The sequence below is a fragment of the Pseudescherichia vulneris NBRC 102420 genome (assembly GCF_000759795.1).
Classification (GTDB): Bacteria; Pseudomonadota; Gammaproteobacteria; order Enterobacterales; family Enterobacteriaceae; genus Pseudescherichia; species Pseudescherichia vulneris.
On the sequence record NZ_BBMZ01000025.1, the window covers coordinates 1 to 57,235 of the forward strand.

55 protein-coding genes and 1 rRNA gene (1 of these 56 cut by a window edge) are annotated in these 57,235 nt (G+C 56.0%); 30 read left to right on the forward strand and 26 right to left on the reverse strand.

What is annotated here, in order from left to right; translation table 11 throughout:
• Window positions 1-154: 154 nt before the first annotated feature.
• Window positions 155-270: ribosomal RNA gene (gene rrf, locus EV102420_RS17490) — 5S ribosomal RNA — on the forward strand.
• Between the two features lie 278 nt (window positions 271-548).
• Here rrf and mobB read toward each other — a convergent pair.
• Together mobB and mobA are read right to left on the reverse strand one after the other, a co-directional pair.
• Window positions 549-1,061, reverse strand: a complete 513-nt coding sequence (mobB, locus tag EV102420_RS17495; RefSeq protein WP_042394440.1) for a molybdopterin-guanine dinucleotide biosynthesis protein MobB — start codon at window positions 1,059-1,061, stop codon at window positions 549-551.
• Window positions 1,058-1,642 (reverse strand): molybdenum cofactor guanylyltransferase MobA, encoded by a 585-nt coding sequence (gene mobA / locus EV102420_RS17500; protein ID WP_072015303.1) that lies wholly within the window; start codon window positions 1,640-1,642, stop codon window positions 1,058-1,060. Before mobA ends, mobB begins: the two co-directional genes overlap by 4 nt.
• Window positions 1,643-1,712: 70 nt before the next feature.
• Between mobA and EV102420_RS17505 the strand changes: the two genes are divergently transcribed.
• The 5 genes from EV102420_RS17505 (at window position 1,713) to spfP (ending at window position 7,113) form a co-directional block, all read left to right on the forward strand.
• On the forward strand, window positions 1,713-1,982 hold the full coding sequence (locus EV102420_RS17505) for a YihD family protein (protein WP_042394445.1): 270 nt from the start codon (window positions 1,713-1,715) through the stop codon (window positions 1,980-1,982).
• Between the two features lie 76 nt (window positions 1,983-2,058).
• Complete coding sequence (locus tag EV102420_RS17510) at window positions 2,059-3,045, forward strand: serine/threonine protein kinase (RefSeq protein WP_042394448.1); 987 nt, start codon at window positions 2,059-2,061, stop codon at window positions 3,043-3,045.
• 27 nt (window positions 3,046-3,072) lie between these two features.
• Window positions 3,073-3,696, forward strand: a complete 624-nt coding sequence (dsbA, locus tag EV102420_RS17515) for a thiol:disulfide interchange protein DsbA (protein ID WP_042394450.1) — start codon at window positions 3,073-3,075, stop codon at window positions 3,694-3,696.
• 412 nt (window positions 3,697-4,108) lie between these two features.
• Window positions 4,109-6,901 carry a DNA polymerase I gene (gene polA, locus EV102420_RS17520; RefSeq protein WP_042394453.1) on the forward strand — a complete coding sequence of 931 codons (2,793 nt, stop codon included), beginning with the start codon at window positions 4,109-4,111 and terminating at the stop codon, window positions 6,899-6,901.
• Window positions 6,902-7,065: 164 nt separating this feature from the next.
• Window positions 7,066-7,113: a small protein SpfP gene (spfP, locus tag EV102420_RS22985; RefSeq protein WP_071892919.1), complete on the forward strand. Its 48-nt coding sequence runs from the start codon at window positions 7,066-7,068 to the stop codon at window positions 7,111-7,113.
• A gap of 48 nt (window positions 7,114-7,161) precedes the next feature.
• Here spfP and yihA read toward each other — a convergent pair whose 3' ends face one another.
• Complete coding sequence (gene yihA / locus EV102420_RS17525) at window positions 7,162-7,794, reverse strand: ribosome biogenesis GTP-binding protein YihA/YsxC (RefSeq protein WP_042394682.1); 633 nt, start codon at window positions 7,792-7,794, stop codon at window positions 7,162-7,164.
• A 586-nt stretch (window positions 7,795-8,380) separates the two neighbouring features.
• Between yihA and yihI the strand changes: the two genes are divergently transcribed.
• Together yihI and hemN are read left to right on the forward strand one after the other, a co-directional pair.
• Window positions 8,381-8,896: a Der GTPase-activating protein YihI gene (gene yihI / locus EV102420_RS17530; RefSeq protein WP_042394684.1), complete on the forward strand. Its 516-nt coding sequence runs from the start codon at window positions 8,381-8,383 to the stop codon at window positions 8,894-8,896.
• A 197-nt stretch (window positions 8,897-9,093) separates the two neighbouring features.
• Window positions 9,094-10,467: an oxygen-independent coproporphyrinogen III oxidase gene (gene hemN / locus EV102420_RS17535; RefSeq protein WP_042394456.1), complete on the forward strand. Its 1,374-nt coding sequence runs from the start codon at window positions 9,094-9,096 to the stop codon at window positions 10,465-10,467.
• Between the two features lie 53 nt (window positions 10,468-10,520).
• Here hemN and glnG read toward each other — a convergent pair whose 3' ends face one another.
• The 3 genes from glnG to glnA form a co-directional block, all read right to left on the reverse strand.
• Window positions 10,521-11,930 carry a nitrogen regulation protein NR(I) gene (glnG, locus tag EV102420_RS17540; protein ID WP_042394458.1) on the reverse strand — a complete coding sequence of 470 codons (1,410 nt, stop codon included), beginning with the start codon at window positions 11,928-11,930 and terminating at the stop codon, window positions 10,521-10,523.
• Between the two features lie 11 nt (window positions 11,931-11,941).
• Window positions 11,942-12,991 (reverse strand): nitrogen regulation protein NR(II), encoded by a 1,050-nt coding sequence (gene glnL, locus EV102420_RS17545; RefSeq protein WP_042394460.1) that lies wholly within the window; start codon window positions 12,989-12,991, stop codon window positions 11,942-11,944.
• Between the two features lie 160 nt (window positions 12,992-13,151).
• Window positions 13,152-14,561: a glutamate--ammonia ligase gene (glnA, locus tag EV102420_RS17550; protein WP_042394462.1), complete on the reverse strand. Its 1,410-nt coding sequence runs from the start codon at window positions 14,559-14,561 to the stop codon at window positions 13,152-13,154.
• Between the two features lie 372 nt (window positions 14,562-14,933).
• On the opposite strand from glnA, the gene typA reads away from it, so the two are divergent.
• From typA to fabY, 5 genes are all read left to right on the forward strand, one after another.
• Window positions 14,934-16,757 (forward strand): ribosome-dependent GTPase TypA, encoded by a 1,824-nt coding sequence (typA, locus tag EV102420_RS17555; protein WP_042394464.1) that lies wholly within the window; start codon window positions 14,934-14,936, stop codon window positions 16,755-16,757.
• 155 nt (window positions 16,758-16,912) lie between these two features.
• On the forward strand, window positions 16,913-17,512 hold the full coding sequence (yihX, locus tag EV102420_RS17560) for a glucose-1-phosphatase (RefSeq protein ID WP_042394466.1): 600 nt from the start codon (window positions 16,913-16,915) through the stop codon (window positions 17,510-17,512).
• Window positions 17,506-18,378, forward strand: a complete 873-nt coding sequence (locus EV102420_RS17565) for a virulence factor BrkB family protein (RefSeq protein WP_042394467.1) — start codon at window positions 17,506-17,508, stop codon at window positions 18,376-18,378. The genes yihX and EV102420_RS17565 overlap by 7 nt, the downstream gene beginning before the upstream one ends.
• The gene (gene dtd / locus EV102420_RS17570; RefSeq protein ID WP_042394470.1) at window positions 18,375-18,812 is read left to right on the forward strand and encodes a D-aminoacyl-tRNA deacylase; all 438 of its coding nucleotides are present in this window, start codon (window positions 18,375-18,377) and stop codon (window positions 18,810-18,812) included. The genes EV102420_RS17565 and dtd overlap by 4 nt, the downstream gene beginning before the upstream one ends.
• A 44-nt stretch (window positions 18,813-18,856) precedes the next feature.
• A complete protein-coding gene (gene fabY, locus EV102420_RS17575; protein ID WP_042394473.1) occupies window positions 18,857-19,798 on the forward strand; it encodes a fatty acid biosynthesis protein FabY in 942 nt (313 codons plus the stop codon).
• A gap of 61 nt (window positions 19,799-19,859) precedes the next feature.
• Here the strand turns inward: fabY and fdhE are convergent, their stop codons facing one another.
• From fdhE to fdnG, 4 genes are read right to left on the reverse strand one after another with little or no spacing between them, the layout of a single operon-like run.
• On the reverse strand, window positions 19,860-20,789 hold the full coding sequence (gene fdhE / locus EV102420_RS17580) for a formate dehydrogenase accessory protein FdhE (RefSeq protein WP_042394476.1): 930 nt from the start codon (window positions 20,787-20,789) through the stop codon (window positions 19,860-19,862).
• Window positions 20,786-21,421: a formate dehydrogenase cytochrome b556 subunit gene (gene fdoI / locus EV102420_RS17585; protein ID WP_042394479.1), complete on the reverse strand. Its 636-nt coding sequence runs from the start codon at window positions 21,419-21,421 to the stop codon at window positions 20,786-20,788. The genes fdhE and fdoI overlap by 4 nt, the downstream gene beginning before the upstream one ends.
• Window positions 21,418-22,323 carry a formate dehydrogenase subunit beta gene (fdxH, locus tag EV102420_RS17590; protein ID WP_042394482.1) on the reverse strand — a complete coding sequence of 302 codons (906 nt, stop codon included), beginning with the start codon at window positions 22,321-22,323 and terminating at the stop codon, window positions 21,418-21,420. Before fdxH ends, fdoI begins: the two co-directional genes overlap by 4 nt.
• A 12-nt stretch (window positions 22,324-22,335) precedes the next feature.
• Window positions 22,336-25,386: a formate dehydrogenase-N subunit alpha gene (fdnG, locus tag EV102420_RS17595; RefSeq protein WP_106403955.1), complete on the reverse strand. Its 3,051-nt coding sequence runs from the start codon at window positions 25,384-25,386 to the stop codon at window positions 22,336-22,338.
• Window positions 25,387-25,576: 190 nt separating this feature from the next.
• On the opposite strand from fdnG, the gene fdhD reads away from it, so the two are divergent.
• Together fdhD and EV102420_RS17610 are read left to right on the forward strand one after the other, a co-directional pair.
• Window positions 25,577-26,401, forward strand: coding sequence for a formate dehydrogenase accessory sulfurtransferase FdhD (gene fdhD, locus EV102420_RS17605; protein ID WP_042394490.1), 825 nt, complete (start codon window positions 25,577-25,579; stop codon window positions 26,399-26,401).
• Between the two features lie 128 nt (window positions 26,402-26,529).
• Entirely contained in the window at window positions 26,530-26,742 is a 213-nt protein-coding gene (locus EV102420_RS17610; protein ID WP_042394493.1) for a YdgH/BhsA/McbA family protein, read from the forward strand.
• 38 nt (window positions 26,743-26,780) lie between these two features.
• On the opposite strand, the gene EV102420_RS17615 is transcribed toward EV102420_RS17610, so the two are convergent.
• Both EV102420_RS17615 and EV102420_RS17620 read right to left on the reverse strand, forming a co-directional pair.
• Window positions 26,781-27,104, reverse strand: coding sequence for an AzlD domain-containing protein (locus EV102420_RS17615; RefSeq protein ID WP_042394496.1), 324 nt, complete (start codon window positions 27,102-27,104; stop codon window positions 26,781-26,783).
• Window positions 27,104-27,763, reverse strand: a complete 660-nt coding sequence (locus tag EV102420_RS17620; RefSeq protein WP_042394498.1) for an AzlC family ABC transporter permease — start codon at window positions 27,761-27,763, stop codon at window positions 27,104-27,106. Before EV102420_RS17620 ends, EV102420_RS17615 begins: the two co-directional genes overlap by 1 nt.
• A 115-nt stretch (window positions 27,764-27,878) precedes the next feature.
• Between EV102420_RS17620 and EV102420_RS17625 the strand changes: the two genes are divergently transcribed.
• The 5 genes from EV102420_RS17625 to EV102420_RS17645 all read left to right on the forward strand — a co-directional run bounded on the left by EV102420_RS17625 (window position 27,879) and on the right by EV102420_RS17645 (window position 34,139).
• Window positions 27,879-28,427: a helix-turn-helix domain-containing protein gene (locus EV102420_RS17625; protein WP_042394501.1), complete on the forward strand. Its 549-nt coding sequence runs from the start codon at window positions 27,879-27,881 to the stop codon at window positions 28,425-28,427.
• Between the two features lie 20 nt (window positions 28,428-28,447).
• Entirely contained in the window at window positions 28,448-29,443 is a 996-nt protein-coding gene (locus EV102420_RS17630; protein WP_042394504.1) for a LacI family DNA-binding transcriptional regulator, read from the forward strand.
• A 104-nt stretch (window positions 29,444-29,547) separates the two neighbouring features.
• Complete coding sequence (locus EV102420_RS17635) at window positions 29,548-31,671, forward strand: alpha-galactosidase (RefSeq protein ID WP_042394506.1); 2,124 nt, start codon at window positions 29,548-29,550, stop codon at window positions 31,669-31,671.
• 44 nt (window positions 31,672-31,715) lie between these two features.
• Window positions 31,716-32,993, forward strand: a complete 1,278-nt coding sequence (locus EV102420_RS17640) for an MFS transporter (RefSeq protein ID WP_042394508.1) — start codon at window positions 31,716-31,718, stop codon at window positions 32,991-32,993.
• 207 nt (window positions 32,994-33,200) lie between these two features.
• Complete coding sequence (locus tag EV102420_RS17645; RefSeq protein ID WP_042394510.1) at window positions 33,201-34,139, forward strand: Abi family protein; 939 nt, start codon at window positions 33,201-33,203, stop codon at window positions 34,137-34,139.
• A 37-nt stretch (window positions 34,140-34,176) separates the two neighbouring features.
• On the opposite strand, the gene rhaM is transcribed toward EV102420_RS17645, so the two are convergent.
• From rhaM to rhaB, 9 genes are all read right to left on the reverse strand, one after another.
• On the reverse strand, window positions 34,177-34,491 hold the full coding sequence (gene rhaM / locus EV102420_RS17650; RefSeq protein WP_042394514.1) for an L-rhamnose mutarotase: 315 nt from the start codon (window positions 34,489-34,491) through the stop codon (window positions 34,177-34,179).
• Entirely contained in the window at window positions 34,488-35,636 is a 1,149-nt protein-coding gene (gene fucO, locus EV102420_RS17655) for a lactaldehyde reductase (protein ID WP_042394516.1), read from the reverse strand. Before fucO ends, rhaM begins: the two co-directional genes overlap by 4 nt.
• Window positions 35,637-35,665: 29 nt before the next feature.
• Window positions 35,666-36,670 (reverse strand): ABC transporter permease, encoded by a 1,005-nt coding sequence (locus EV102420_RS17660; RefSeq protein ID WP_042394519.1) that lies wholly within the window; start codon window positions 36,668-36,670, stop codon window positions 35,666-35,668.
• On the reverse strand, window positions 36,667-37,671 hold the full coding sequence (locus EV102420_RS17665; protein ID WP_042394522.1) for an ABC transporter permease: 1,005 nt from the start codon (window positions 37,669-37,671) through the stop codon (window positions 36,667-36,669). The genes EV102420_RS17660 and EV102420_RS17665 overlap by 4 nt, the downstream gene beginning before the upstream one ends.
• Window positions 37,671-39,173 carry a sugar ABC transporter ATP-binding protein gene (locus tag EV102420_RS17670; RefSeq protein WP_042394524.1) on the reverse strand — a complete coding sequence of 501 codons (1,503 nt, stop codon included), beginning with the start codon at window positions 39,171-39,173 and terminating at the stop codon, window positions 37,671-37,673. Before EV102420_RS17670 ends, EV102420_RS17665 begins: the two co-directional genes overlap by 1 nt.
• Window positions 39,174-39,239: 66 nt before the next feature.
• Window positions 39,240-40,226: a rhamnose ABC transporter substrate-binding protein gene (rhaS, locus tag EV102420_RS17675; protein WP_042394527.1), complete on the reverse strand. Its 987-nt coding sequence runs from the start codon at window positions 40,224-40,226 to the stop codon at window positions 39,240-39,242.
• Window positions 40,227-40,312: 86 nt separating this feature from the next.
• Window positions 40,313-41,143, reverse strand: a complete 831-nt coding sequence (gene rhaD / locus EV102420_RS17680) for a rhamnulose-1-phosphate aldolase (protein WP_042394530.1) — start codon at window positions 41,141-41,143, stop codon at window positions 40,313-40,315.
• A 97-nt stretch (window positions 41,144-41,240) separates the two neighbouring features.
• Window positions 41,241-42,500 carry an L-rhamnose isomerase gene (gene rhaA, locus EV102420_RS17685; RefSeq protein WP_042394533.1) on the reverse strand — a complete coding sequence of 420 codons (1,260 nt, stop codon included), beginning with the start codon at window positions 42,498-42,500 and terminating at the stop codon, window positions 41,241-41,243.
• On the reverse strand, window positions 42,497-43,966 hold the full coding sequence (gene rhaB / locus EV102420_RS17690) for a rhamnulokinase (protein ID WP_042394536.1): 1,470 nt from the start codon (window positions 43,964-43,966) through the stop codon (window positions 42,497-42,499). The genes rhaA and rhaB overlap by 4 nt, the downstream gene beginning before the upstream one ends.
• A gap of 300 nt (window positions 43,967-44,266) precedes the next feature.
• Between rhaB and rhaS (EV102420_RS17695) the strand changes: the two genes are divergently transcribed.
• From rhaS (EV102420_RS17695) to yiiM, 4 genes are all read left to right on the forward strand, one after another.
• Window positions 44,267-45,103: an HTH-type transcriptional activator RhaS gene (rhaS, locus tag EV102420_RS17695; RefSeq protein WP_042394538.1), complete on the forward strand. Its 837-nt coding sequence runs from the start codon at window positions 44,267-44,269 to the stop codon at window positions 45,101-45,103.
• A gap of 80 nt (window positions 45,104-45,183) precedes the next feature.
• Window positions 45,184-46,038 carry an HTH-type transcriptional activator RhaR gene (gene rhaR, locus EV102420_RS17700; protein WP_042394541.1) on the forward strand — a complete coding sequence of 285 codons (855 nt, stop codon included), beginning with the start codon at window positions 45,184-45,186 and terminating at the stop codon, window positions 46,036-46,038.
• Window positions 46,039-46,167: 129 nt separating this feature from the next.
• Window positions 46,168-46,788: a superoxide dismutase [Mn] gene (sodA, locus tag EV102420_RS17705; protein ID WP_042394546.1), complete on the forward strand. Its 621-nt coding sequence runs from the start codon at window positions 46,168-46,170 to the stop codon at window positions 46,786-46,788.
• 69 nt (window positions 46,789-46,857) lie between these two features.
• Entirely contained in the window at window positions 46,858-47,535 is a 678-nt protein-coding gene (gene yiiM / locus EV102420_RS17710) for a 6-hydroxyaminopurine reductase (RefSeq protein WP_042394549.1), read from the forward strand.
• Window positions 47,536-47,592: 57 nt separating this feature from the next.
• Here yiiM and cpxA read toward each other — a convergent pair whose 3' ends face one another.
• Window positions 47,593-48,966, reverse strand: coding sequence for an envelope stress sensor histidine kinase CpxA (gene cpxA / locus EV102420_RS17715; RefSeq protein WP_042394552.1), 1,374 nt, complete (start codon window positions 48,964-48,966; stop codon window positions 47,593-47,595).
• Window positions 48,963-49,661, reverse strand: a complete 699-nt coding sequence (cpxR, locus tag EV102420_RS17720) for an envelope stress response regulator transcription factor CpxR (RefSeq protein ID WP_042394556.1) — start codon at window positions 49,659-49,661, stop codon at window positions 48,963-48,965. The genes cpxA and cpxR overlap by 4 nt, the downstream gene beginning before the upstream one ends.
• A gap of 150 nt (window positions 49,662-49,811) precedes the next feature.
• Between cpxR and cpxP the strand changes: the two genes are divergently transcribed.
• Window positions 49,812-50,309: a cell-envelope stress modulator CpxP gene (gene cpxP, locus EV102420_RS17725; protein WP_042394559.1), complete on the forward strand. Its 498-nt coding sequence runs from the start codon at window positions 49,812-49,814 to the stop codon at window positions 50,307-50,309.
• A gap of 205 nt (window positions 50,310-50,514) precedes the next feature.
• On the opposite strand, the gene EV102420_RS17730 is transcribed toward cpxP, so the two are convergent.
• Both EV102420_RS17730 and EV102420_RS22775 read right to left on the reverse strand, forming a co-directional pair.
• A complete protein-coding gene (locus EV102420_RS17730; RefSeq protein ID WP_042394562.1) occupies window positions 50,515-50,934 on the reverse strand; it encodes a hypothetical protein in 420 nt (139 codons plus the stop codon).
• 220 nt (window positions 50,935-51,154) lie between these two features.
• On the reverse strand, window positions 51,155-51,634 hold the full coding sequence (locus tag EV102420_RS22775; RefSeq protein ID WP_255211696.1) for a hypothetical protein: 480 nt from the start codon (window positions 51,632-51,634) through the stop codon (window positions 51,155-51,157).
• Between the two features lie 368 nt (window positions 51,635-52,002).
• Here EV102420_RS22775 and EV102420_RS17740 point away from each other — a divergent pair, with 368 nt between their 5' ends.
• Complete coding sequence (locus EV102420_RS17740) at window positions 52,003-52,353, forward strand: DUF1493 family protein (protein WP_042394685.1); 351 nt, start codon at window positions 52,003-52,005, stop codon at window positions 52,351-52,353.
• On the opposite strand, the gene EV102420_RS17745 is transcribed toward EV102420_RS17740, so the two are convergent.
• Window positions 52,347-52,823, reverse strand: a complete 477-nt coding sequence (locus EV102420_RS17745) for a DUF3757 domain-containing protein (RefSeq protein WP_077776560.1) — start codon at window positions 52,821-52,823, stop codon at window positions 52,347-52,349. The two genes, EV102420_RS17740 and EV102420_RS17745, sit on opposite strands and share 7 nt — an antisense overlap.
• A 200-nt stretch (window positions 52,824-53,023) precedes the next feature.
• Here EV102420_RS17745 and fieF point away from each other — a divergent pair, with 200 nt between their 5' ends.
• The 4 genes from fieF to EV102420_RS17765 form a co-directional block, all read left to right on the forward strand.
• Window positions 53,024-53,905 carry a CDF family cation-efflux transporter FieF gene (fieF, locus tag EV102420_RS17750; protein ID WP_042394567.1) on the forward strand — a complete coding sequence of 294 codons (882 nt, stop codon included), beginning with the start codon at window positions 53,024-53,026 and terminating at the stop codon, window positions 53,903-53,905.
• 201 nt (window positions 53,906-54,106) lie between these two features.
• On the forward strand, window positions 54,107-55,069 hold the full coding sequence (gene pfkA, locus EV102420_RS17755) for a 6-phosphofructokinase (protein WP_042394569.1): 963 nt from the start codon (window positions 54,107-54,109) through the stop codon (window positions 55,067-55,069).
• A gap of 213 nt (window positions 55,070-55,282) precedes the next feature.
• A complete protein-coding gene (locus tag EV102420_RS17760; RefSeq protein WP_042394572.1) occupies window positions 55,283-56,272 on the forward strand; it encodes a sulfate ABC transporter substrate-binding protein in 990 nt (329 codons plus the stop codon).
• 103 nt (window positions 56,273-56,375) lie between these two features.
• A protein-coding gene (locus EV102420_RS17765; protein WP_042394574.1) for an SLC13 family permease crosses the window boundary here: on the forward strand, window positions 56,376-57,235 show its 5' portion. Its footprint extends 445 nt past the window's final position; 860 of the gene's 1,305 nt are visible here — the first part of the coding sequence; the start codon lies at window positions 56,376-56,378; the stop codon falls past the right edge of the window.

A 57,235-nucleotide genomic window follows, 5' to 3' on the forward strand; every position in this document is an offset into this window, starting at 1 on the left:
CCTGATACCAGAATTAAGTGCGCAATAATTTGCGCAGCAGCAAGGCGGCCAGCGAAGGAAAGGAAGGAGCATACTGACGTATGTGACTGACTTTGCGAGCGCAGGCAACGCGGCTGATGCGATAAAGTATTGCGTACCGAGCACAAAGAATTTGCCTGGCGGCACTAGCGCGGTGGTCCCACCTGACCCCATGCCGAACTCAGAAGTGAAACGCCGTAGCGCCGATGGTAGTGTGGGGTCTCCCCATGCGAGAGTAGGGAACTGCCAGGCATCAAACAGAAGAACAAGCCCTGTACGAAAGTGCAGGGCTTTTTCTTTTGCCTGTTGTCTGTCGGTGAGGGCTCTCCTGAGGAGGGACAAATCCGCCGGGAGCGGATTTGCACGTTGCGCAGCAACGGCCCGGAGGGCGGCGGGCAGGACGCCCGCCGTAGCTGCCAGGCATCAAACAAAGCAGAAGGCCATCCGTAAGGATGGCCTTTTTGCGTTGCGGCGGATAAACGCCGGGCGGCATTACATTTGCCCGGCCTACAAACGCTACTTAACCTGCCTTAATGACTCTGTTGCTTCAACCACCCCATTATAAAATCAGCTATCCCAGCCACGTCATTCAAATCCAGCACCGGAACGGCAGCGTCGATCGCAACATCACTGGCGATCGCAATCACCTTGTCGTCTATCTCTATTTCCTCTAGCTGATGCCCGGCATCAACGCGGAAAAGCAGGATCTTTGCCACCGACTCATGCTTGAAGCCCTCTACGAGGACCAGATCTAACGTCGCATGATCCATTCTGCTGGCCAGAAACGTTAAGTCGAGCGCCGCTTCGTCCGGGGTTTCGGTCATCAGGGCCCACCGCTGCTGACTGGCGACGAGGGTTTGTGCCGCACCCGCCTTGCGTAACTCATAGCTATCCTTGCCGGGCTTATCGACATCCATATTGTGATGCGTATGCTTAATCAGGCCTGGCCGAATACCCCGTTCACAGAGAGCAGGGATCAGACGCTTGAGCAGCGTGGTTTTACCTGTGCCGCTCCATGCGGCTATGGCGAGGATCGGCTTCATTTTTTCTCCTGCCTGGCGGTGAGATCGTCCGGCGTATTGATATTGGTAAATGCCGAGCGGCAATTGCTAAAGTCCACGGCATGCCCTCCGGCCTGGCGCATAAACATCATCACCCGCCGTTCACCGGCTGCCAGATAAGCTGCAAGCTGCGTGATCGCCTGGCGATGGACCAATGCAATGGTGGGATGATCGCGCTCACCGTCTGTCACCCATACCACCGACGCGTCCTTACGCCCAGCGGCCAGCCGTGCTGCCAGATTGGACGGTATGCCCGGCGTATCGCACGGACAGAACAGAAACCAGTCGTCCGCCGTCTGTTGCATCACAGCCAGCATACCAGCCAACGGACCGGGGAAGTTATCCAGCGTATCTTCAATAACGGCCAGGCCGCTTGCTCGGTAGCGATCGAGGTTGCGGTTAGCGCTCAGTACGACATGCTCTACCTGTTTAGCCAGACTGTTAGCGACGTGCTGCCAGAGCGGAGTGCCGTTGAGCAACAATAATCCTTTGTCCTCCCCGCCCATACGCGACGCTCTGCCGCCCGCCAGCACGACACCCGTAATGTCTAGTCCACTATTCACCAATATCGCCTCTTTTATTGTGGGTTTGACCCTGCTAACGTGTCTCTCTCAAGAGTAAGGAGCACTGGCCATGAAATGTAAACGTCTGAACGAAGTAATTGAACTCCTCCAGCCCGCCTGGCAAAAAGAGCCCGAGCTTAACCTGATGCAATTCTTGCAAAAATTGGCGCAGGAGTCAGGCTATGACGGCGAGCTAACCGATCTTTCTGACGATATCCTGATCTATCATCTCAAAATGCGCGACTCGGCAAAGGATGCCGTTATCCCCGGGATCCAGAAAGATTATGAAGAAGATTTCAAAACCGCTCTGCTGCGTGCCCGGGGCGTAATTAAAGAGTAAAAGGTTGTAAGCGGTGCAACGGAAAACGCTACGAAATGATATCCTGAACTATTCGTAGTAATTTCCGGATGATGGGATGAACGACAACGCTTTTACTTTCCAGACGCTACACCCGGATACCATCATGGATGCGCTGTTCGAACAGGGGATCCGGGTGGATTCCGGTCTTACCGCGCTCAACAGTTACGAAAACCGTGTCTATCAGTTTCAGGATGAAGATCGCCGCCGTTACGTGGTGAAGTTTTACCGTCCGCAGCGCTGGTCTGCAGAGCAAATCCGCGAAGAGCACCAGTTCGCCCATGAGCTAATGAACGATGAGGTACCGGTTGCCGCCCCGCTTGAATTCAACGGCCAGACGCTGCTGACGCATCAGGGGTACTACTATGCCGTATTCCCCAGCCTCGGTGGTCGTCAGTTCGAAGCCGATAACCTGGATCAGATGGAGTGGGTAGCGCGTTATCTCGGCCGCCTGCATCAAACCGGGCGTAAAAAAATCTTCACTCATCGTCCCTCCATTGATGTTAATGAGTACCTGATTGAGCCTCGTCACGTCTTTGAGCGGTCGACGCTTATCCCCTCTGGCCTGAAAGCCGCTTTCCTTAACGCCACGGATTCCCTTATCGAGGCGGTAATGGCGCACTGGCATACGCGTTTCGAATCGCTGCGCTTGCACGGCGACTGCCATGCCGGGAACATTCTCTGGCGTGACGGGCCGCTGTTTGTCGATCTCGACGATGCCCGCAACGGTCCGGCCGTTCAGGATCTGTGGATGCTGCTCAACGGTGACAAGGCCGAGCGGCGTATGCAGCTTGAGACGATCGTTGAGGCCTATGAAGAGTTTAGCGAGTTCAACACCGATGAAATCGCGCTCATCGAACCTTTACGTGCCATGCGTATGGTTTATTATCTGGCATGGCTGATCCGCCGCTGGGACGATCCCGCATTCCCTAAAAATTTCCCATGGCTTACCGGGGAAGACTATTGGCACAGGCAAACTCTGACCTTTATTGAGCAGGTTAAGGTTCTGCAAGAACCGCCTTTGCAACTTACGCCGATGTATTAATTTGACACGTTCAGGAGAGTATTAACCATGAAGAAAATTTGGCTGGCGCTTGCAGGTCTCATTCTGGCATTTAGCGCATCTGCGGCTCAGTTCACCGAGGGCAAACAGTACATCGCCCTTGATAAACCGGCGGTGGGAGAGCCGCAGGTGCTGGAGTTCTTCTCCTTCTACTGCCCGCACTGCTACGATTTTGAACGCGTGTGGCACGTTTCTGACACGGTGAAACAGCAGCTGCCGGAAGGCACTAAAATGACGAAATATCACGTCGAGTTCCTGGGCCCATTGGGTAAAGATCTGACCCAGGCATGGGCTGTGGCAATGGCGCTGGGCGTAGAAGATAAGATCACTGCCCCGATGTTTGAAGCGGTGCAGAAGGCCCAGACCGTGACTACCGTCGCCGATATTCGCAAAGTGTTTGTTGATGCCGGTATTAAAGGCGAAGACTATGACGCCGCGTGGAACAGCTTTGTGGTGAAATCCCTGGTTGCCCAGCAGGAGAAAGCCGCCGCCGATCTGCAGCTGCAGGGCGTTCCAGCCATGTTTGTTAACGGCAAGTATCAGGTTAACCCGCAGGGAATGGATGCCAGCAGCATGGACATCTTCGTTCAGCAGTATGCCGCAACGGTAAAATATCTGGTTGGCCAGAAGTAAACATAAAGCCGGTCAATGACCGGCTTTTTTATCGATTTTGTCGTACGCCATATTGATCTAGTTCAAAAACAGACCGCAGAGCGAATTAAGCGTCACTGACCGTCCGCCATACCAATCCACCGCATGGGCAAAAGCTTATATCCACATGGAGTAAATTGTCACCTAACGGACATAAGGATCGCGATCCTTTTTCTATTTATCTGATTTAAATAGATAAATAAACAGCCCCGCCAATTTCACATGGTCTATTATTTCTTCATAAAAAAAGCATGCACAAAGTTATCCACAGGATAATAATGCGAACGATCGCGACGATCCGGAAATCTTTTCCACGAATTACCGTGAAAAACTCAAGTTTTCGTCCGGTATGTGGCATCCTTTAACCATAAATTATTAAACAGGCACGGATATCATGGTTCAGATCCCAGAAAACCCGCTAATCCTCGTTGATGGCTCTTCTTATCTCTATCGCGCTTACCACGCGTTCCCACCGCTGACTAACAGCGCGGGAGAGCCAACCGGCGCCATGTACGGGGTGCTGAACATGCTCAGAAGCTTGATCATGCAGTATCAGCCCACGCATGCCGCAATGGTGTTTGATGCGAAAGGGAAGACATTCCGTGATGAACTGTTTGAGCACTATAAATCACACCGTCCGCCGATGCCTGACGACCTGCGTTCGCAGATCGAGCCGCTGCATGCGATGGTAAAAGCGATGGGTCTGCCGCTGATGGCCATTTCCGGCGTTGAGGCGGATGATGTTATCGGTACGCTGGCACTGGAGGCTGAAAAAATGGGGCGCCCGGTCCTGATCAGCACCGGCGATAAAGATATGGCCCAGCTGGTCACGCCGAACGTGACCCTGATTAACACTATGACCAATACCATTCTCGGCCCGGAAGAGGTGATCAATAAATATGGCGTGCCGCCTGAGCTGATCATCGATTTCCTTGCCTTGATGGGCGACTCCTCAGATAACATCCCTGGCGTGCCGGGCGTGGGTGAAAAAACCGCGCAGGCGCTGCTGCAGGGGCTGGGCGGTCTGGAAACGCTGCTTAACGAGTCTGATAAGATCGCCACTCTCAGCTTCCGCGGGGCGAAAACCATGGCGGCGAAGCTGGAGCAGAATAAAGAGGTGGCTCGCCTCTCTTATCAGCTGGCGACCATCAAGACCGACGTTGAGCTGGAGCTCTCTTGTGAGCAACTGACGGTACAGCAGCCTGCCGCAGATGAGCTGCTGAGCCTGTTTAAACGATATGAATTCAAACGCTGGACGGCGGATGTCGAAGCGGGAACCTGGTTGCAGGGTAAAGGCGCGAAACCGGCCGCGAAGCCGCAGGCGGCCCCTGTCGTGGACGTTGAAGACGAAGACGACGAACCTGCGACACCGCTCTCCGCAGAGCATTACGTTACCGTTCTGGATGAGCCGACGCTGAACGAGTGGATTGCGCGACTGAAGAAAGCGCCGGTATTTGCGTTCGATACGGAAACGGATAGCCTGGACAACGTTAGCGCTCAGCTGGTGGGCCTGTCATTTGCCACCGAACCCGGTTTAGCGGCCTACGTGCCGGTCGCCCACGACTATCTGGATGCGCCTGAGCAGCTTTCCCGCGATCGCGTCCTGGAACTGCTGAAGCCGATTCTGGAAGATGAAAAAGCACTGAAGGTAGGGCAGAACCTTAAGTTCGATCGCGGCATTTTGCAGAACTACGGCATCGAGCTGCGTGGCATCGCCTTCGACACCATGCTTGAGTCCTATATTCTCGACAGCGTCGCCGGGCGTCACGATATGGACAGCCTCTCCGCTCGCTGGCTGAAGCATCAGACCGTGACCTTTGAGCAGATTGCTGGCAAGGGTAAAAACCAGCTGACCTTTAACCAGATTGCACTGGAAGAGGCCGGTCACTACGCGGCGGAAGATGCTGACGTCACGCTGCAGCTGCATCTCAAGATGTGGCCAAAGCTGGAGAAACACGCGGGCCCGCTGAATATTTTCCAGAACATCGAAATGCCGCTGGTGCCGGTGCTCTCCCGCATCGAGCGTAACGGGGTGAAGATCGATCCGGCGGTGCTGCATAAGCACTCCGGTGAAATCACGCTGCGTCTGGCCGAGCTGGAGAAAAAGGCCCATGAGATTGCGGGTGAAGCGTTTAACCTCTCTTCAACCAAACAGCTGCAGGTTATCCTGTTTGAAAAGCAGGGCATTAAGCCGCTGAAGAAGACGCCGGGTGGCGCACCCTCAACCTCAGAAGAGGTGCTGGAGGAGCTGGCGCTGGACTACCCGCTGCCGAAGGTCATTCTGGAGCATCGCGGCCTGTCGAAGCTGAAATCGACCTATACCGATAAGCTGCCGCTGATGATCAATCCTAAAACCGGGCGCGTGCACACCTCCTATCACCAGGCGGTCACCGCAACGGGACGACTCTCATCCACCGATCCGAACCTGCAGAATATTCCCGTGCGTAACGAGGAAGGAAGGCGCATCCGTCAGGCGTTTATTGCGCCAGAGGATTACGTCATCGTCTCTGCGGACTACTCACAGATTGAGCTGCGTATCATGGCGCACCTGTCACGCGACCAGGGGCTGCTCTCTGCCTTTGCTGAGGGCCAGGATATCCACCGCGCCACGGCGGCAGAGGTATTTGGCATGCCGCTGGAGAGCGTATCAAACGACCAGCGCCGCAGCGCGAAGGCGATTAACTTCGGCCTGATCTATGGCATGAGCGCTTTTGGTCTGTCGCGTCAGCTGAACATCCCGCGCAAAGAGTCGCAGCGTTATATGGATCTCTACTTTGAGCGCTATCCGGGCGTGCGTGAATATATGGAACGCACCCGGGCGCAGGCCAAAGAGCAGGGCTACGTTGAAACGCTGGAGGGGCGTCGCCTCTATCTGCCGGACATCAAATCCAGCAACGCCGCGCGCCGGGCTGGGGCTGAGCGTGCTGCAATTAACGCCCCGATGCAGGGCACGGCGGCAGATATCATCAAGCGGGCAATGATCGCCGTGGATGCCTGGCTAGAGGCGGAGCAGCCGCGCGTGCGTATGATTATGCAGGTTCACGATGAACTGGTGTTTGAAGTGCACAAAGACGATGTGGGGCAGGTCTCCCAGAAGATCCATGAGCTGATGGAGAACAGCACCCAGCTGGACGTTCCGTTGCTGGTGGAGGTGGGCAGTGGTGAAAACTGGGATCTGGCGCACTAGCCTTTGGCGTAATGACGCAGTTTTATGTAAGTAAGCAACATAAGATAGAGCTTTTTGTGATGATCATTAGAATTACCTATGTAAACAATGAAAAAAAATTACAAAAAGCGTTTGTAACTGTCTAAAAAAAGAGTAGAGTTAAAGGCGTAGGGTACAGAGGTAAGATGTTCTATCTTTCAGACCTTTTACTTCACGTAATCGGATTTGGCTGAATATTTTAGCCGCCCCAGTCAGTAATGACTGGGGCGTTTTTTATTGGGTTACTCTTCGGCGTCTGCTTCCGTCACTGGCGTCAAATCGCTAAACCAGCTATCCAGCTTCGCCTTCAGCTTGTCCACGCCCAGTTTCTTCAGGGATGAGAACGCCTCAACCTGGACGTCACCGTTAAACGCCAGCACCGCCTCACGCACCATATTCAACTGTGCCTTGCGCGCGCCGCTCGCCAGCTTATCGGCTTTGGTCAGCAGTACCAGCACCTGAATTTCGCTCTCAACGGCCCACTGGATCATCTGCTGATCGAGATCTTTCAACGGATGGCGAATGTCCATCAGGATCACCACGCCCTGCAGGCACTGGCGCTTCTCCAGGTATTCGCCCAGGGCGCGCTGCCATTTGATCTTCATCTCCTCCGGGACTTCGGCGTAGCCGTAGCCGGGCAGGTCAACAAGACGCTTGCCTTCAGTGACCTCAAACAGGTTGATAAGCTGGGTACGGCCAGGCGTTTTAGAGGTTCGCGCCAGGCTCTTCTGATGCGTCAGGGTATTCAGGGCGCTCGATTTACCCGCATTGGAACGGCCAGCAAAGGCCACTTCTATTCCGGTATCGGCAGGTAAGTGGCGAATATCAGGCGCACTGGTCACAAAGTGCGTCTGTTGATAATTCAAATTAGTCAAAGCGGTCGTCTCCATAAGTAAAGCTTTGGGGGATTATACCTGAACGCAGGAAAAAGGCGGCTTTTCTCGCCAACCCCCTTTCATATCCCTACTGGCTATAGACCTTGTAAGATATTGGCTACTTTACGTCTGCGATATTTCAGAGTAATTGCAGGTTCCATAAAGGCGTAATTCTTTATAAATCAAATATTTGTGTGATTAGAATTTTCTGAATTTAGCTTTTTATGCCGCTTTGCGTCTTGTTACTTTTTTCTAACACGGTAAAGTAGCGGGCAAAGGCGAGGAGCGCCGGGGAACGTGACTTAGGGAAAAGGGGTCAGGAGCGCCAGGAGGCGAAGACACTGGATAGCCAGGATGGCGAACGTCAGGAGACGTGATACACAGGGAAATGGACCGCAACAGGGAGCGTTCATGCTAAGGGATAAACAGGGTTGGTTGTAAGCAAACACGGAATAGTTAACCCGCTGAGGGTGGGTGGTCAAGAAAAAAGGCGACAGTTTACTCTGTCGCCTTTTTTCTTTGCTTGCTTTCTGCTAGATTCCGCCGCAATTCTATACTGAATAAAACGGCTCAAAGATCAAATATGATGAATAAACCCGCATCGTCTCCGCGTGGCAAAGGCCCCGCAAAAGCGCACCGCAAAACGCGCGATGAAATCAATCAAGAAGCACGCGACCGTAAGCGTGATAAAAAGCATCGCGGCAACGCCGCAGGCAGCCGTGCGTCCGGCAGCGATGGCGCATCCGGCTCTCGTGGCCAGAAGCAGCAGAAAGATCCCCGTATCGGCAGTAAAACTCCTGTACCGTTGGGCGTAACCGCTACTCCGGTCACCCGTCAGCACAAACCCAAGAGCGAGAAACCTATGCTTTCACCGCAGGCTGAACTGGATTTGCTGGAAACTGATGAGCGCCTGGACGCGCTGCTGGAACGTCTGGAGAATGGCGACATCCTGAGCGCAGAAGATCAGGCATGGGTTGACGCTAAACTGGACCGCATTGATGCGCTGATGCAGCAGCTCGGTCTCTCCTACGACGATGATGAAGACGAAGAAGAAGAAGAGGAAAAAGAGGATATGATGCGCCTGCTCAAAGGCGGCAACTGATCCCTGGACTCCTCGCTTTACAGCATGGGCTTGCTCGTCCTGCTTATAACCCTTCCGGTTATGTGTTATCTGGCGTGGTTATTCGTTAAACTACGCCGGTTGTCGCAGCGACAAAAGTGGCTGCGCAACCGGCTTGCACTTCGTCATGGAGGCAGGCCAGGCCGTCGTCGTCAGCGGCGCTACCCGAAGGAGTGAGCATGTCTTCGCAGTTAATCGACTGGGATCTGGCCCTGATCCAGAAATATAACTATTCTGGGCCGCGTTATACCTCATACCCGACCGCCCTTGAGTTCGCCGATACCTTTGGCGAAGCAGATTTTCAGCAGGCCGTGACCCGCTATCCTGAGCGTGCGCTGTCGCTCTACGTGCATATCCCGTTTTGTCACCGACTGTGCTACTTCTGCGGCTGCAATAAGATCGTTACCCGCCAGCAGCATAAGGCAGACCAGTATCTCGATGCGCTTGAGCAGGAGATTATCCACCGTGCGCCGCTGTTTGCCGGCCGTCAGGTCAGCCAGCTGCACTGGGGCGGCGGGACGCCAACCTATCTCAACAAAGCGCAAATTAGCCGCCTGATGGGGCTGCTGCGCCACCATTTCAACTTTAACGCCGACGCTGAGATCTCTATCGAGGTCGATCCGCGTGAAATCGAGCTGAACGTGCTCGACCACCTGCGCGCCGAGGGCTTTAACCGCCTGAGCATGGGCGTACAGGACTTCAACAAAGAGGTGCAGCGGCTGGTCAACCGTGAGCAGGATGAAGAATTTATCTTTGCGCTGTTACGCCATGCGCGCGAGATCGGCTTCACCTCTACCAATATCGATTTGATCTACGGCCTGCCAAAGCAGACGCCGGAAAGCTTTGCCTTCACCCTGAAACGCGTTGGGGAACTTAATCCGGATCGGCTAAGCGTATTCAACTATGCCCACCTGCCAACGCTTTTTGCCGCACAGCGGAAGATTAAGGACGCCGATCTGCCCTCGGCGCAGCAGAAGCTGGATATTTTGCAGCAGACGATTACCTCGCTCACCGAGGAGGGCTATCAGTTTATCGGTATGGATCACTTTGCGCGCCCGGATGACGAACTGGCCGTGGCCCAGCGCGAAGGGGTGCTGCACCGCAATTTCCAGGGCTATACCACCCAAGGCGACAGCGATCTGCTGGGCATGGGCGTATCGGCCATCAGCATGATTGGCGACTGCTACGCGCAGAACCAAAAAGAGCTGAAGCACTATTATCAGCAGGTGGACGAGACCGGTAACGCACTGTGGCGAGGCATTGCCCTGACGCGGGATGACTGCATCCGCCGGGACGTCATTAAGTCGCTGATCTGCAACTTCCGCCTGGATTTTAGCGCGGTAGAAAAGCAGTGGGATCTCGATTTCGCGGACTACTTTGCAGAAGATTTAAACCTGCTTGCCCCGTTGGCAAAAGACGGGCTGGTGGCGGTGGATGCGCACGGCATTCAGGTGACGGCGAAAGGCCGACTGCTGATCCGCAATATCTGCATGTGCTTTGATGCCTATCTGCGTCAGAAGGCGCGACTGCAGCAGTTTTCTCGCGTGATTTAACAGCTTGGGATGCGTAGGCCCGGTAAGCATCGCGCTACCGGGCGTTTGACTCGCTACTCCATTCCTAACTCTTTCAGCTTGCGCGTCAGGGTATTGCGTCCCCAGCCGAGCAGCCTTGCCGCTTCCTGCTTATGTCCCTGAGTATGACGCAGAGCGGTGGTCAGCAGGGTACGCTCCATCTCCGGCTGCGCCTCAGAGAGCAGGTTTTGATGACCGGAACGCAGGGCGCGATCTGCCCACTGCGCCAGCAGCGTGGCCCAGTTATCCGGCAGCGTCTGGGTCGGGCTGTCGGGCACTGTCGTCTCAAACAGCTCGCTGGGGAGATCCTGGATCAGCACTTCCTGACCCGCGGCCATCACCGTCAGCCAGCGGCAGGTGTTCTCCAGCTGGCGAACGTTGCCCGGCCAGGCAACGCGGGTCAGCGCCGCCTCGGTCTCCGGATGCAGCTGCTTGGCTTCTACCCCCAGCTCGCGAGCGGCCACCTGTAAAAAGTGGCGAGCAAGGCGGGGGATATCTTCCCGCCGCTCACGCAAGGGCGGGAGATGTACGCGGATCACGTTCAGGCGATGGAAGAGATCCTCACGGAACTTGCCCTCCTGCACCCGCAGCTCAAGATTCTGGTGGGTGGCGGCAATGATCCGCACGTCCACCTTCACCGGCGCATAGCCGCCGACGCGGTAAAACTGCCCGTCCGCCAGCACGCGCAGCAGGCGCGTCTGTACGTCCAGCGGCATATCGCCAATCTCGTCCAGGAACAGCGTGCCGCCGTCGGCCTGCTCAAAACGCCCCTGCCGAACGGTATTGGCGCCGGTAAACGCCCCTTTCTCATGACCAAACAGCTCGGACTCAATGAGATCCTTTGGGATAGCGGCCATGTTGAGGGCGATAAAGGGCGCTTTAACGCGCGGGCTATGACGATGCAGGGCGTGGGCGACCAGCTCTTTACCGGTCCCGGATTCGCCGTTGATCAGGACGCTAATCGACGAGCGGGAGAGGCGGCCAATGATGCGAAACACATCCTGCATGGCGGGCGCTTCACCGATGATATCCGCGGTGGGGCCAAAAACCTGCACGTTACGCGGCTGCTGCTGCTCCTGATAGTGGCTGATGGCGCGCTCAACCAGCGCCACCGCCTCGTCGATATCGAACGGTTTAGGCAGGTAGTCAAAGGCTCCCTGCTGGTAGGCGCTAACGGCCGCGTCGAGATCGGAGTGCGCGGTCATAATGATGACCGGGAGCATAGGATGTCGCTGTTTGATCTGCTTCAGCAGCGCCAGACCATCCATGCCCGGCATGCGGATATCCGACAGCAGCACGTCCGGGGTTTTCGTGGTCAACGCGTCGAGCACCTCGTTACCACTTTCAAACGTTGTACAACTCAAGCCAGCCCCGGTGAGGGCGCGTTCAAGCACCCAGCGGATGGAACTATCGTCATCAACAATCCATGCTATCCCTCGTTGCATCATCGTCACCTTTATTTTTTAATTGGCAGGTAAACCGAAAACTCGGTATGACCCGGCCAACTGGTAAATTCAATTTTGCCGGAGTGTTGATCAATCAAACTGCGGGCAATTGACAGCCCAAGCCCGGTCCCGCCTTCGCGTCCGCTTACCATGGGGTAAAACAGCGTGTCCTGCAGATGCGATGGGATACCCGGCCCGTTATCTTCGATATCAATACGCGCCGCCAGACGATAGCGTGCGCCGTGCAGCGTAAGCTGGAACGCCGTGCGGGTGCGCAGCGTAATTTCGCCGCCTTCTGGCCCCAGCGCCTGCAGGGCATTGCGCACGATATTCAGCAGAACCTGCTCAATCTGGTCGGGATCGTGCGGTAACTCCGGCAGGCTGGGATCGTAATCACGCACCAGGGTAACGTTCTCCGGCAGCTCCATTGAGACCAGCTTCACCACGCGCTCCGCAACTTTGTGAATGCTCTCGGTCACGTGCATGCCTGGATGCTGCGGCCCCAGCAGGCGATCGACCAGGTTACGCAGCCGGTCCGCCTGCTCAATAATGACGTTGGTGTATTCAGTTAGCGCTGGATCGGGCAGCGCTTTGCTCAGCAGCTGCGCCGCGCCGCGCAGGCCGCCCAGCGGATTTTTAATCTCATGGGCGAGGCCACGCACCAGATCGCGTGCGGCGACCTGCTGGGCTTGCTGGAGCTGCTCCTGGCTCAGGCGTCGCTGGTTATCCATGGGTGCCATCTCCAGCAGGATCAGACCTTCAGGCAGTCGTTGTGCCGTGACGGAGAGAATGTGCGAGCGGGCATCGATCACCAGAGTCACTTCGTTATCGGTGAACCCTTGTCCGGCCTCCAGGCTCTCCTGCATCAGGGCGACGTTCAGGGAGAAATAGCTCAGCAGCTCCGGCAGAGGTGTACCAAACAGCTTGCGTGAGCTTTGTGCCAGCAGCTGTTGAGCGGCGGGATTCGCGTAGTGAATCGCCAGCTCGTCATCAACCAGCAGGATGCTGTTGATCAAAGCGTTGAGGATCTGCCCAGCATCGGGCAGCGTGCCAGTTGCCATTAAGCAGTCTCCTGAAATGAGTTGCACTCTTTTAGTGCATTATAGCTTTTTACGGTTAAAAAGCGCGTAATATCAGGTTGTTGGCGGAGAAAAAAGCCCATCAGGGATGGGCTAAAGTTTCCACGGCAACTAAAATTCGCTGAGTATTACTAAATAAAAATTAAACGCTGTAATACAGTTCGAACTCAACCGGGTGCGGCGTCATACGAACGCGGTCATTCTCTTCGATACGCAGGGCGATATAGGCATCGATCGCGTCGTTAGTGAACACGCCGCCTGCGGTCAGGAACTCGCGGTCTGCATCAAGCGCCTGCAGGGCCTCTTCCAGGGAGCCAGCAACCTGCGGAACTTCTTTTGCCTCTTCCGGCGGCAGGTCGTACAGGTTTTTGTCCATGGCTTCGCCCGGGTGGATCTTGTTCTTGATACCGTCAAGACCTGCCATCAGCAGGGCAGCGAAGCACAGGTACGGGTTAGCAGCCGGGTCCGGGAAGCGCACTTCGATACGGCGCGCTTTCGGCGAGGTCACTACCGGAATACGGATAGAGGCAGAGCGGTTACGGGCAGAGTAGGCCAGCATAACCGGTGCTTCGTAACCCGGGACCAGACGCTTGTAGGAGTTGGTGGTCGGGTTCGCCAGGGCGTTGATCGCTTTAGCGTGTTTGATTACGCCGCCGATGTAGAACAGGGCTTCTTCAGACAGGCCAGCATATTTGTCGCCAGAGAACAGGTTGGTGCCGTTCTTGGAGAGGGACATGTGGCAGTGCATACCGGAGCCGTTATCGCCGAACATCGGTTTTGGCATAAAGGTCGCGGTTTTGCCGAAGCGGTGCGCGACGTTGTGCACGACATATTTGTAGATCTGAATTTCGTCCGCTTTTTTGGTCATGGTGTTGAAGCGGGTAGCCACTTCGTTCTGACCTGCAGTTGCCACTTCGTGGTGGTGCGCTTCAACCACCAGGCCCATCTCTTCCATCACCAGACACATGGTGGAGCGGATGTCCTGAGAGGAGTCAACCGGCGGAACCGGGAAGTAACCGCCTTTCACAGCCGGACGGTGACCTTTGTTACCACCTTCGTATTTGGTGGAGGTGTTCCATGCGCCTTCGATATCGTCGATAGCCACGTGGGAACCGGAAATGTTGGCACCAAAGCGAACGTCGTCGAACAGGAAGAACTCTGGCTCTGGCCCGAACAGAACGGTGTCTGCGATGCCGGTGGAGCGCAGGTACTCTTCAGCGCGTTTAGCGATGGAGCGTGGGTCGCGATCGTAGCCCTGCAGCGTGCCTGGCTCAAGGATATCGCAACGGATAATCAGGGTAGACTCTTCGAAGAACGGATCAATAACCGCGGTAGAGGCGTCCGGCATCAGCACCATGTCGGATTCGTTGATGCCTTTCCAGCCACCAATCGAAGAACCATCAAACATTTTGCCTTCTTCAAAGAAGTCAGCGTTAACCTGATGGGCTGGGATAGTGACATGCTGCTCTTTACCTTTGGTATCAGTGAAGCGCAGATCAATAAACTTCACTTCATGTTCGTTCAGCATCGTCAAAACGTGTTCAGCGGACATACTTAACTCTCCCGGAATTTTTGGTCGTCGTGGTAACGAGGTTCTACACTTTATAAGTGGCACAATCGCCTTGCCTAAGATAAAGCGAAATCTGTGCCAACTTTTAAAACACCCCCAAAAGGCGCTATCATGCACGTCATAGTGCAAAAGGGCTGCACCATAATGGTTATCTTGCATCAATATAGTGCATCTGCGCGATCGTAGTGCACCGTATTGGTGCAATTTACATTAAGACAGCTCTCTACCGCTTCGTGAAACCGATCACAAAGCCCTACTTTCTATATTGTTTGTAAAGGTTCTTTGTGATCCTGTTCTGTACTGCGATTAATACGTGTACAATAACGCGCTATTTCTAATGCCTGAGGCAAAGTTGTGATCGAAAATTTGCGTAACATCGCCATCATTGCGCACGTTGACCATGGTAAAACGACCCTGGTTGACAAGCTGCTGCAGCAGTCTGGTACCTTCAGCGAGCGTGCTGAGACTACCGAACGCGTGATGGACTCCAACGATTTGGAGAAAGAGCGTGGGATTACCATCCTCGCGAAAAACACCGCTATTAAATGGAATGACTACCGTATCAACATCGTTGATACCCCGGGTCACGCCGACTTCGGTGGTGAAGTTGAACGTGTCATGTCCATGGTAGACTCCGTACTGCTGGTGGTCGATGCTATGGACGGCCCAATGCCGCAGACCCGCTTTGTAACTAAAAAAGCGTTTGCGCACGGCCTGAAGCCAATTGTCGTTATCAACAAGGTTGACCGTCCGGGCGCGCGTCCTGACTGGGTTGTGGATCAGGTCTTCGATCTGTTCGTCAACCTCGACGCCACCGACGAGCAGCTGGACTTCCCGATCATCTATGCATCTGCACTGATGGGTATCGCGGGTAACGACCACACTGACATGGCGGAAGATATGACCCCGCTGTATCAGGCGATCGTTGACCACGTTCCGGCACCGAACGTTGACCTTGATGGTCCGTTCCAGATGCAGATCTCTCAGCTGGACTACAACAACTATGTTGGCGTTATCGGCATCGGTCGTATCAAGCGCGGTAAGGTGAAGCCGAACCAGCAGATCACTCTGATCGATAGCGAAGGTAAAACTCGCAACGGTAAAGTGGGTAAAGTACTGACTCACCTCGGTCTGGAGCGTATTGAATCCACCGAAGCTGAAGCGGGCGATATCATCGCGATCACCGGTCTGGGCGAGCTGAACATCTCCGACACCCTTTGCGATCCGCAAAACGTCGAAGCGCTGCCGGCACTCTCCGTGGATGAGCCGACCGTAACCATGTTCTTCAACGTCAACACCTCACCGTTCTGCGGTAAAGAAGGTAAGTTTGTGACCTCGCGTCAGATCCTTGACCGTCTGAACAAAGAGCTGGTGCACAACGTGGCGCTGCGCGTAGAAGAGACTGAAGATGCGGACGCATTCCGCGTATCTGGTCGTGGCGAGCTGCACCTGTCAGTTCTGATCGAAAACATGCGTCGTGAAGGCTTCGAACTGGCTGTGTCCCGTCCGAAAGTTATCAACCGTATGATCGACGGTCGTCTGCAAGAGCCGTTCGAGAACGTGACCCTGGATATCGAAGAGCAGCATCAGGGCTCGGTTATGCAGGCAATGGGCGAGCGTAAGGGCGATGTCAAAGACATGATCCCTGACGGCAAAGGCCGTATTCGTCTGGACTACCTGATCCCGGCACGTGGTTTGATCGGCTTCCGTACCGAGTTCATGACCATGACCTCCGGTACTGGTCTGCTGTACTCCACCTTCAGCCACTACGACGACGTGCGTCCGGGCGAAATCGGCCAGCGTAACAACGGCGTGCTGATCTCTAACGGCCAGGGCAAAGCAGTCGCGTTCGCACTGTTCAGCCTGCAGGATCGCGGTAAGCTCTTCCTGGGTCACGGTGCTGAAGTGTATGAAGGCCAGATCATTGGTATTCACAGCCGTTCTAACGACCTGACCGTGAACTGCCTGACCGGTAAGAAACTGACCAACATGCGTGCGTCGGGTACCGACGAAGCAACGGTTCTGGTTCCGCCGATCAAGATGTCCCTGGAGCAGGCGCTGGAGTTCATCGATGACGACGAACTGGTAGAAGTCACCCCGACCTCTGTCCGTATCCGTAAACGTCACCTGACCGAGAACGACCGTAAACGTGCGATGCGTGGTCCTCGCGACGCGTAATCTGTTTTTCGCATGACGATAAAAGCCGCTGATATTCAGCGGCTTTTTTTATGCTTTCATGCAAACCTCTCCTGCCGGAATCTGTGGCAGAGCAGCTATTCACCATCTGGATTTCCCGCTACAGTTAACTCTCCACGGCAAGCAAGGAGAGAAAAATGCTCTATATCTTTGATTTAGGTAACGTGATTGTTGATATCGACTTTAATCGCGTGCTGGGCGCATGGAGCGATCTCAGCCGGATCCCGCTGGCGACGCTAAAGCAGAGCTTTACCATGGGCGAGGCGTTTCACCGCCACGAGCGCGGCGAGCTGTCGGATGAAGATTTTGCCGACGCGCTGTGTCTGGAGATGTCGCTGCCGCTGAGCTATGAGCAGTTCTCCCACGGCTGGCAGGCAGTGTTTGTTGGCCTGCGGCCGGAGGTGATTGAGATCATGCACAAGCTGCGTGCGCAGGGACACCGCGTGGTGGTGCTCTCTAACACTAACCGTCTGCACACCACCTTCTGGCCGGAGCAGTATCCCGAGGTGCGCGCCGCAGCGGATAAAATCTACCTCTCGCAGGAGATGGGGATGCGCAAGCCAGAGGCGCGCATCTACCAGGCGCTGTTGCAGGAAGAGGGTTACTCCGCCGAGGATGCGGTCTTTTTTGACGATAACGCCGATAATATAGAGGGAGCTAACCAGTTGGGTATTACATCAATTCTGGTGACCGGAAAAGAGACGATACCGAACTACTTTGCAAAACAACTATGCTAAAAACCGTTCATCATAAAGCCAGCCACCATACTCGCCCGCTGCGGGCGTGGCTCAAACTGCTCTGGCAGCGCATCGACGAAGACAATATGACGACGCTGGCGGGTAATCTCGCCTATGTTTCGCTGCTGTCGTTAGTGCCGCTGGTGGCGGTGATCTTTGCGCTTTTCGCTGCGTTTCCAATGTTTAACGACGTCAGCATGCAGCTGCGGCACTTTGTTTTTGCCAATTTCCTGCCGTCGACCGGCGATATCATTCAGCGCTATATCGAGCAGTTTGTCGCTAACTCCAGCAAAATGACGGCGGTAGGGGCGTGCGGTCTGATTGTCACCGCGCTGCTACTGATGTATGCCATTGATAGTGCGCTGAATACCATCTGGCGCAGCAAGCGGGCGCGACCCAAGGTTTACTCGTTTGCCGTCTACTGGATGATCCTCACTCTGGGGCCGCTGCTGGCGGGGGCAAGCCTGGCAATTAGCTCCTATCTGCTCTCGCTGCGCTGGGCCACCGAGTTGGATAGCATGATCGATCACGTCCTGCGTATCTTTCCGCTGATCCTTTCGTGGCTCTCGTTCTGGCTGCTCTACAGCATCGTGCCGACCACTCAGGTGCCGAACCGCGATGCCGTCATTGGCGCGCTGGTGGCTGCGCTGCTCTTTGAGCTGGGAAAAAAGGCGTTCGCGCTCTATATCACCATGTTTCCCTCCTACCAGCTCATCTACGGCGTGCTGGCGGTGGTACCCATTCTCTTTGTCTGGGTCTACTGGACCTGGTGTATCGTCTTGCTTGGCGCGGAAATAACTGTCACTCTCGGGGAGTACCGCAAACTCAAATTAGCCGCAGAGCAAGAGACATTAGACCAACCATGATTGCATTAATTCAGCGTGTTTCCCGTGCCAGCGTGACCGTGGAAGGTAACGTGACGGGTGAAATTGGCCCAGGACTTTTGGTGCTGTTAGGTGTCGAAAAAGAGGACGATGAGCAAAAAGCGAACCGTCTTTGCGAACGAGTATTAGGCTACCGTATCTTCAGCGATGCCGACGGCAAGATGAACCTCAACGTTCAGCAGGCCGGTGGCAGCGTGCTGGTGGTATCGCAGTTTACGCTGGCAGCGGATACCGAGCGCGGCATGCGTCCGAGTTTCTCTCGGGGCGCAGCCCCGGATCGCGCCGAAGCGCTGTATGACTATTTTGTCGAGCGCTGCCGCCAGCAGGAGATCGTTACGCAAACTGGGCAGTTCGCTGCCGATATGCAGGTTTCGCTAGTTAATGACGGTCCGGTTACCTTCTGGCTGCAAGTATGAGCCAACAGCTAGCCTGGCCCCAGGTCACAAGAGAGAGTGCTGCTATGTATCATCTTCGCGTACCGCAAACCGAAGCAGAATTAGAGCGCTACTACGCGTTTCGTTGGGAAATGCTGCGTAAGCCCCTTCATCAGCCGCGCGGCTCCGAGCGTGATGCCTGGGATGCGATGGCGCATCATCAGATGGTGCTGGATGAAGAGGGCCAGCTGGTCGCCGTTGGCCGGCTCTATATCAATGCCGACAGCGAAGGCTCGATTCGCTTTATGGCCGTACACCCTGAGGTGCAGGATAAAGGGTTAGGCACGCTGATGGCGATGACCCTGGAGTCGGTCGCACGTCAGGAGGGAGTTAAGCGGGTCACCTGTAGCGCCCGCGAGGACGCCGTGGAGTTTTTCGCCAAGCTGGGGTTTGTCAATGAAGGTGAGATCACCGCCCCGCAAACCACGCCGCTGCGCCACTTTCTGATGATGAAACCCATCGCCTCGCTGGACGATATTCTACATCGCGGCGACTGGTGCGGGCAGCTACAGCAGGCCTGGTATCAGCATATTCCGCTCAGCGAGAAGATGGGCGTGCGTATTCAGCAGTACACCGGCCAGAAGTTTATTACCACCATGCCGGAGACGGGTAATCAGAATCCGCACAATACGCTGTTTGCCGGCAGTCTGTTCTCCCTCGCCACGCTGACCGGCTGGGGGCTGATCTGGCTGATGCTGCGTGAGCGTCATCTCGGCGGCACGATTATTCTCGCTGACGCCCATATCCGCTACAGCCATCCCATCACCGGTCGGCCCAGCGCGATTGCCGATCTGGGCTCTCTCAGCGGCGATCTCGACCGTCTGGCGCGCGGTCGTAAAGCCCGCGTCCAATTGCAGGTCGAGCTGTTCGGCAACGACGTCGCCGGGGCTATCTTTGAAGGTATCTTTATCGTGCTGCCAGCGAAACCTTTCGGTTCATACGAAGAGGGCGGTAACGAGGAGGAGTAGCGAAAGGGGCGTCCAGGTGTAGGCCGGGCAAGCGTAGCGCCGCCCGGCAGTGTTACAGGGGTTACTCCCCTTCACCCGGGAACAGGAACGGGTTGATAGAGCTACGGGCGAAGCCCTCCTGCTCCATGCGGGCATCCAGCACCAGCGACGCCAGGTCGTCGGCCACCGGCTCCACGTTCGGGTCTTTTTCCTGATACAAAATCTTCAGGTAGGTACCGCAATCGCCGCAGCTCTCTGCTTTGACCGAAGCCTGCTCGTTATCCAGCGACCAGTAGTGCAGATCGCGGGTTTGCTCGCAGTTGCTGCACTTCACGCGCACCACGTGCCACTCGGTCTCACACAGGTTGCAGTGCAGATAGCGCAGCCCCTGAGAGGTACCAATCTGCACGATGCTGGAGACCGGCATTGAGCCGCAGACCGGACAGAACTGACGCTGCTCGCCATACTCGGCGCGGGCTTTACCCGGGATCAGGCTGGCCATCTGCGCCCAGTAGAGCGACAGCGCCGCCCAGATGAACGGCGATTTATCGCTGCTCACCGCCGCGAAGTCGCTGGCGAACAGGGCGCTCGCCATCTCTTCCAGCTCCTGAGTCGAGGCCTTCTCCAGATTCTCGATCACCGCCAGCGCCTGGCCGCTCATCTCTGGTTTCAGCTCGGCAATCAGAGAGTGCAGCAGCTTATGCCAGTGGGTGTCGCGTGGCAGGACGTGAATATCCAGCGGCGGCTTACCCTGTTCGGCAGCCTCTTTAATGCGTGCGGTCAAATCCATGGTTAATGGATGATCGTACAGCACCACCTCCTGGGCATGGGCCACCAGCGCGGCAAAGCGCAGGAAGTCACCCAGCGGGTTGCTCTCGGCCAGCGAGCGCAGGCGTTCTGCTCGACGGTTGTAGAGATTTTTCAGCCTGGGAAACAGTAACGGCGGAATGGCTTCCGCCGCACGTTTCTCGCCTTTCTCCAACGCATCTTGCGGGATTATGCGAATACTCATTCAGCCTCTTTTTCCGATTTGCTCCGGACTTCACGATACCAGCGCGGGTGATGTCGCTCCGCCCAGGTTTTCGTTACCCATCCTTCTACCATGGCGGTAATCGTGCCTTTTACCCAGAGGGCGGCGTAGATATGCACCATAATAACCACAATTAACCCGACCGCGGCAAATGAATGCAGCATGATCGCCAGGCGGATGGTTGGGATGGAGAAGTAAGGCGCGAGCCACGGACGCCACATGATAATCCCGCTGACCAGCAGCAGCACCAGCAGAATAATCGCTGCCCAGAAGACGCACTTCTGGCCAAAGTTATAGCGCCCGGTGTCGCCGACCTCTTCGTTAACGATGATTTTCTGGATGTTTTTCGCCCAGAAGATATCGTCCCGGTTGATCAGGTTGTGGTGCCAGTAGCGGAAAAACATGATGATAAACGAGGCAAACATCACCACCCCAACGAAGGGGTGGAGGATCCGCGCCAGCTGCGGCGTGCCGAGAATATTCATCAACCAGTTAAAGGAGGGGAAGAAAAACCCCAGCCCGCTCACCGACGCCAGCACGAAGCAGAAGGCGGTGACCCAGTGGTTGATGCGTTCCGGCGCGGTGTAGCGCACGATGGTGTCACGTTTTCTCATTTGCGCACCTCATCATCTTTTTTGTCGTGAAGATTGTCTTCGTCATCGTCAGCGCGGTTTGGACCCACGCCCACGTAGTGGAAGACGCTGGCGGCAAAGGTCGCCGCAAAGCCGACGGCGGCGAGCGGTTTCCAGATACCTTTCCAGAACTTCACGGTGGCACTGATTTCCGGGTTTTCCGGCAGGCCGTGATAGAGAGTCGGCTTGTCGGCGTGGTGCAGCACGTACATCACGTGTGTACCGCCAACGCCAGCCGGATCGTACAGGCCCGCGTTATCGTAACCACGTGTTTTCAGCTCCGCGACGCGATCGCCCGCCAGCGCTTTCATATCCTCTTTGGAACCAAAGTGGATAGCGCCGGTTGGACAGGTCTTCACGCAGGCAGGCTCCTGGCCGACGGTCACGCGATCCACGCACAGGGTGCATTTGTAGACGCGGTTATCTTCCGGGTTCAGGCGCGGGACGTCGAACGGACAGCCAGCGATGCAGTAGCCGCAGCCGATGCACTGCTCAGACTGGAAGTCGACGATGCCGTTAGCGTACTGAATGATCGCCCCTTCAGACGGGCAGGCCTTCAGACAGCCAGGATCGGCACAGTGCATGCAGCCATCCTTACGGATCAGCCACTCCAGTTTGTCGTTCTGCTCGACTTCCGAGAAGCGCATTACCGTCCAGGATTTGGCCGTCAGATCCGCCGGGTTATCATAGACCCCGACGTTATGACCCACGTCATCACGGATGTCGTTCCACTCTGAACAGGCCACCTGACAGGCCTTACAGCCGATGCAGGTGGTCACGTCGATGAGCTTCGCCACTTCGAGCTGGTGATCCCGCGCCTGAGGCGCGGGGGTAAAGCTGTTAGTCGCGGAACGACGAATAATGTCTTGCGATTGATAAGCCATAGGTCGTCTCCGTTACACCTTTTCCACGTTCACGAGGAACGCCTTGAACTCCGGCGTCTGCGTGTTCGCATCACCAACAACCGGCGTCAGCGTATTGGCAATAAAGCCCTTCTTCGCCACGCCTTCATAACCCCAGTGGATAGGTATCCCGATGGTATCGACTTCCTGGCCGTGCACATTCAGGGTGCGGATACGCTTGGTCACCACCGCTTTGGCCTTGATATAGCCGCGGTTAGAGGAGACCTTCACCGTATCGCCCTGAGCAATGCCCAGCTTGCCCGCCAGCTTCTCGCCGATCTCCACAAACTGCTCCGGCTGCGCAATCGAGTTCAACAGCGCATGCTTGGTCCAGTAGTGGAAATGCTCGGTCAGGCGGTAAGTGGTGCCGACGTACGGGAACTTATCCGCTTTACCCATCGCGTCCATATCATCTTTGAACACGCGAGCGGCCGGGTTAGAGATCACATTCGGATGCAGCGGGTTGGTCCCCAGCGGCGTCTCAAACGGCTCGTAGTGCTCCGGGAACGGCCCCTCCGCCATCTTATCGATCGCGAACAGACGTCCGACGCCCTCTTGCAGCATGATAAACGGCCCAACGTTGCTGCCCGGAGGCGCAGTGTTGTAGTCCGGAATATCTGCCCCTACCCATTTACCATTGGCATAGGAGAGCAGCTGGCGTTTCGGATCCCACGGTTTACCCTGCGGGTCCGCCGAGGCGCGGTTATAGAGGATGCGGCGGTTCAACGGCCACGCCCATGCCCAGCCGAGGGTATTCCCCAGCCCTGATGGATCGGCGTTGTCGCGGCGCGCCATCTGGTTACCGTCCGGCGTCCAGCTACCGGCAAAGATCCAGCAGCCGCTGGAGGTGGTACCGTCATCGCGCAGATGGGCAAAGGAGGAGAGCTGATCGCCCTTCTTCGCCAGCACCTTGCCGCTCGCCGGGTCGATGATATCTTCCAGCGCTTTGCCGTTGCTCTCCATCGCCACTTCCTGCGGGGAAGGGTTCTCTGGCGTGGTGTAGTTCCAGGACATGTTCAGAACCTGTTCCGGGTTCGCACCGCCCTCGGCCGCGTACATCTTACGCAGGCGCAGGAAGATACCCGCCAGGATCTCACCGTCGTTCAGCGCTTCGCCCGGCGCGTCCTGACCTTTCCAGTGCCACTGCAACCAGCGCCCGGAGTTGACGATGGAGCCGTCCTCTTCCGCAAAGCAGGTTGATGGCAGACGGAACACTTCGGTCTGGATTTTCGATGAATCCACGTCGTTCTGCTCACCGTGGTTCTGCCAGAAGGTCGAGGTCTCGGTTGAGAGCGGATCGATGGTGACCAGGAACTTCAGCTTCGACAGCGACGAGACAACCTTGTTTTTGTTCGGGAACGATGCCACCGGGTTAAAGCCCTGGCAGATGTAGCCCGTCACCTCGTTTTTCGCCATCATGTCGAAATACTGCAGGACGTCGTAGCCTTTATCCCACTTCGGCAGCCAGTCAAAGCCCCAGTTGTTCTCCGCCGTCGCTTTGTCGCCATAGAAGGCTTTCATCATCGACACGAAGAATTTCGGGTAGTTGCTCCAGTAGTTAACCTGGCCTTCCAGTAGCGGCTTGGTGGTGTTGCCGGCAAAGTAGGTTTCCAGATCGTTCTGCTTATCGTTCGGCAGCGTCATGTAGCCCGGCAGACTCTGGGTCAGCAGGCCCAGGTCGGTCAGACCCTGAATGTTGGAGTGGCCGCGCAGGGCGTTAACGCCGCCGCCTGCCATGCCCATGTTGCCGAGCAGCAGCTGGATCATCGCCATGGTACGAATGTTCTGCGCACCTACCGAGTGCTGCGTCCAGCCGAGCGCGTAGAGGAACGACGCGGTCTTATCGTGGGCGCTGGTTTCGGCGATGTATTCGCAGACCTTCAGGAAGTCGGCTTTTGGCGTACCGCAGATGTTTTCCACCACCTCAGGCGTATAGCGAGCCAGATGCTTTTTCAGCAGGTTCCATACGCAGCGAGGATGCGTCAACGTCATGTCGCGTTTCGCAAAGCCGTTTTCATCCAGCTCGTAGTTCCAGCTGGCTTTGTCATACTTGCGCTTATCCGGGTCATAGCCGGTAAACAGACCGTCATCAAAGCCGAAATCTTCCCGCACGATCAGGCTGGCGTTGGTATAGGCTTCGGTGTATTCACGGTTATATTTTTCGTTATTCAACAGGTACAGCATGACGCCTGACAGGAAAGCGATGTCAGTACCGGAACGAATAGGCGCATAGAAATCCGCGACCGAGGCGGTTCGCGTAAAGCGTGGATCGACGACAATCAGCTTCGCGCCATTGTGGATCTTGGCTTCCATCGCCCAGCGGAAACCCACCGGATGCGCTTCTGCCGCGTTCCCACCCATCACGACGATGAGGTTGGCGTTCTTCATGTCGACCCAGTGGTTGGTCATCGCACCGCGACCAAATGTTGGAGCAAGACTTGCTACCGTTGGTCCGTGTCAGACACGCGCCTGGTTATCGACGGCTAACATGCCGAGTGCGCGAGTAAATTTCTGTGATAAATAGCCGGTTTCATTGCTGGCCGCGGAGGCGCACAGCATACCGGTAGAGAGCCAGCGGTTAACGGTCACGCCCTGCTCATTCTGCGCGATATAGTTTGCGTCGCGGTCTTCTTTCATCAGTTTGGCGATGCGATCGAACGCCTCATCCCAACTGATACGCTGCCATTTGTCAGAACCTGGCGCACGGTATTCCGGATATTTCAGGCGGCTTTCGGAGTGGATAAAGTCCACCAGACCGGCCCCTTTTGGACACAGCGCACCGCGGTTCACCGGGTGATCCGGATCCCCTTCAATATGGAAGATGGATGATTTGGCATTCTTTGCACCGTCGCCAAGGCTATACATTAATAGCCCGCAGCCAACGGAGCAGTACGTACAGGTGTTACGTGTTTCGCGGGTGCGCAGCAGCTTATACTGCCGTGTTTCCGCCAGCGCGACGCTGGGTGCAAAGCCCAGTGCGGCTGCCGTTGTACCTGCCATACCGCCAGCGCAGATCTTAAAGAACTGCCTTCTGCTGACCTGCATGGGGTCGCTCCTTACTTTTTTTATTTTATCGACATTGTCTCGAATGGTGATCTCGAGTCTTTACGCTTTGCGGGCATGGCCGTAAAGGTTCAGAATAGGATGGTCCTCCTCGCTCTGGAGGAATTGCCGCCAGAATACCACAATGTCGCCAGGCCTGTTCCCATTCAGTTAACAAAAAGTGAACAATAAAATGCTCTCTACTCCTAAAAAGTCGACCGATATCATAGGGTGCCGCCAGGTGACGCTCTGGAAACGTGATGATCTACAGCATCCTCAGCCGGACAGCCTGGCGGAAGAGGTGCCCGTCGCGCTGGTCTACAACGGGATTTCACACGTGGTGATGATGGCCTCGCCGAAGGATCTCCCCGAGTTCGCGATAGGGTTTTCGCTTTCGGAGGGCATCATCGACGCCCCGGCGGAGATCTACGGGATGGACGTTGTGCCCTCCTGTAACGGTCTGGAGGTGCAGATTGAGCTCTCCAGCCGCCGCTTTATGGGACTGAAAGAGCGACGTCGGGCGCTGGCGGGCCGTACCGGCTGTGGCGTCTGTGGCGTGGAGCAGCTTAACGATATTGGCAAGCCGGTGGCCCCGCTGCCTTTTACCCAGACGTTCAATCTGGCGAACCTGGATCGGGCGCTGCGCCAGCTGAGCAGCGTTCAGCCGGTCGGCCAGCTCACCGGCTGCACCCATGCCGCAGCGTGGATCGCGCCCGAGGGCGAGCTGATTGGCGGGCACGAGGATGTGGGCAGGCACGTGGCGCTGGATAAGCTGCTGGGCCATCGCGCCCGGGAAGGCGCAGGCTGGCAGCAGGGTGCGGCGCTGGTCTCCAGCCGGGCAAGCTATGAGATGGTGCAGAAGTCGGCCATGTGCGGCGTGGAAATTCTGTTTGCGGTGTCGGCGGCAACGACGCTGGCGGTGGAGGTTGCCGAGCGCTGCAACCTGACGCTGGTGGGCTTTTGCAAGCCGGGTAGGGCAACGATCTATACCCACCCCCAGCGTTTAGTGGGTGCGTGATATTTATTCAAAAATTTTGAATTTAGTCAGCAAATCCCTTTACTTTTAGTTGGTGATTAACCGGTCTATTATTTATCACATCAAGGCGACACGCCTTATACAAACAACTTAATTAAAGGGTAACCATCATGAAAAACATCAAAACTTTTGTTGCAGTTATCGCTCTTGCCGCTTCCTTCGGTTCTTTTGCTGCCCAGTCCGTCTCCGCGACTGACACCACACTCTCCGGCGCAGAAGCAAAAATCGCCGCTCAGGCCGAGCAGGCTGGTGCCTCATCTTACAAAATTACCCAGGCTTACTCAGGTAACTATGTACACATGACCGCTGAGCTGACTAAATAACATCTCCATTGTCGAAAGAGCGCCTACGGGCGCTTTTTTTATGCCACGCCCGCCAGCCGCAGTAGCGCAGTCACTACCGCCGCTGCCACGATCACCACAATTAACGGCATCTTGCGCCAGGCCAGGAATACGGCAAAGGCGACGCCGATCACCCGCGCCATACCGGCAAAATGATCCCCTTCGTAAAAGGTGGTGGCCAGCGCCACGGAAAACAGCAGCACGGTGGCCGCATCGGAAAGCAGTGCCTGTGAACGCTCAGAAAGAGCCAGTCGGCTACCGAGTTTGGCGCCGCCGAGGCGCATTAAATAGGTTCCTGCGGATAACAGGACGATGCCGAGAATAAATACCGTCATGTTTTCCACTATTTTTTCCTTGCGGCCAGGCCGAGCAGAGAGAGCAGGACCGGTAAACCCACCGGTGCAAAGGGAACGGCGGCAAGTGACAGCACCGCGCCGCTGCAGGCGCGGATAAGCGTGGTGCGATTTTTAAAAGCCGGTACTACTAACGCCAGCAAAATAGCCGGAAAGACCGCATCCAGACCGATGGTCTCCGGATCGGGCAGCAGTTTACCCACCACCGCACCCAGCAGCGCGCCGAGCGGCCAGATAATCGCCACCCCTAATCCGCACAGCCAGTAGGCCGCTTTACGCTGTTCAGGCGTTTTCTGCGACAGGCCAAACACCACGCTTTCGTCATTCATGATGTGGCAGCCGAGCAGGCTGGCACCGCGCTTGCCGACCAGGTCGCGTACCGTCACGCCAAACGGCACGTGGCGGGCGTTAACCAGTAGCCCAGCGGCTGCGGCCGCCAGGGGATTACCGCCGCTGGCAACAATGCCGATGAACATAAATTCAGACGCGCCCGCCAGTACGGTAATAGAGAGTATAAAGGGAACCCAGATCGGGAAACCGTATGCGATAGCCAGCGAGCCGTAGGACATGCCGACAATACCTACCGCCAGGCAGACCAGAACGATTGCCTTTATCGTGTCGCCTTTCAGACAAGAGAGATGATGTTTCATACTGTTTTAACCGTATTGGTTTAGCTATATCGAACGAATATCCATTATAATGAACGCATCAAGATCGTTTTACAAGACGAACGATTCGTTCGATTTATAGATCAAGGGTCGTTATATGACGCAGCCAATTAGCGTGATCGCTAAAAGTTTAGTGCGAGAACGTCTGCGAACCGGACTTTCACTGGCGGAAATTGCCCGTCGGGCCGGGATCGCTAAATCCACGCTCTCTCAGCTAGAGTCAGGCAACGGCAACCCGAGCCTGGAGACGCTCTGGTCGCTGTGCGTAGCGCTGGATATTCCTTTCGCCCGTCTGCTGGAGCCGCAGCAGCCCGCTACGCAGGTGATCCGCCGGGGAGAGGGAACAAAGGTAATTGCTGGCCAGGCAAACTATGAAGCAATTTTACTGGCCGCCTGTCCCCCAGGCGCGCGGCGTGATATCTATCTACTGCTGACCCAGCCGGGTGCAGATCGCATCTCCCAGCCCCATCCGCCGGGATCGGTGGAGCACATCATTGTGACCCAGGGTCGGGCGCTCGTGGGGCTGATCGACGCGCCGGAAGAGCTGGGGGAAGGGGATTACATCTGCTATCCCGCCGATCGGCCGCATATCTTTAAAGCGCTTGAGCCGGATACGCATGCGCTTCTGGTTGCGGAACAAAATTAAACAGTAAGACACGGAAAAACATGTCGCTTAAAGCTATTGCCAAAGAACTGGGGCTGTCCGTTACCACCGTTAGCCGTGCGCTCAACGGGTATGATGATGTCTCCAAAGAGACGCGCGCCCGGGTTGAAGCGGAAGCACAGCGCCGTGGCTATCGTCCGAATACCTTTGCCCGCCGTCTGAAGATGGGCAAAATCGACGCCGTTGGGCTGGTTTTCCCGGTGCATCCTGTTCCGCTCAATAACAGCGTATTTATGGAGATGGTTGGCGAAATTAGCCACGAGCTTGCGCGGCATGAGATTGATTTGCTGCTCATTGCCGACGACGATCTGGCTGATAAGCACAGCTATATGCGCATGGTGCAAAGCCGCCGGGTGGATGCGCTGATCGTTGCCCATACGCTCGATCGCGATCCGCGTCTGGAGCAGCTCCAGACTATCGGTTTCCCTTTCCTGGCGCTGGGCCGCAGCCAGCTGCCGCAGCCGTATGCATGGTTTGACTTCGACAACTATGCCGGGATGTATCACGCTACACGCTGGCTGATTGATAAGGGCCATCAGCGTATTGCCCTGCTTGGCGAAAGCAATTCCCAGGCTTTTATCATCCAGCGCCGCCAGGGCTACCTTGATGCCCTGGCCGAGGCGGGGCTGTCCAGCGAATGGCTGCGCACCATGCCGCCTTCACGGCGAGCGGGCTATACCACGACGCAGGAGCTGCTCTCGCTGGCCTCACCGCCAACGGCAATCCTGACCGACTGTAATACCCACGGCGATGGGGTGGCGATGGCCCTGTCCCAGCTTGGTCGATTAATCGGTGATAACGCCGTTTCGCTGGTGGTTTACGACGGTCTGCCGCAGGACAGCATCGTGGATGTCGACGTGGCGGCGGTGATCCAGGCTACCCGTCAGGGCGTCGGCAAACAGATCGCCGAGATGGTGCTGCGGTTAATTAACGGCGAGGATATCGCCCAGCTTCAGGTGCTGTGGCAGCCTGGCTTTTCTGCCGGACAGACGGCGTAAATCTCCTGAAACTCTAAACCCGATCACAAATCCGAAACGTTTTGGTTTGTATCCGAAACGTTTCGGATCAACACTCAAGACATCCCGACGACAGGAGATGTCTGATGCATGATTCGATTTTACGACTGGAAAGCAAGACGGTAGACGTGGTGTTAAAAACTCACCCGTTTGCTGAAATTCTTTACTGGGGCCCACACCTTAACCACTTTTCGCCGCAGGATGCAGAGAGTTTGTCTCGTCCGGTAGCCAACGGCAGGTTAGACGTTGACTCACCGGTAACGCTGATGGCCGAGCTGGGCCACGGTTTGTTTGGAACGCCAGGCATTGAAGGCCATCGCGACGGTATGGATAGCTCCCCGCTCTTCAAAACTGTTGGTGTCGCGCAGGAGGGGCAATCCCTCACCGTGACCGCTGAAGATGCGCATGCCGGCCTGCGTCTGACCAGCGAGATTGCGCTCGACGACAGCGGCGTACTGGTGGTGCGCCACGGTTTAACCAACCTTCGTGCTCAGGCGTGGCAGGTTGAACGTCTTGCCGTCACGCTGCCCATTGCCGAGCGCGCCGGAGAGGTGATGGCCTTTCACGGACGCTGGATCCGCGAATTCCAGCCGCACCGCGTAAAGCTCGAACATGACAGCTTCGTGATTGAAAACCGTCGCGGTCGTACCTCCCATGAACACTTCCCAGCGCTGATTAGCGGTACCCCGTCGTTCAGCGAAATGCACGGCGACGTGTGGGGCGTGCACCTTGGCTGGAGCGGCAACCACCGTCTGCGGGCCGAGGCCAAAACCGATGGCCGCCGCTATCTGCAGGCCGAAGCACTCTATCTGCCGGGAGAGATGACCATCGCCGAGGGGGAGACTCTCTGGACGCCGCGCCTGTATGCCAGCTACTCCGCAAACGGGCTGAACGGCATGAGCCAGCAGTTCCACCGCTACCTGCGGGACAACGTTATTCGCTTCCCGGAGAACAAGCCGCGCCCGGTGCACCTCAATACCTGGGAGGGGATCTATTTCGACCACGATCCGCAATACATTATGCGAATGGCGGACGAGGCGGCAGCCCTGGGCGTAGAGCGCTTTATTATCGACGACGGCTGGTTTAAAGGGCGCAATGACGACCACGCCGCGCTGGGTGACTGGTATCTTGACGAGAAAAAGTACCCCCACGGCCTGATGCCGGTAATTAATCACGTTAAAAACCTCGGCATGGAGTTCGGTATCTGGGTGGAGCCGGAGATGATCAACCCGGACTCCGATCTCTACCGGGCGCACCCGGACTGGGTACTGGCAATGCCGGGATACACGCCGCCCACTGGCCGCCATCAGTATGTGCTTAACCTGAATATTCCGGAAGCGTTTGAGTACCTGCAGGAACGTATGACCTGGCTGCTGGGCGAGCACCCGGTGGATTATGTGAAGTGGGATATGAACCGGGAGCTGGTGCAGCCGGGGCACAACGGCAAGGCCGCCGCCGATGCGCAGACGCGTCAGTTCTATCGTCTGTTAGACGTGCTGGGCGAACGTTTCCCGCAGGTCGAATTTGAATCCTGCTCCTCGGGCGGGGGACGCATTGACTACGAGGTGCTGACCCGCTGCCATCGCTTCTGGGCGTCTGACAACAACGACGCGCTGGAGCGCAACGCTATTCAGCGCGGCATGAGCTACTTCTTCCCGCCGGAGGTGATGGGCGCGCATATCGGTCATCATAAATGCCACGCCACCTTCCGCCAGCACAGCATTGCTTTTCGCGGGCTAACGGCGCTGTTCGGCCATATGGGGCTGGAGCTGGATCCGCTCAGCGTTGACGAGCAGGAGCGGGCAGGTTACCGGCACTATGCCGCGCTGCACAAACGGTGGCGGGAGGTGATCCACACGGGTACCCAGTGGCGCGTGGAGATGCCAGATGCCACTACGCTGGCGCAGGGGATAGTGAGCCAGGATCGAGGCCAAGGCTTGTTTATCGTCAGCCAGCTGGCGATGCCGGATTATACCCTGATGATGCCGCTGCGTATGCCGGGGCTGGAGGCGGGCGCACGATACCGTCTCACGCTGCTCGATCATCCCAACATTCGCTTAACCGGCGAGGGCGGACACACCATGCGCAAGTTACCCGCGTGGATGGAAGCCCCGCAGACGGTAAGCGGTGAATGGTTGATGCAGGCGGGCATTGCACTGCCGATTCTGGATCCGGAGAGCGCCATCCTGATTGGTGTAGAACGGGTGTAATCGTGATGGGCCGGGAAACCGGCCCACAGCTGAGGATAATAATAATGAGCACAACTGCCTGTACCCACAAAGATAACCCTAACTTCTGGATCTTCGGACTGTTTTTCTTTTTTTACTTCTTCATTATGGCCACCTGCTTTCCGTTCCTGCCGATCTGGCTGTCGGATATCATCGGCCTGAATAAAACCCATACGGGGATCGTCTTCTCCTGCATCTCACTTTCCGCCATCGCCTTTCAGCCGGTGCTGGGCGTAATTTCGGACAAGCTGGGGCTGAAAAAACACATGCTGTGGATCATCTCGGTGCTGCTGTTTTTATTCGCACCGTTTTTCCTCTACGTTTTCGCCCCGCTGTTGAAAACCAGCATTTGGCTGGGGGCATTAAGCGGTGGCCTGTACATCGGCTTTGTTTTCTCGGCGGGCTCGGGGGCGATCGAAGCGTATATTGAGCGTGTAAGCCGCAACAGCTACTTCGAATACGGCAAGGCGCGCATGTTTGGCTGCCTGGGCTGGGGGCTCTGCGCCTCCACGGGCGGGGTGCTGTTTAGTATCGACCCGTCATACGTGTTCTGGATGGGCTCGGCGGCGGCACTGCTGCTGATGCTGCTGTTGATTATCGCCAAACCAAAACCCAACCAGACGGCAGAGGTGATGAACGCGCTCGGGGCCAACCAGCCGCAAATCACGGCGAAAACGGTATTTAACCTGTTCCGCCAGCGCAAAATGTGGCTGTTTATTCTCTACGTGGTGGGCGTTGCCTGCGTGTATGACGTGTTCGATCAGCAGTTTGCCACCTTCTTTAAATCCTTCTTTGCCACGCCGCAGGAGGGTACCCGCGCCTTTGGTTTTGCCACCACGGCCGGAGAGATCTGCAACGCCATCATTATGTTCTGTTCGCCGTGGATCATTAACCGCATCGGTGCGAAAAACACGCTGCTGATTGCCGGGCTGATTATGGCGGCGCGCATTATCGGCTCGTCTTTCGCCACCACGGTGGTAGAGGTCGTGGCCCTGAAGATGCTGCATGCGCTGGAGGTGCCGTTCTTGCTGGTGGGGGCCTTTAAGTACATTACCGGCGTATTTGATACCCGTCTGTCTGCCACTATCTACCTGATTGGCTTCCAGTTTGCTAAGCAGTTGGCGGCGATATTTCTCTCCGCCTTTGCCGGGAATATGTATGATCGGATCGGCTTCCAGGATACCTACCTGATGCTGGGCTGCTTTGTACTGGCGATTACGGTGGTGTCGGCGTTTACGCTGAGCGGCAGGCAGCAGAGCGCCGGTATTACTCAAGGCAGATCACCTCTTTCAGCTCGACGCTAACTAGACTCTTATCCAGAAACGACGAAACCCACCAGAGGTGGGTTTCATATATCGCTTTGCCTATGGTGTACGCAACCAGAACCTATTAAAGGGGAAGTAGACAGTACAGGCTGTTAATTGTGGATACTATAGCCTGTTTTTATCCCCGTCAACGTCTTCTTCACATATATGGTATGCTTCGGCACATCGCTAACGGAGCAAGCAATAATGCCGCAAGCTGCTAATTATTCACCAATTATATCTTTAATCTCATCGGTACGCCTTGGAAGCTATCGTACGACGTTTCGCCCTGCAGACGAATGTGAACTTTATGGTGTCTATATATGGTCCCAACATGCGGCGGCATCTATTTATCCGCTCCTGCAGAACCTTGAGATATCGTTAAGAAATGCTATAGATAAAGAAGCCAGGTCAAGGTTTGGCGAAAAGTGGTGGGAGAAAATAGAAAGTACCAGAGACCGAGATACGTGTCATTTTTATAGAAATATTGAGAAAGCCAAAGATTGCTTAACACGTGAATGGTGCAAGAAAGAGAAGCGACGCAGGCGCAGTACTGGCATGGATCCCCAGCCGATTCCGACCTGGACACATGACCAAATCATTGCGGCAACTGATTTTAGCACATGGCACTATATATTAAATAATGAGTATAGCTCTCCTTCTCCAGGTAAAAATCAACGTTTTTTATGGCCGAAATCCTTAAGTAAAGTCTTTAAAAATTACGCGAAAATTAATGCGAATCAGCAAAGGGTCAGAAAGGATTTAACCGATCTTATCTTTGAGTTGAGAGAGTATAGGAATCGGATTTCTCATCATGAGCCTCTATGGGTTAAAGCATCCAACGTAAATGATGCAAGGACGGCAATCGATACTATCAGAGAGAAGATTAATAAAATCGAACGTGTTATCGAAGCTCTTGATATCAATCTCCTCAATATAATGAGAAAGGTTGGGCTATTTGACAATGCAAGGCGAATTTGTTCGCTCGATGAGTTAGCTATTTATCGTTATAAAAAGCCGTTCTGTTCTATGACTCGCGAACAGCTGCGTGCGATAGAAGCGCACTGTTGGCGAGCAAAAGAAAAAAATGAAACCATAATTTGGCGAAATAATAATACAGTGTATGGGTTACGGACTATACGCTAAAGCCAGGCGACAGAGGCCAATGTCGCCTGGCAATCTATCACTCCAGGTAGAACACCTCTTGTAGCTCGGCGCTGACCGGGCTGTTATCCGCGTTGGCGGGCATCACGTCGCGCATATGCTGCCACCAGCGCTGGCAGACGTCGGTATTAGCGACCGCGTTCCAGCGCTCTTCGGACTCTATCTCCACGGTGGCAAACAGCAGGTTACGCGCCTTATCAAGGTAGATAGCGTAGTGATGCGCACCGTGGTCCTTCAGTACCGCCTCCAGCTCGGGCCAGATAGGGTTATGACGGCGCTCATACTCCTCGTGCGCGTTAGCGTTGACCTGCATGACAAAAGCCTTACGGATCATAATGCCTCCAGATAGAGCTCACGCACCTCGTCGCGGCTGGCGGTACGCGGGTTGCAGGGTGCGCACGGATCGGCCAGCGCTTTATCCAGCCAGCCTTCAATGTCCTCTTTGGTCACGCCGAGCTGGCTGAAGCCGGACGGGATCCCAACGCGGACGCTGAGGTCACGGATCGCCTGAATGGCCGTCATGCTTGCCGCTTCGTCGCTCATGCCGCGAGTGTCGACCCCCATCGCCTGGGCGATGCGGGCAAAGCGCGCCACTGCATTCGGGCGGTTAAAGTTCTCGATAATGGGCAGCAGGATCGCGTTGCAGACGCCATGAGGCAGGTTATGCGTCGCCCCCGGCTGATGCGCCAGGGCGTGCACCAGGCCCAGCCCGGCGCTGTTAAACGCCATCCCTGCCAGATACTGGCCGAAGGCCATCTGCTCCCGGGCCTCGATGTTTTGTCCATCGTCGACCGCCTTCGGTAGCCAGAGGTTGATCAGGCGAATCGCCTCCAGCGCGTTGGCGTCCGTCAGCGGATGCGCGCCGACGGAGACAAACGCCTCTATCGCATGGGTCAGGGCATCCATACCGGTGGCGGCAGTGACCGAGGCCGGGATCGCCAGCATCACGCTGGCATCGTCCACGGCAATATCCGGAATGATGTTGGCGTCGATAATCACCTCTTTGACCTGACGCGCTGAGTCGATGATCACCGCGTTGCTGGTCATCTCTGCCGCCGTACCGGCAGTGGTATTGATGGCTACCAGCGGCACACCGGCGTTAACGACTTTACCGACGCCGGAGTAAGCGGTTGAGGGGCCTGGGTTGGCGGTAAGGATTTTTACCGCTTTCGCGGTATCGATCGGACTGCCGCCGCCGAAGGCGATGATGTAATCGCACTGCGCCGACCGGTAGGCCGCGTAGCCCTCCTCCACCAACTCCTCGGTGGGATTGGGGAAGACGCTATCAAACAGATGGTATGGCATCTGGTGCGCATTCAGGGCGGCAAACAGGCTGTCGAGCAGGCCCAGCTTAACCAGCTGACCGTCGGTGACAACCAGCGCCTTGCCCCACTGCTTGTTTGCTACCAGATTAACCATATCGCCAATTGCACCTGCGCCATGCAGGCTGATTTTAGGCAGTGCCAACATAAAGCTCATGATAGATCTCCATTAATTACTGTGATTTTTTAAATTCGTCTTCGCTGCAAAATCCGGCGGGTAACGATCGGCAGGGAGATGACCACAATCAGCATCGCGCCGATGATGATCGACATCACGATGCCCGGCACGTTGAGCAGGCTCAGGCCAAAGGTCACCAGTCCCATCAGAAAGGCGGCGATAATCACGCCCACCATGCTGCCGGAGCCGCCGAGAATATTGACCCCGCCCAGCACCGCCATCGTCACCACCGCCAGCTCCCAGCCGGTAGCGATAGTGGGACGGGTGCTGCCAAGGCGTGAGGTGAGCAACACCGAGGCCAGTCCGGCCATTAGCCCCACCAGCGCAAAGAGCAGTAGGTTATGACGCTTGACGTTGATGCCCGAGTACCAAGCCCCGGTGGGGTTATTGCCGATGGCGTAGGTGCGGCGGCCAAAGTTGGTGCGGTGCAGCACGAACGCGAAGATGCCCGCCAGCACAATAAAGAGCGCAAACTCAAACGACAGCGCCCCCCAGACGTAGCCCTGGCCGAACCAGGCAAAGCTTTCGGGGTACGCGTTCAGCGCCTTATCGCCGAGCAGAATGTAGGTGATGCCGCGGTAGAGGCTCATGGTGCCGATGGTGATGACGATAGAGGAGAGATTAAACCGCGTCACCAGCAGGCCGTTGAACAGCCCGCACAGCAGACCGACACCTAACCCCACGACCACCAGCAGCGGCGTATCCACCCCCGCCTGGGCGCAAAAGCCCATCACGGTGGAGCTGAGGGCAATGGTGGAGGCCACCGACAGGTCAATCTCCCGGGCGATGATCAGCATCGCCATCGGCAGAACGATGATCGCCTTCTCAGTGAAGTTAAAGGTGGCGTCAGAGAGGTTCCAGATATTAAGAAAGTAGGGAGAGGCGAAGGCGTTAATTAAAAACACCAGCAGCGTGACGGCGAGTAAGAAGCCCTCCCAGCACAGGAGCCGTTTCAAAAAAGGTTGGCTCTCAGGCAGGCTCTTTACGGTATCAGTGGTTAATATTTTGCTCATGGTTTCACCGCCTGTTTCTGTCGGGCCAGCGCCGCATCGCGCAGGATCAGCCGACCTTTGCGTTTATTGCCGCGCTCGTTAAGCAGAACCGCTATCACAATCACCGTGCCGGAGATGGCCATCTGCCAGAAGGGCGAAATGCCGATCACCGGCAGGGCGTTATTGATCACGCCGAGGAACAGCGCACCAAACAAGCAGCCGAGCACGCGGCCCGTGCCGCCCATGGTGCTGACCCCACCGATTACGCAGGCGGCCACCACCTGCAGTTCAAAGCCGTTGGCAACGTCGACATAGGCCACAGCAAAGCGGGAGATCCACAGGTAGCCGCAGAACCCGGCCAGCGCCCCGGAGAGGCAGAAGCTGACGAACTGCATTTTTCCAGCGTTGATGCCGGTGTAGTACGCCGCCGTGGCGTTGCCGCCTGCGGTATAGAGCGCCCGCCCGGTGCGACTGTAGCGTAGGAAGTAGCCCACCAGCAGCAGCGCGGCGATGGCGCACCAGCTCAGCAGCGGCAGCCCCAGCACGCTGGCGCGCGGCAAGGCAAGGAAGTCGTTGCTCATCTGGTGGGAGTTGATCCAGCCCCCGTCAGAGAGCAGAAAAATAATCCCGCGATAGATGCTCATGGTGCCGAGCGTCACCACAATCGCCGGAATGCCCATCTTCCATACCAGCAGGCCGTTGATGGCGCCCATCACCAGCCCGAGACCGGTCGCGAGGATCAGCAGCGCCCAGACCGGAATGTCAGGATGGTGGAAGTTGAGCAGGGCGACGATCATCCCGGTCAGCGCCAGGTTGGCGGCCATCGACAGGTCGATGCCTTTGGTCAGTAGCACCATCATCTGGCCGAGGGCGAGAATAATCAGGATAGCCGTATCGTTAAACATCTCCGCCAGGTTGCCGGGGGCGATAAACGACGGCACGCGGCTACCGATGGCCAGCACCATCAGGACGATCACCGCGGCCAGCAGCGCTTCGCGATTTTTAAGCAGTTGTTGCCACATTATGCTGCCTCCTGTTTCGCACCGCTGGCGGCGCTGACGATGGTCTCCGCCGTGGCTTCACCCGCCGCATATTTAGCGACCATCCGCCCCTCGTGCATCACCACGATCCGGTCGGCCATGCCCATCACCTCTGGTAGCTCTGAGGAGACCATGATCACCGCCAGCCCCTGACCCACCAGCTCGGACATAAACTGGTGTACGGCGGCCTTCGAACCGATATCGATGCCTTTGGTTGGCTCATCAAGAATGATGACGTCGGGGTGCGTGGCGAGCCATTTACCGATCACCACCTTCTGCTGATTACCGCCGGAGAGCGTCTCCACCGGCTGTTTCCAGCTGAACGCTTTGACCTGGAGTCGTCTGGCATACTCATCGGCGAGCTGCCACTCCCGGTCGTCGTGCAGCACGCCGTTCGGATTGAGCTTGCTGAGCTGCGGCAGGCTGATGTTCTGGGCAATGGGCAGGGCAATAATGGCTCCCTGCTTCTGCCGCTCCTCCGGCACGCAGACGATACCGGCCCGGATAGCATCCGCAGGCTGGTGGAACTGCACCGCTTTGCCGTTAAGCACGATGTCGCCGGAAGAGGGGCGCGACACGCCGGAAAGCGCCTGCATCAGCTCGGTACGGCCCGCGCCTACCAGCCCGTAAAAGCCGAGGATCTCGCCCTTACGGAGGGTAAAGCTGATGTGGGCAAACTCGGTGGGATGGCAAAGATCCTTCACCTCCAGCACCGTTTCGCCAGGATCGCAGGCGATCTTGGGATAGGTCTGGGTAATGGCCCGGCCTACCATCATCGCTACCATCCGCTCTTCGCTGATTTCGCTCATCGCCCCGGAACCGACATACACCCCGTCGCGTAGGATGGTGTAGTGATCCGCCAGCTCAAAAATCTCGTCGAACTTATGAGAGATAAACAGGATCGCTTTGCCCTCCTGCTTCAGGCGCTCAACGATCTGGTAGAACTCCAGAATCTCGTGCTGGGAGAGCGCAGCAGTAGGCTCGTCGAGGATCACCACCTGTGCATCAAAGGAGAGGGCGCGGGCAATGGCGACCATGTGGCGTTGGGCGATGCTCAGGGTTTTCAGGGTCGCGTGGGGATCGATCTGCACTTCGAGGCGAGTGAGGATATCCCGTGCCTTCTGGTGCATAGCGGGCCAGTCGAGCTTTTTCAAAAAGCCTTTATAGAGGTACTGTCCGACAAAGATGTTCTCCGTCACCGACAGCTCATCAAACAGCACGGTCTCCTGGTGGATCGCCGTGATGCCCACCCGATGGGCGGATTCCGGCGTGGGAAGTTGAATGGGGATCGCCTTATAGAGGATTTCACCCTCTTCAGGCTGATAGATGCCGGTCATCACTTTAACCAGTGTGGATTTGCCTGCGCCGTTTTCACCAATCAGCGCGGTGACTTTGCCAGGCCAGAGATCAAGCTGTACGTTCTCAAGGGCGCGCACGCCAGGGAACACCTTGGTGATCCCCTTGAGCTGAAGCAGTGGTGTCATGATAAGTCTCCGTAATCGTAGGGCGGGTCAGCGCCTGCGCCACCCGCCGTTTTGCCGGATAGCGGATCAGAAAATCTTCGAAAACTTATCAATGTTGCTGGCATCGTAGACGAACGGCTCAGACATCGCACCGCTGCCGTCAGCGTCCAGCTTCACCTTGCCGAGTTTGCCCATATTGGCTTCGGTTTTCGTGGCCGTGCCTTTGACCAGATCGTCAGCCAGATAGGTCGCGGCGTAGCCCAGATCGATCGGGTTCCAGATAGCAAAGCTCTTGGTTGCGCCGGACTTCACCGCGCCCGCCATCTCAGACGGCAGGCCGAGTCCGGTTACGTACACCTTGCCAATCTTGCCCTGATCCTTCACCGCCTGGGCAGCGGCTACGATCCCCACCGAGGAGGGAGAGACGATCACCTTCAGGTCCGGGTAGGTTTTTAGCAGGCCGACCGCTTCGCGGTAACTCTTATCGGAGAGGTCATCGCCGTAGGCCACCGTGACAAGGTTGACGGAGGGGTACTTCGGCAGCACCTTTTTCATCTCTTCAATCCAGATGTTCTGGTTGGTCGAGGTGGGCGTGGCGCTGAGGATCGCCACGTCGCCTTTCTCCACGTTCAGCGCCTTCAGCGCCTCGGCGGCGAGCTTAACGTTGGTTTCACCAATCAGGGCATTGTTGGATGGGTTGAGATGGATCTGGCGGCCCGCTTTTGCTACGCCGGAGTCCCATGACACCACTTTGATCCCGCGCTGCATCGCTTTTTTCAGCACCGGCACGACGGCATCCGGATCGTTCGCCGAGATAGCGATCGCATCTACCCCCTGGGCGATCAAGCCGTTCAGTACTTCGATCTGCGCCTCCGCCGTGGTGGTGGTCGGGCCGGTATAAATGACTTTCACATCCCCTAACTCTTTAGCCGCCTCCTGGGCACCGACGTTCGCTGCCTCAAAAAAACCATTGCCAAGGGATTTTGCGACCAGGGCAATTTTGACTTCTGCTAATGCGGAACCGGACAACGCCAGAGCGGCAACGGTGAGGATCAAGCTTGTCTTTATATTCATTGCTTTTACTCCACTGATATTGAGTTAGTTGTGTAGGGCTTGCAGGTGTGGCTTCGCCCCGTCTCAGTGAGCGGGGCGCGATGTTCTTATTTATAAAGCTCGAGTGCGCTGGCCATCGGGGTGACGCCAAAGCGTTTGCCGAGGGCAATTAACTCCTCTTGAGTGATGGTCTGCTTCATGCCGCCCATCGAGTAGACCTTCACCAGTACCTCGGCAGACTTCTCGGCGGTATCGATCAGGCCAAAGGCTTCGTCCAGCGTTGGACCGCTGCCGAAGACGCCATGGAACGGCCAGAGCACGAGCGAGTGCCGTGACATCTGCCCTGCGGTGGCCTGGCCAATCTCATCGGTGCCGGGGACCATCCATGGCAGAATGCCAACGCCGTCAGGAAACACAACCAGGCATTCGGTACTGCCTTCCCACAGTTTGCGGGTGATCACATCCGTATCGTTTTCCAACACATAGGTGAGGGCGATCAGATTGGTGGCGTGGCAGTGCATAATCACACGGTCTTTGCCGTCGGTAGCTTTGATGCGCTCGCAGTGGGAGAGAAAGTGCGCTGGCAGCTCGGAGGTGGGAACCGCTTCGTCGGTCAGCCCCCAGAGAATGTGGTAGCCCGCGCCGTCGCTGTCGACCTTAACGATGCCTAAGTTAGCGACCGGGTCGAGCTGCACGTTACGGAAAAACTTGCCGGAGCCGGTGACGATAAACGGCGTATTGGCCAGCAGCGGCATCGGCTGGCTCAGGGCGATATAGCGCGGGCTGGTGTGGAATTCGGCCGTAAACGGGGCGATATCGCCGTCGTCCAGACGCAGGGTCAGGTTGCCACCGTTGCGCTCGTCCCAGCCCTTCAGCCAGGCGTCAGAGGTGGCTTTGATCATCCCCTGGACGAACCAGGCGTTGGTGATAGTCTGCATAGTCTCTCTATTCCTTCAAAATGCCGGGTGGCGCTGCGCTGACCCGGCCTACGGTCGTTTGTAGGCCCGGCAAGCAGAGCGCCGCCGGGCAATGTTTTTACTTGCGATTGGCCAGAACGTCTTGCTCATAGGCCCGCACGCTGTCCAGCCACTGACTCCCCGCCGGGGTATCATGACGCTGGCAGTACATCTCCCATACCGCCTGCCACGGCAGCGATTTTTGCTCCTCCAGCAGCGCCAGGCGGGCGGTGTAATCGCCCTCGGCTTCCAGAGCGCGCAGTTGAGCCGTCGGCTCCAGCAGGGCGCGCAGCAGGGCTTTTTTCATGTTGCGGGTGCCAATCACCCATGCGGCGATGCGGTTGATCGACGCATCAAAGAAGTCGAGGCCAATGTGCACCCGGTCAAAGAGATCGTGACGGATGATTTCGCTGGCGATGGCCTGGGTTTCATCATCCAGCAGCACTACGTGGTCGCTGTCCCAGCGCACCGGACGGCTAACGTGCAGCAGCAGGCGTGGGATATAGAGCATGGCGGCAGAGATCTTGTCGGAGATCACCTCCGTCGGGTGGAAGTGGCCCGCATCCAGGCAGAGCGCGGTCTGGCGGCTGGTGGCGTAGCCCATGTAAAACTCGTTCGAGCCGACGGTGTAGCTCTCCGCACCGATGCCGAACAGCTTGCTCTCTACGGCATCAATGTGGTGGTCGAGGCTCAGCTTTTCACTCAGGGCTTCATCCAGCGCGGCGAGCAGGCGCTGACGCGGGGCGAGGCGGTCAACGGTGACATCCTTCATGCCGTCCGGAACCCAGATATTCATCACCGACGGCGTACCCAGTTGCTCGCCAAACCAGGCGGATACGCGGCGGCAGGCTTTAACGTGGTCGATCCAGAACTGGCGGATCTCGTCGTTGGCGTGGGAGAGGGTAAAGCCATCGGCGCTCAGCGGATGTGAGAAGCAGGAGGGGTTAAAGTCCAGGCCCAGCTTCTGCGCTTTTGCCCACGCCACCCAGTTTGTAAAGTGCTCGGGCCTAATGGCGTTACGCTCCACCGGTGTCTCTGACTCAAGGTAGATCGCATGCAGATTCAGGCGTTTTGGCCCGGGGATCAGGCTCAGGGCCTGCTCCAGATCCGCCCGCAGCTCCTCGGCGCTGCGCGCTTTGCCGGGGTAGTTACCAGTGGCCTGGATCCCGCCGGTCAGGCCGCCCTGCGGGTTCTCAAACCCGGCCACGTCGTCGCCCTGCCAGCAGTGCATGGAAACCGGCAGGCGATCGAGCTGACGCAGCGCCTCCTCAACGTCAACGCCTACCGCGGCAAACCGCTGCTTAGCAAGTTCCCAGGCTTGTTCAATGGGAGTGGTCATGCGCAAAGCTCCTTTCTCTGTGGTTTGGTTTGAAACTGCGCGACGTGGCGGGCAATTTCACTGTCAGGTTGTGGAATAAAGGTTGTCAGGTCGTAATTAGCCGTCACGACCTGGCGGAAAGTGTCGACGTTGTCTAATTCTTCCAGGGTCATTAGCTGAATACCGATATTGCCCAGCGTCGAGGCTTCGATGGGGCCAGCTACGACGGTGACGCCGCAGGCGTCGGCGCAGAGTTGGTTGAGGAGACGGTTCTGGCAGCCGCCGCCGACGATATGCAGCTGGCTGAACGGCCTGCCGCGCAGGGTTGCCAGCTCGCCGAGCACGTCGGCATAGAGCAGGGCAAGGCTGTCGAAGATGCAGCGCGCCAGCCCGGCGGGACCTTCTGGCTCAGGCTGGCCGGATCCACGGCAGGCGGCGCGGATCTCAGCGCTCATGTTTTCCGGGTTGATAAAGCGCTCATCGTTGGGGTTAATCAGGATCCGGCATGCGGTAAGTTGCTCGGTGTCGGCAATCAGGGCCGGCAGGTCAGTTACGTTCTGCTCTTTCAGCACCCGCTGTAGCAGCCACAGACCCATGATGTTTTTCAGCACCCGGTAGCGCCCTTCGGCACCGCCCTCGTTAGTGATATTGGCCGCCAGCGCCGCCTCGTCGGTATAGGGCGTTTGGCTCTCAAAACCCATCAGGGACCAGGTGCCGGAGGAGAGGTAGGCGCTGTCCGCATCGCTCAGCGGCGAGGCGATCACCGCGCTGGCGGTATCATGGCTGGCGACGGCCACCACCGGGATCTCACTTCCCTGCGGGCATTGCCAGTGACCAATCACGTTGCCCGGCTGGGTCGGGGTGCCAAACCAGGCTTTGTTAGCCCCGGTCCAGGCGAGCAGGACGTCATCCCAGTCATCGCTAGTGATATTCACCAGCTGGGTGGTGGTGGCATTGGTGTACTCCCAGTTCATCTTGCCCGTCAGGCGAAAACTGAAGTAGTCCGGGATCAGCAGGGCATGAGCCACCTGCGCTGCCTGCTCTGGTTGCTGCTCGACAAAGGCGCGCAGCTGATAGAGGGTGTTGAACGGCAGAAACTGAATGCCGCTGCGGCGGTAGATGGTCTCTCTGCCGAGCTGCGCCTGGGCGCTGGCCATCACGCCGTGGGTGCGCCCGTCACGGTACGACACCGGCAGGCCGACGCGCTGGCCGTGCTCATCAAGCAGCACATAGTCCACGCCCCAGGTATCAATGCCGATGCTATCGATCTGAATGCCCTGCTCGCTGACCTTGTTTAGCCCAAGGCGGATCTCACTCTCCAGGCTGTCGATATCCCAGGTAGCAAAGCCGTCCACGTTTTGCAGGCAGTTGACGAAGCGGTGAATTTCACGCAGCGACAGGGCACGCTGATCACTGTCGTAACGCGCCAGCATTACGCGTCCACTGGATGCGCCGAGATCGACCGCGACGCAATGGCGAAAGGTCATAGTGGAGTCCTTCTGAGAGTCAATATCGACAGTCTACGAACCCCCTCAGTGGCGCACCTTCTTGCTATGGACAGGCAAAATTAGGCGCTGGCAAGAAAGCAAAGATGAACGTGATAGCGTTCACAATTCCCAGCAATAACGCCTCTTACAGCGGATGTGACGCCAGCCGCATTTCCGGATCTTTCCCACCGTTTCTTGAAAAAGCGACCGGGTTTGCGCGCTTTGACGTCAAAAATTCAAGGTGGGATTGCCAGCCCTTCATTACTATTTTTGGCATGTTCTCCATTTCAGGAAGCCATCATGACCGTACTACACAGCGTGGATTTTTTTCCGTCAGGTAAAACGCCTGTGGCCATTGAGCCGCGCCTTCCCCAGTCGGCGTTTCCTGAACATCACCATGATTTTCATGAGATTGTTATTGTTGAGCATGGCACGGGCATCCATGTCTTTAACGGCCAGCCCTACTCCATCAGCGGAGGCAGCGTCTGTTTTATTCGTGACCACGATCGCCATCTCTACGAACACACGGATAATCTCTGTCTGACCAACGTGCTCTACCGCTCGCCGGAGGCTTTCCAGTTCCTGGCGGGCCTGAACCAGCTGCTGCCGCAGGAGCAGGATGGACACTACGCCTCCCACTGGCGGGTTAATCAGGGGGCGTTACAGCAGGTGCGGCAGATCGTTGGCCAGATGGAGCAGAGCGCTGAAGAGGAGAGCGCCGCCGCCCTTGCCAGCCGGGAGATCCTGTTTATGCAGCTGCTGGTGCTGCTGCGTAAGAGCAGCCTTGAGGAGGGAGCCGTTAACAACGATGCCCGCCTGAACCAGATGATGGCGTGGCTAGAGGATCACTTCGCGGATGAGGTCTGCTGGGAGTCTCTGGCCGACCGTTTTTCCCTCTCGCTACGCACGCTGCACCGTCAGCTGAAGCAGCACACGGGCATGACCCCGCAGCGTTACCTCAACCGCCTGCGTCTGATTAAGGCTCGCCACCTGCTGCGCCACAGCGATGAGAGCGTTACCGACATTGCATTTCGCTGCGGTTTCGGCGACAGCAATCATTTTTCGACGCTTTTTCGGCGTGAATTTAGCTGGTCACCGCGGGATATCCGTCAGGGACGAGACACCCCGCTGCAATAGCCGTAAACGAGAAGACAGTCACCGTTTTTTTGCTAAAAAACAGCTAAATATAGAAGGTTGAAGGCTGTTGAGGTGACGCTGTGGCAGGTCAGTTAATTCTGCGGAGGGATGATTTTTTTGCCAGGCCCGGGCAGGCGGTCGCGGTGGCCGATCGCTATCCGCAAAACGTCTTTGCTGAACACACTCATGAGTTCAACGAGCTGGTGCTGGTTTGGCGCGGCAACGGCCTGCATATTCTTAACGATCGCCCGTATCGCATTACCCGGGGCGATCTGTTCTATATTCGCGCCGAAGACCGTCACGCCTACGCCTCGGTAAACGATCTGGTGCTGCAAAACATCATCTACTGTCCGGAGCGGCTGACGCTCAATCTTGACTGGGCCGCGCATATTCCCGGCCTGGACGGCGGAGAGCCGATACCCTACTGGCGCATTGGCAGCAGCGGCATGGCTCAGGCGCGGCAGGTGATCAGCCAACTGGAGCATGAGAGCACCAAAGCGGATCCGCTCTCCGATCCGCTGGCGGAAACGCTATTTGCCCAACTGGTATTAACCCTGAAGCGCCATCGCTACGCCACCAATAATCTTTCGGCGACCCGTAGCGAAGCGCTGTTGGATAAGCTCATTACCGCCCTGGCCAGCAGCCTCAACCGCGCCTTTGTGCTTGAGCAATTTTGCGAGCAAAATCAGTGCAGTGAGCGTACACTACGCCAGCAGTTTCGTACCCAGACCGGCATGACAATCAACCACTATCTGCGCCAGCTGCGCATCTGTCACGCCCAGTATCTGCTGCAGCACAGCGAGCTGATGATCGGTGAAATTGCCACACGCTGTGGTTTTGAAGACAGCAACTATTTTTCCGTGGTTTTTACCCGTGAAACCGGCGTGGCGCCGAGTCAGTGGCGGCACCGCAGCAGGATCGTCACGGGTACATAACAAAAGGTTATAACCATATAAAAACTACGGCATTGATAAACATTTTCAATACTACTTAATTAACTATAATGAACCAACTGCTTACGCGGCGTTAACAGTATCGCCGCCCGACAATTAATGGAGATGATTATGAGTTACACACTGCCATCACTGCCGTACGCTTATGATGCACTGGAACCACACTTCGATAAGCAGACGATGGAAATCCATCACACTAAACATCACCAGACCTACGTTAACAACGCTAACGCCGCACTGGAAAGCCTGCCTGAGCTGGCTAACCTGCCGGTAGAAGAGCTGATCGCCAAACTGGATCAGGTTCCGGCTGACAAGAAAACCGTACTGCGTAACAACGCGGGCGGCCACGCTAACCACAGCCTGTTCTGGAAAGGCCTGAAAACCGGCACTACCCTGCAGGGCGATCTGAAAGCCGCCATCGAGCGCGACTTCGGCTCCGTTGAGAAATTCAAAGAAGAGTTCGAGAAAGCAGCGGCAACCCGCTTTGGCTCCGGCTGGGCATGGCTGGTACTGAAAGGCGACAAGCTGGCCGTTGTCTCTACCGCAAACCAGGATAGCCCGCTGATGGGTGAAGCTGTTTCTGGCGCATCCGGCTTCCCGATCCTGGGCCTGGACGTGTGGGAACACGCTTACTACCTGAAATATCAGAACAAACGCCCGGACTACATCAAGGCATTCTGGGAAGTTGTGAACTGGGACGAAGCTGCTGCCCGTTTCGCTGCTAAAAAATAAGGTTGCATTGCAACCAGTGAAAAGCGAGTCTTATGACTCGCTTTTTTTGTATCTGGATAAGGCGCGGCGATGCACCATCAGGTTAACGTTTTTACCGGTAAAATAAGAGATTACGCAGGCAGTCGGCCTAGCGCCATTGCCAAAGTGCAGGTTGACGGCGAGCTGACGTTAACCGAGCGGGGGCTTGCGGGGGATGAGCAGGCCGAGAAGAAGATCCACGGCGGGCCGGATCGTGCCCTGTGCCATTACCCACGCGAGCACTATCGCCACTGGGCAAGCGCGTTTCCGGAACAGGCGGATCTCTTTGTCGCACCAGCGTTCGGCGAGAACCTCTCCACAGAGGGAATGACCGAGCAAAACGTCTACATTGGGGATATTTTTCGCTGGGATGAGGCGCTGATTCAGGTGACCCAACCGCGTTCGCCCTGCTTCAAAGTTAACTACCATTTTGCCATTCATGACCTCTCCTCCCTGATGCAGGAGAGCGGCCGCACGGGCTGGCTCTACCGGGTGATCGCCCCGGGCAAGGTTTCCGGCGATGCGCCCCTTGAGCTGGTTTCCCGCTGTAGCGACGTGAGCGTCTATGACGCCGCGGCTATCGCGTGGCATCTGCCGTTTGACGACGAGCAGTACCACCGCCTGCTTTCTGCTGCTGGCCTCTCGGTGAGCTGGGCCAGAACCATGCAGAAACGACGCCTGAGCGGCAAGGTTGAGAGTTTTGCGCCCAGACTATGGGGCAGGAAATAGCAGGCCGGGATCGCCCGGCCTGGATACTATGTACGTTGAGACAAGGGTACGTTGAGACTAGGAACGCTTATGCAGCGGCAGCCAGATCGTTAAGCGTAAGCCGCCTAACGGGCTGTCGTCGGCCTTCACCCAGCCGCGATGCTGCTGGATAGCCGTCTCGACAATCGCCAGCCCCAGCCCGCTGCCGCCGGATTCACGGTCGCGCGCTTCGTCGGTACGATAGAACGGGCGGAAAATCTGCTCACGATCTTCCGCACTGACGCCCGGCCCGTCGTCATCCACGTTAACCGTTACGCCCTCTTTATCCACCGCAAAACTCACCTCAATCTTCGTATGCGAGTAGCGCAGGGCGTTACGCACGATATTTTCCAGCGCGCTCTCCAGCGCGCTCGGGTTACCGTACAGCGGCCACGGTCCCGGCGGGAAGTTGACGGTCAGTGATTTCCCCATCTGCTCGGCTTCAAAGGCGGCGTTATCCAGCACGTCGTTCCACAGGTGATTGGCCTTCACGGTTTCGCTCACCAGCGCATTCTTCTGCTGATTACGCGACATCACCAGCAGATCGTTAATCATACTGTCGAGACGCTGTGCCTCGGTCTCAATGCGGGCCAGCTCCTTGCTCTCACCGCTGCGGCGGCGCAGCAGGGCGGTGCCCAGCTGTAAACGCGTAAGCGGGGTGCGCAGCTCGTGAGAGATGTCAGAGAGCAGGCGCTGCTGGGTAGTCATCATTCGCTCAAGCGCCATGACCATCTGGTTAAAGCTGGCCCCGGCAGCAAGAAACTCCTGCGGCCCAGCTTCCAGTTCGGGATGCTGGCGCAGGTTGCCCTGAGCCACCTCATCCGCCGCGTTTTTCAGCTTACGCGCCGGTTTGGCCAGGCTCCACGCCAGCCACAGCAGCAGCGGAGAGCTGATTAACATGGTAACAATCAGCAGCAGGAGCGGTCGGTCAAACAGCAGGTTGATAAAATCGGACTGGGAATTGCTCGCCGGACGGATGAGGTAGAGCTGGTAGTTATCTTCCCCGTCGCGGATGGAAAACGGTCCTACCAGCTCTACCCGTCCATATTTTTTCTTCTGCGGATGGTCTGAGTTATCCGCCTGGCCAATAAAGTTACGAATGATCTGCATTTCGCTACGTTCAGCGCCGATCACCCGGCCTTCACTGGTCACTAACAGCAGGCGCTGCCCCGGCGGGGCCCACTTATCAATAGCGCGAAACAGCCGCCGCCACCACATTAAATCGTTCGGTGGATCGAGGGCCAGCTCCGCCTCAACGTGCTGCTCAATCATAATGCCCTGGCGCTGCTCGCTATCCAGCAGCTCCGTCATTTGCCGGGAGTCCAGCTTGGGCACCATTAAGACCAGCATTAGCACCAGTGCCAGCGTTAGCCAAAAAATGGCAAAGATGCGTGCCGTCAAACTTCCTATCATGAAGCCGCAACCATCAGATAGCCGCGTCCGCGCAGCGTTTTAAACCACGGATGGCCATCTTTACGCTCCGGCAGCTTACGGCGCAGGTTAGAGATATGCATATCGATCGCGCGATCGAACGGCGTCAGGCGTTTACCCAAAACTTCCTGGCTAAGGTGCTCTCTGGAGACCACCTGGCCGAGATGCTGCGCCAGCAGGTAGAGCAGGGTGAACTCGGTGCCGGTCAGCTCCAGCGACTGGCCATCGAAGCTGGCTTCCTGACGGCCTGGGTTCAGGCTCAGGGCGTCCACTTCAAGGGTCGGTGAACCGTTATCGCTGTTCTGCTGCTGCTCACTCCAGTGTGAACGGCGCAGAATGGCGCGAATACGGGCCACCAGCTCGCGATCGTTAAAGGGTTTAGGCAGATAGTCGTCCGCGCCCAGCTCAAGGCCGAGAACGCGATCCAGCTCGCTACCGCGCGCCGTCAGCATAATGACGGGTGTCTGGTGTGTCTGGCGTAGCTCTTTAAGGGTGTCGATACCATTCTTCTTTGGCATCATTACGTCGAGCAAAAGCAGATCGATGCTGTCGTCCAGGAGGTCGAGCGCCTGCTCCCCATCGTGGGCAACCTGCACATTGAAGCCTTCCATGTCGAGCAGCTCCTTTAAAAGGGAAGTAAGCTCTCGGTCATCGTCAACTAACAAAATTTTATTCATTATTTAAATACCTCCGAGGCAGAAATTACGTCATCAAGGCGCGCTAATCCATGACTTTACGTTGTTTTACACCCCCTGACGCTAGTTTGCAGCCTGAATCGTAGACTGAGTTCAGTTGATTGGCGACACAAACGATTTTGGGAGCAAGTGATGCGCATTGTTACCGCTGCCGTCATGGCCTCAACGCTGACGTTAACTACAGTTGGCCACGCAGCTGAAGGTGTAACAGGCGATAGCTGGCACGGCTCTGAAGAGCTTGCACCGCGTAGCACCCAGAGCCATATGTTTGACGGCATTAGTCTAACCGAGCAACAGCGCCAGCAACTGCGTGATTTGATGCAGCAGGCGAGGCACAAGCTGCCACCTGTTAATGTTAGCGAAATCGAGACGATGCACGACCTCGTGACCGCACAAAAATTTGATGAAAGCGCCGTACGCGCTCAGGCAGAAAAAATGGCGCAGGAGCAGGTTGCCCGCCAGGTCGAAATGGCCCGGGTTCGCAACCAGATGTATCACCTGCTCACGCCCGAGCAACAGGCGGTTTTACACGACAAGCACCAACAGCGGATTAACCAGCTGCGCGACGTTGCAAAAATGCAGCAGGATTCTCCACTAACGTTATCGAGTAGCAGTACCGGTAGTAAGTAGTAACCAGTAACAACCCTGTTTTCCTTGCCATAGACACCATCCCTGTCTTCCCCCTCATGATGAGGGGGTTTTTTTTATCAGTCACTTGTAAAAATTGCTTATAAATCAATCATCCGTGCAACAGCCATGAGCAGTTGCAAAAAGGATATCGCGTTATGTGGACCGATCCCGTAAAGCTAGATAGGTTATTTAAAGGGCTTTGATCTCAGTTGGTAAGAATTGAGTTTATGCCATGAATGAGCTCAGGAAAGTAGCTTTCATCAATGAGCATGCCACCTTCCAGAGTCCAAAGACTTAGCCTATTTGGCGTGATTTTGAAATTGAAACCAATAGCGTAAGCGTCTATTGCATGGTGAATATCGAATTGAAAGGTATTAACGCGAGGTGCATAGACTACAGGCGCCGGAGCCTGATTATTGGATAAGCAGTGCCAGAATTGGGTTAGCTTATCCCGGAGCTCCTCAAGATCAAAAAGGCTAAATTCACATTCGCACCCCAGGTTTACGCCCGAACCTTGTGCTTCCAACCAGCATATAATCAAATCCTGACGCCTGTCTTCCGGCTCTTCAACCCTTTCAACAAAGGAAAATCGGAAAAGTGCGTCATCGGTTTTTATCTCAAACATAAACGTGACTCGCTGAGGCTTAATCGTAGTGAAAGTGCATTATTGTCCAGTCTTTTTCTCTGACAAGAACGTGAAGGCGGTAACGCTGATGGACATATTTTACCTGACCGCCAACAGTACGTTTAACTAACCGATACATTTCCGTCCGGTAAACAAATTGCCCGGCAATTTTTTGTGGGTCTGGACTTCTTGAACCATACCGGATTGTTTTTTCCATAATTTATAAAGGTACATAACGGCCAGGATCACTCATACGCATCGCAACTGTTTTTGTTACTTTCAGGTTCCGCGCCGACAGACCTGCTTTTAGCCGTCCACGTAAAAAACTTATCGTCGCATGGCTTAGTTTTGCAGAAAGGGCTGCACGGCTACTGGCCTCAAAAAATGCGCGGCCAGTACGAAGTATACGGAACACGCCAAAAGCGATAAGGGCAATATCTATTGGATCAATCAAGGGGCTTTCTAGCGGAGCCTCTTCCATGCGCAAAAAGATACCGTCTGTATCGTATATTTGCCATAAACCGGGCGCTTGCAGGACCGAATAACCAATGCACATTCCCGTTTCTTCATCAAGGATAGGCTGGGAATTATGCGGTCTGTTACGTGGTGGTAACTCAAAAAACACACCATCCGGGAGACTCGAATGAATCGTTAAAAAATATCCAGGCTCTTCCTGCATGGTGGGGACGTATCCTGCCACGGGTTCGCTCCTTTGTATCAGTTGAAGAAAGATATGCTATCGGCCCTTTTTCTACTTGACCAGTCACTACACTCTTTTCATGGTAATGGTTGTTAAAGCGCATAAACAGAAAAGAACGACATGGGGAAACGACCCTGCTTTTTTTGCAGAGCCATTTTGTCGAAGTGTAGTCAAAATAGAAGCAAAGTAGAATAAATGCTTTTCTTCCAGTGTGTTAAATGCAAAATATCTTCACCACCCCTGCATCTCCCTCATGATGAAGGGTTTTTTGACTGAAAATTATAAAATTTTTTCAAAATGCGTTGTTAGCTTTTGTCCATCTCTTAAAACGCACAATGATGTCAACAGGTTGCGCCATGAGACCGATAATGCCAGACAAAGCGGCACAGGTAAGATATCTCATTAAAAAGCATTTCTGGGAGATGGCAGATGATACTTCCATCAGCACAGGAAGTAAGCGTGTACTGCCTGAAGATGCAACTGAATTTCTTGAAGAGTATAGAGATGCGCTGGGCGTAGATATGTCTGGCTTCAACTTCAACAGCTATTTTCCCAATGCAGGCATTCGTTTTCTGCCCAATGCCATACTTCCGCGCTATCTAAGAACAGATCATCACGTACCCGAACCACTCACTGTCAGCATGCTTATTGAGTCAGCCGAGGCTGGCCGCTGGTTGTTTTGTGATTCGGGTTCAGTAGATGGCGCGGCTATTTACTGATAAACCGTTTTAATGGCTTTAAACCAGCATGTATCTGCTGAGCTATCGCAATCGTAAAAACGCTCTGTGGTAGACAATGATTCAGGCGTCCAGTTAGCGTTGCCTTCAATTGTGACAATAAGATTGCTAAGCGTGTCCTCTTCTCCTTTACGGCTGTAGGCCAAATCGATCTCGTTGCCGTTTGCCAGTTCATAGGTACAGTTAACCAGCACGCCTTCCTTCACGCCCTCTTTAGCAAAATAGAGGCTGCTAACAAAGCGTTCTACGTTTTGTTGTCTATGTGGCTGAGAATTCCAGCTCCCCTCCCAGCCAGGCAGCGTCACTGGCGCGGTATAAATATGATTCGCATAACTAATGCTTTCCGGGGTCGGACAGCTCATTTGGACGGGGTCAGATTGCTTGAGTGGCGAAGCAGAGGCAGCGGTAGCGATAAGCATTGCCGGTAAAAGAAAAAATGAAGATAGCTTCATGTTGAACTCCTTAATTTTGTGCCTTGTTTTGTGAGATAGATGAAGAGCAAAATTAAGGTCAAGATTACAGAGGCTAGATTTTTGTAATCATCTAAAAATAAACAATTATTTTCAAAAAATCGTCACTTTTCATGGCGCTTTTAGCGTAGTGCGGCAGGGTCATGCGTTATACTACCCGCTGTGTCCGGGCAGGAGTGCGTATGAATCAAATGTATGGGCAGCTGGTGAGCCGGGCAGCTATTGCCGCGACGGTAATGGCCTCGTTGCTGCTGGTAATTAAAATTTTTGCATGGTGGTACACCGGATCGGTGAGCGTGCTGGCGGCGCTGGTAGATTCGCTGGTGGATATTGCCGCCTCACTGACTAACCTGCTAGTGGTGCGCTACTCCCTCCAGCCGGCGGATGATGAGCATACTTTCGGACACGGCAAGGCTGAGTCGCTGGCGGCGCTGGCACAGAGCATGTTTATCTCCGGTTCGGCGCTGTTTCTCTTTTTAACCGGTATTCAGCACCTTGCTCGCCCCGAGCCAATGAACGCACCGCAGATCGGCATTATCGTGACGTTGGTTGCGCTGGTGTGTACTGTGATCCTCGTCACTTTTCAGCGTTGGGTGGTACGAAAAACGCAAAGCCAGGCCGTGCGCGCCGATATGCTTCATTATCAGTCTGATGTTATGATGAATGGCGCTATTCTCATCGCGCTGGGCCTGTCGTGGTATGGCTGGCACCGGGCGGATGCGCTCTTTGCGTTGGGTATTGGAGCTTATATCCTCTACAGCGCGCTGCGTATGGGGTATGAAGCGGTTCAGTCGCTGCTGGATCGCGCGCTACCCGATGTGGAGCAACAGGAAATAATCGCTATCGTTACGCGTTGGCCGGGGGTCAGCGGAGCACACGATCTTCGCACGCGGCAGTCAGGGCCGACTCGCTTTATTCAGATTCACTTGGAAATGGACGACAATCTCCCGCTTGTTCAGGCGCATCTGGTGGCCGAGCAGGTTGAAGAGGCGATTTTGCGCCGTTTCCCGGGTTCCGATGTGATCATCCATCAGGACCCTTGTTCCGTAGTATCCCAAGGATGAATTTCCTGGCGTAAGAACAGGTTACAAGGTGTAAAAAGGTGAAGCAGACCAGCATTTTGTGGGTAAATTACCGCCATTTGGTCTGACCTGAATCAATTCAGCCAAGGGAGATTGATATACTATGCGCAGCATAGCCATTCACTCCCAGGGGCGTCGCTTCGGGCAAGAATTTATTTTGCATTCCTAAGTTCAGAGGTAGTCATGATTAAGAAAATCGGTGTGTTGACAAGTGGCGGTGATGCGCCTGGCATGAACGCTGCAATTCGTGGCGTAGTCCGTGCAGCATTGACTGAAGGTCTGGAAGTTTGCGGCATTTACGACGGCTATCTTGGCCTGTATGAAGATCGCATGGTGCAGCTCGACCGCTACAGCGTCTCTGACATGATCAACCGTGGTGGTACGTTCCTCGGCTCTGCTCGCTTCCCGGAGTTCCGTGAAGAGCACATCCGTGCCGTGGCTATCGAAAACATGAAAAAACGCGGCATCGACGCGCTGGTGGTTATCGGCGGCGACGGCTCCTATATGGGGGCAAAGCGCCTGACCGAGATGGGCTTCCCCTGCATCGGCCTGCCGGGCACCATCGATAACGACGTTGCCGGGACCGACTACACCATCGGCTACTTCACCGCGCTGCATACCGTTGTAGAAGCGATTGACCGCCTGCGTGATACCTCCTCTTCCCACCAGCGTATCTCCATCGTTGAAGTGATGGGCCGCTACTGTGGCGATCTGACCCTGGCGGCGGCTATTGCCGGCGGCTGCGAGTTTATCGTCCTGCCGGAAGTTGAGTTTAACCGTGAAGATCTGGTGAACGAAATCAAGGCCGGGATCGCGAAGGGTAAAAAGCATGCCATCGTTGCGATTACCGAGCACATCTGCGATATCGACGAGCTGGCGAAGTACATTGAATCTGAGACCCAGCGTGAAACCCGCGCGACCGTTCTCGGCCATATCCAGCGCGGTGGCTCTCCGGTTCCTTACGACCGTATTCTGGCTTCCCGTATGGGTGCGTACGCCATTGAACTGCTGCTGCAGGGCTACGGTGGCCGCTGCGTCGGTATTCAGAACGAGAAGATGGTGCACCATGACATCATTGACGCTATCGAAAATATGAAGCGTCCGTTCAAAGGCGACTGGCTGGATTGCGCTAAGAAACTCTACTAACAGTAATTTTCGCCGGGTAGCGGCTGCGCCTTACCCGGCCCACAGCACCATCCCGTAGGCCCGGTAAGCGTAGCGCCACCGGGCTTTTTTTCGCCTCACCCCATCTTTATTCCCCTACGTTATAGCCAATCTTTTTTTATTCTTTAATCATTGATTCGCTTTCTGGCACGCTGAGTTCATCACAACACAATTCAACATATAAGCGAGTGAGCGATGAACAAATGGGGTGTAGGGTTAACGTTGCTGCTGGCCTCCGGCAGCGTTCTGGCAAAGGACATTCAGCTTTTAAACGTCTCATACGATCCAACGCGTGAGCTGTATGAGCAGTATAACAAGGCGTTTAGCGCGCACTGGAAGCAGGAAACCGGTGATAACGTCACTATCCGCCAGTCGCACGGCGGCTCAGGTAAGCAGGCGACCTCCGTTATCAACGGTATTGAAGCCGACGTGGTGACGCTGGCGCTGGCCTATGACGTTGATGCTATTGCCGAGCGTGGACGCATCGATAAAAACTGGATCAAGCGCCTGCCGGATAACTCCGCGCCCTATACATCGACCATCGTTTTCCTGGTGCGTAAAGGCAACCCGAAACAGATCCACGACTGGAACGATCTCATTAAGCCTGGCGTCTCGGTGATCACGCCGAACCCGAAAAGCTCCGGCGGCGCACGCTGGAACTATCTGGCGGCGTGGGGCTATGCTCTGCACCACAACAACAATGACCAGGCTAAAGCGCAAGACTTCGTGAAGGCGCTGTTCAAGAACGTAGAAGTGCTGGACTCCGGCGCACGCGGCGCGACCAACACCTTCGTTGAGCGCGGCATCGGTGACGTACTGATCGCCTGGGAGAACGAGGCGCTGCTGGCGACCAACGAGCTGGGCAAAGACAAGTTTGAAATTGTCACCCCGAGCGAATCTATCCTCGCCGAGCCGACCGTCTCCGTGGTCGACAAAGTGGTTGATAAGAAAGAGACCAAAACCGTGGCCGAAGCCTATCTGAAGTATCTCTACTCGCCGGAAGGGCAGGAGATAGCCGCGAAAAACTTCTATCGTCCACGTAACCCGGACGTAGCGAAGAAATATGACAGCGAGTTCCCGAAACTGAAGCTGTTTACCATTGATGAAGAGTTTGGTGGCTGGACAAAAGCCCAGAAAGAGCACTTCTCCAACGGTGGTACCTTCGACCAAATCAGCAAGCGTTAAGCGTAACGGCCCTGCGGGGCCGTTTTTTTTGCCCCACCATTAATGGCGTTTACTGAACCTGCCTGTCGCCGTAGACTCGGTGAAAAAATAGCAGGAGACAGGTATGTCACTCTGGTTTACGCACCCTCTGTTCCTTCCCTCACTGATTATCGGCGTCACCATCGTGCTGTGGGCGACCTCCCTGCTGCCGGAGTTTATTACCGCGCTGCTCTTTTTTGCCGCCGCCATGGTGAGCAAAATCGCGCCGGCGGACGTTATCTTTGGCGGCTTTGCCTCATCGGCATTCTGGCTGGTCTTTAGCGGCTTTGTGCTGGGCGTGGCGATCCGTAAAACCGGGCTGGCGGACCGGGCGGCGAGGGCCATCTCGGCAAGGCTGACCGATTCGTGGCTATTGATGGTGGGCAGCGTGGTGCTGTTGAGCTACGCCCTGGCGTTTGTCATGCCGTCTAACATGGGACGCATCGCCTTGTTGATGCCCATCGTTGCCGCAATGGCGGCGCGAGCCGGGATCCACGAGGGATCGCGGGCATGGTTTGGCCTGGCGCTGGCGGTGGGCTTTGGCACTTTCCAGCTTTCCGCCACCATTCTGCCCGCTAACGTGCCGAATCTGGTGATGAGCGGCGCGGCAGAAGGGGCGTTTGGTATCCATCTCAACTATGTTCCCTATCTGCTGCTGCACACGCCGGTGCTGGGTATTTTAAAGGGGCTGATCCTGATTGCGCTTATCTGCTGGCTCTTTCCCGGCAAGCCCCATGCGCTGCGCGATCTTGAACCTGCTACGCCGATGAGCCGGGACGAGAAGCGGCTCGCCTGGATGCTGGCGGTGGTACTCATTCTGTGGGTGACGGAGAGCTGGCACGGTATTGGCCCGGCCTGGACCGGTCTGGCGGCGGCCTGCGTTACGCTGCTGCCGCGTATCGGTTTTATTAACGGCGAGGAGTTCGCTACCGGGGTGAACATCCG

Coding starts and splice junctions, on each gene's coding strand:
- glnG (WP_042394458.1), bottom strand. CDS start 11,930: ATGCAACGAGGGATAGCATGGATTGTTGATGACGATAGTTCCATCCGC.
- EV102420_RS17670 (WP_042394524.1), bottom strand. CDS start 39,173: ATGACACCACTGCTTCAGCTCAAGGGGATCACCAAGGTGTTCCCTGGC.
- polA (WP_042394453.1), top strand. CDS start 4,109: ATGGTTCAGATCCCAGAAAACCCGCTAATCCTCGTTGATGGCTCTTCT.
- rhaA (WP_042394533.1), bottom strand. CDS start 42,500: ATGACCACTCCCATTGAACAAGCCTGGGAACTTGCTAAGCAGCGGTTT.
- EV102420_RS17730 (WP_042394562.1), bottom strand. CDS start 50,934: ATGTTTGAGATAAAAACCGATGACGCACTTTTCCGATTTTCCTTTGTT.
- EV102420_RS17625 (WP_042394501.1), top strand. CDS start 27,879: ATGACGCAGCCAATTAGCGTGATCGCTAAAAGTTTAGTGCGAGAACGT.
- cpxA (WP_042394552.1), bottom strand. CDS start 48,966: ATGATAGGAAGTTTGACGGCACGCATCTTTGCCATTTTTTGGCTAACG.
- EV102420_RS17640 (WP_042394508.1), top strand. CDS start 31,716: ATGAGCACAACTGCCTGTACCCACAAAGATAACCCTAACTTCTGGATC.
- rhaS (WP_042394538.1), top strand. CDS start 44,267: ATGACCGTACTACACAGCGTGGATTTTTTTCCGTCAGGTAAAACGCCT.
- dsbA (WP_042394450.1), top strand. CDS start 3,073: ATGAAGAAAATTTGGCTGGCGCTTGCAGGTCTCATTCTGGCATTTAGC.
- fdhD (WP_042394490.1), top strand. CDS start 25,577: ATGCTCTCTACTCCTAAAAAGTCGACCGATATCATAGGGTGCCGCCAG.
- EV102420_RS17760 (WP_042394572.1), top strand. CDS start 55,283: ATGAACAAATGGGGTGTAGGGTTAACGTTGCTGCTGGCCTCCGGCAGC.
- fdxH (WP_042394482.1), bottom strand. CDS start 22,323: ATGGCTTATCAATCGCAAGACATTATTCGTCGTTCCGCGACTAACAGC.
- glnA (WP_042394462.1), bottom strand. CDS start 14,561: ATGTCCGCTGAACACGTTTTGACGATGCTGAACGAACATGAAGTGAAG.
- EV102420_RS17630 (WP_042394504.1), top strand. CDS start 28,448: ATGTCGCTTAAAGCTATTGCCAAAGAACTGGGGCTGTCCGTTACCACC.
- hemN (WP_042394456.1), top strand. CDS start 9,094: ATGTCTTCGCAGTTAATCGACTGGGATCTGGCCCTGATCCAGAAATAT.
- EV102420_RS17660 (WP_042394519.1), bottom strand. CDS start 36,670: ATGAGCAAAATATTAACCACTGATACCGTAAAGAGCCTGCCTGAGAGC.
- EV102420_RS17665 (WP_042394522.1), bottom strand. CDS start 37,671: ATGTGGCAACAACTGCTTAAAAATCGCGAAGCGCTGCTGGCCGCGGTG.
- mobB (WP_042394440.1), bottom strand. CDS start 1,061: ATGAAGCCGATCCTCGCCATAGCCGCATGGAGCGGCACAGGTAAAACC.
- EV102420_RS17645 (WP_042394510.1), top strand. CDS start 33,201: ATGCCGCAAGCTGCTAATTATTCACCAATTATATCTTTAATCTCATCG.
- glnL (WP_042394460.1), bottom strand. CDS start 12,991: ATGGCAACTGGCACGCTGCCCGATGCTGGGCAGATCCTCAACGCTTTG.
- EV102420_RS17505 (WP_042394445.1), top strand. CDS start 1,713: ATGAAATGTAAACGTCTGAACGAAGTAATTGAACTCCTCCAGCCCGCC.
- EV102420_RS17510 (WP_042394448.1), top strand. CDS start 2,059: ATGAACGACAACGCTTTTACTTTCCAGACGCTACACCCGGATACCATC.
- rhaS (WP_042394527.1), bottom strand. CDS start 40,226: ATGAATATAAAGACAAGCTTGATCCTCACCGTTGCCGCTCTGGCGTTG.
- yiiM (WP_042394549.1), top strand. CDS start 46,858: ATGCACCATCAGGTTAACGTTTTTACCGGTAAAATAAGAGATTACGCA.
- fucO (WP_042394516.1), bottom strand. CDS start 35,636: ATGAGCTTTATGTTGGCACTGCCTAAAATCAGCCTGCATGGCGCAGGT.
- sodA (WP_042394546.1), top strand. CDS start 46,168: ATGAGTTACACACTGCCATCACTGCCGTACGCTTATGATGCACTGGAA.
- yihI (WP_042394684.1), top strand. CDS start 8,381: ATGAATAAACCCGCATCGTCTCCGCGTGGCAAAGGCCCCGCAAAAGCG.
- EV102420_RS17740 (WP_042394685.1), top strand. CDS start 52,003: ATGCCAGACAAAGCGGCACAGGTAAGATATCTCATTAAAAAGCATTTC.
- cpxP (WP_042394559.1), top strand. CDS start 49,812: ATGCGCATTGTTACCGCTGCCGTCATGGCCTCAACGCTGACGTTAACT.
- EV102420_RS17635 (WP_042394506.1), top strand. CDS start 29,548: ATGCATGATTCGATTTTACGACTGGAAAGCAAGACGGTAGACGTGGTG.
- rhaD (WP_042394530.1), bottom strand. CDS start 41,143: ATGCAGACTATCACCAACGCCTGGTTCGTCCAGGGGATGATCAAAGCC.
- EV102420_RS17745 (WP_077776560.1), bottom strand. CDS start 52,823: ATGAAGCTATCTTCATTTTTTCTTTTACCGGCAATGCTTATCGCTACC.
- fdhE (WP_042394476.1), bottom strand. CDS start 20,789: ATGAGTATTCGCATAATCCCGCAAGATGCGTTGGAGAAAGGCGAGAAA.
- EV102420_RS17565 (WP_042394467.1), top strand. CDS start 17,506: ATGCTAAAAACCGTTCATCATAAAGCCAGCCACCATACTCGCCCGCTG.
- EV102420_RS17610 (WP_042394493.1), top strand. CDS start 26,530: ATGAAAAACATCAAAACTTTTGTTGCAGTTATCGCTCTTGCCGCTTCC.
- cpxR (WP_042394556.1), bottom strand. CDS start 49,661: ATGAATAAAATTTTGTTAGTTGACGATGACCGAGAGCTTACTTCCCTT.
- yihX (WP_042394466.1), top strand. CDS start 16,913: ATGCTCTATATCTTTGATTTAGGTAACGTGATTGTTGATATCGACTTT.
- rhaM (WP_042394514.1), bottom strand. CDS start 34,491: ATGATCCGTAAGGCTTTTGTCATGCAGGTCAACGCTAACGCGCACGAG.
- EV102420_RS17620 (WP_042394498.1), bottom strand. CDS start 27,763: ATGAAACATCATCTCTCTTGTCTGAAAGGCGACACGATAAAGGCAATC.
- fdoI (WP_042394479.1), bottom strand. CDS start 21,421: ATGAGAAAACGTGACACCATCGTGCGCTACACCGCGCCGGAACGCATC.
- fieF (WP_042394567.1), top strand. CDS start 53,024: ATGAATCAAATGTATGGGCAGCTGGTGAGCCGGGCAGCTATTGCCGCG.
- fabY (WP_042394473.1), top strand. CDS start 18,857: ATGTATCATCTTCGCGTACCGCAAACCGAAGCAGAATTAGAGCGCTAC.
- pfkA (WP_042394569.1), top strand. CDS start 54,107: ATGATTAAGAAAATCGGTGTGTTGACAAGTGGCGGTGATGCGCCTGGC.
- dtd (WP_042394470.1), top strand. CDS start 18,375: ATGATTGCATTAATTCAGCGTGTTTCCCGTGCCAGCGTGACCGTGGAA.
- rhaB (WP_042394536.1), bottom strand. CDS start 43,966: ATGACCTTTCGCCATTGCGTCGCGGTCGATCTCGGCGCATCCAGTGGA.